The following is a 57,671-nucleotide window of genomic DNA, read 5'->3' on the forward strand; positions in this document are numbered from 1 at the left end:
ATGCTTGCATGGCAAGCTGTTGACGAATACACTACACGCAATTTGAAAAAATGCACTTTCAGTAAAGGAAATAAAATGAGTAATATCGAAGAACGCGTAAAAAAAATCACAGTTGAACAGTTAGGTGTTAGTGAAGCAGAAGTGAAAATTGATTCATCATTTGTTGATGACTTAGGTGCTGACTCATTAGACACTGTTGAATTAGTTATGGCGTTAGAAGAAGAATTTGATACTGAAATTCCTGACGAAGAAGCTGAAAAAATTACAACAGTTCAAGCAGCAATCGATTACGTTACTGCTAACCAGTAATTGTTAATAAGTTCGATGTTATCGGACTTAACGAAATAATAAAAGCGGTATACTTAATTGTAAGTGACCGCTTTTTTTTTATGCTTAAGATGACGATATAACTCAATAGAAGTTTACATTGGGTAATTCACATAATTTTTCGGAGGCCGCTCTATTATGAGACGTGTAGTAGTTACTGGCATTGGCATGCTTAGCCCATTAGCCAACACCGCAGAAGAAACATGGCAAAACCTGCTGCTTGGTAAAAGTGGTATTGGCAATATTGATCATTTTGATACCACTGATTATCCCACTAAATTTGCGGGTTTAATCAAAGATTTTGATGCTCAAAATTATATGGAACGAAAAGAAGCCAAAAAAATGGATCTTTTTATTCAATATGGTATTGCTGCAGGTGTGCAAGCTTTTAAAGATTCAGGCCTTGAAGTGACTGAGCAAAATGCTCCTCGCATTGGTGTAGCTGTTGGATCTGGTATCGGTGGTTTAGGCTTAATTGAGCAAAATCATCAAAAGCTGATAAAAGCTGGTGGTAATCCACGCAAGTTATCACCCTTCTTTGTGCCTTCAACCATTATTAATATGATAGCAGGCCATTTATCCATTATGTTCGGTCTACAAGGGCCCAATATTGCCATTACTACTGCATGTACTAGTGGTGTACATAATATTGGCCATGCTGCTCGTATGATTGCTTATGGTGACGCTGATGCCGTGGTTGCAGGTGGTGCTGAAAAAGCGTCAACAACATTAGGTATGGGTGGTTTTGGTGCGGCTCGTGCATTATCTCGTCGAAATGATGATCCTGAAGCCGCTTCTCGTCCGTGGGATAAAGACCGAGATGGTTTTGTGCTTGGTGATGGTGCAGGTGTTATTGTTGTTGAAGAATATGAACACGCAAAAGCCCGTGGTGCAAAAATTTATGCTGAGCTGGTAGGCTTTGGTATGAGTGGCGATGCGTATCATATGACTTCACCACCAGAAAATGGTGATGGTGCAGCACGCGCTATGCAAAATGCAATTAATGATGCAAAAGTAGATATTAGTAAAATTGGTTATATTAATGCTCATGGCACATCAACACCAGCAGGAGATATTGCAGAAACGAATGCAGTAAAAACTATATTTGGTGCTAGCGCGAAGGATGTCATGATGGGCTCTACTAAATCTATGACGGGTCATCTATTAGGTGCTGCAGGCTCTGTTGAAGCTATTTTTAGTATCCAAGCTTTAGTAAATAATCAAGTTCCACCCACAATCAATTTAGATAACCCCGATGAGGGATGTGATCTAGACTATATTGCTGGTGCAGCACGTGATGTTGATCTTGAATATGTACTTTGTAACTCATTTGGCTTTGGTGGAACTAACGGCTCATTAATCTTTAAGAAGGTTTAATGTGCGATTGTTAGTTTTAGTGTAGTTAACTATAAGTAAACTACTTGAAAATAAATGAGTAAGCCTGAATACTAACCTAGTAATAGGGAAGTCTTCAGGCTTTTTTGTGCCAATAAACTTTATATTCTTACTACTGTAGTAACACTCAATGAAATATTGTTCGATAAATGGTAAACAACAAACCACACTTGCGGTGACTGACAGAGGATTAGCGTATGGTGATGGGATATTTACCACAGCTAAAATTGTTAATGGCCAAGTGTTACTCTTAGAAAAGCATATCGAGCGGTTAACCCATGGCTGTCAGTATTTAAAGCTTAAATTACCGACAAATATAAATTTACAAAAGCAATTAGCTGATGTAGTCAAAGGTTTTTCCTTAGCCGTATTAAAAGTGATGATAACTGCCGGCAGTGGTGGCAGAGGGTACTCCAGATTTGGTTTAACTGAGAATTCTGCCAACCTAATCATTATGATATCTGATTTCCCACGTCAGTATGAATTGCTCGCTCAGCAAGGCATCACCTTAGGTGATAGTAAACAACAAATTTCAACAAGTCCTATGCTTGGTGGGATTAAACACCTCAACAGACTTGAGCAAGTCTTATTGAGGGATGAATTGGATAAACGCATAGAAGACGACCTTATTGTGACAAATTGCCAAGGCAATGTTATTGAAGCGACCAGTTCAAATATCTTTTATTGGCATAACGAACAGTTATGCACCCCTGAAATATCAACATCAGGCGTTAATGGCATTATTAGACAGGCGATTATCGCTAAAAAAAATGACATAAAAATATGTCAAACAAGACTCGAAGATCTTAAACACGCACAAGCGATGTTCATTTCTAATTCTTTGATGGGCATAATGCCAGTAAAAACGTATAATAATCGTAAGCTTACCCTTGATATGGTATTAAATATTCAAAAAGAAATGAAAAGCTTTATTTAGACAAACCTCTAATCGTTTAAAAAACCTACAAAGGATAGAGCGTGCTCAAAAAATTTATTATTACTACTCTGTTAGTCTTGTGTGGTGTCATTGCTACTTTAGCTTACCAATTCGATCAGGCGTTAAAAACGCCTTTATCAATGGAGAAAAATAGTTTTATAGAAGTAGTACCAGGTAGTTCTATTAGCGCCTTTGCCAAACAGTTAACGCACAAAAAGTGGATAGCGACTCGGTTCTGGTTGAGAAATTATGGTCGACTATTTCCGCAATATGCCAATATCAAAGCGGGTACTTACTTGATAGTTAAAGGTTCAACATTAGGGCAGTTATTGGCTCAGCTTGTTGAAGGGAAAGAGCACCAATTCTCTATCACTTTTATTGAAGGAACTCGCTTTAAAGATGCGTTGATGATACTCGCAGAACACCCTTATATCAGTCAAACGATGAAGGGGAAGTCGATCAATGAAATAGCGCTTAAACTTGAAATCGATGCTGAAAACCCCGAAGGGTGGTTATTTCCAGATACTTATGCTTTTACTGCTGGTACTTTGGATATAACACTTTTAAAACGTGCTCATGTAAATATGCAAACACAACTAAATGGTTTGTGGGAGCAAAGGGCAGAAAACTTACCGTATGACACGCCTTATCAAGCTTTAATAATGGCTTCGATTATCGAAAAGGAAACGAGCTTTGTCGCTGAGCAACCTATAATATCATCGGTATTTGTTAATCGATTACGCAAAAAAATGCGTTTGCAAACAGACCCTACGGTTATATATGGTTTAGGTGAACGTTATTCTGGAGATATAACAAGAGCGCATTTACGAGAGAAAACTGCTTACAATACATATAGAATTAATGGTTTACCGCCTACGCCAATTGCTATGGCTGGACTATCCGCTTTACAAGCTACCTTAAACCCAGTTACGAGTGATTACCTATACTTTGTAAGTGGTGGCAATGGTAAACATGTGTTTAGTAAAACGTTAGCAGAGCATAATATTGCCGTTAAACGCTATTTGAAAATGCAACGACAAAAAAGATCACAGTAACTTTAGTACTAATGAATAAATAGCCGTTACTATTCAAAATGCAGCTTTTCAGTGGGAGTCTAAGCGATTTTAGGCCAGAAGTTGCTTTAACCCTAGTCATTCTATGCTTTGATTATTCGACGCAGCTGTACGTCATTTATAGCCCATCGTAAAAGTGTTTTAGCAACATCTTGCTTGGCAACGGGTATAAATTATGTCATCAACCGTATAAAATGAAACTAATAACAACGAAAAAGGTAGAAGGGCAGTTATGTCTCTAGGAAAATTTATTGTCATTGAAGGCATGGAAGGCGCAGGAAAATCCTCAGCTATCACTGTCATTGAAAATACTCTAAAAAATCATGGTATTGAATTTATTAACACAAGAGAACCTGGAGGCACTCCTTTAGCTGAATCTTTACGTGATATGGTGAAGTCGGTGGACCATCATGAGAAGCTTACCGTAGAAACGGAATTACTGCTTATGTATGCTAGTCGCAGTCAATTGCTTGCTAATAAAATACTCCCGGCTTTAGCTGCCGGTAAGTGGGTAATAGGAGATCGCCACGACCTGAGTTCTCGAGCATACCAAGGAGGAGGACGAGGCTTTGATGAAACGATAATGAATACTATTAGGGATATTACGTTGAAAGGTTTTTGCCCTGATATCACCTTGTATTTAGATATCGAACCACATATTGGTCTATCTCGCGCTAAAGCTCGGGGTGACTTAGATCGAATTGAGTTAGAGAAAATGGAATTTTTTATTCGCGTTCATAATAAGTATCGAGAGCTGGCTGAAAATGACGACTCAATTGTCACTGTTGATGCAGCACAAACAATGTTAAAAGTGCATCAAGAGGTTGAAAAATCAGTTACTGAGTTTATTGCTAAAACAGATAAAGGCTAGAGAACAAATATGTTACAGATTTGCCGCGAAAAGCAAGTGCAGCTGAGTCGACAATACCAAGATAACACCTTAGCACATGCTGTTATAATTCAGGGGATAGAAGGCTCTGGTCAAAATGCACTGGCAAAGTGGTTAATAGAACTATTAATTTGTCAAAGTCCATTGTCATTAACTCATCCGCATGAATCTGAGGCTGTTAGCGAAGCTTGTGGCCAATGTAAAGCCTGTTTGCTCAATAAAGCAGATAACTATCCCGATCATTTATTACTACTTGCTGATAACAAAATGTTAGGGGTTGATGATATTCGTCGTGGTAATGCTTTTCTTGAGAAAACAGCTCAGTTAGGCACAGTGAAAACAATATTAATTCCACAAGCTCAAATTATGACGGTTGCTGCGGCTAATGCATTATTAAAAACTTTAGAGGAGCCAACTGAAAATAGTTATATTGTCTTGATCACAGACGATCTAGATAGTTTATTACCTACTATAGTTAGCCGTTGCGCTTTATATGTTATTAGGCCTGTAATTGGTGATGCTTTGCTGTCACAACTCGATGTGTCTAACAGTGATGATGCCCTAGACTCAACCGGTTCAATGGTCAGTAACACAATTACTAACTATGTTAATTTATCCCAATTACCTGAATTGACTGATAAAGCTGTTTATGAAGAATTTCAAGCGTTTAATAAAAGCTATCTAGATTATTTATTTAACGGGCAAAGTGAAGATAATTTACTAAGTCAAATTGTTGCTAGTAAACATAGCTTACGTTGGTTGGAAAAAATCACCTGTAATATTCTAAGAGAATATTACCTTGATAATGCGATAGAACAATCATCACTGATTGTACAACAACAAATGTCAGTTCATGTGTTTAATCAAATATATCAAGCTATCATCACTAGTAATAAACTGATAAAGTCTTACCAGCAAGCTAATCGGCAATTCGTCGGTGAACAGTTACTTATGACGATAAATAATATCGTTAGACCATCGATTTAGGAGACCAACTTGGTTCCATTAAACGTAGAGTTTTACTCAGACCGTGATTTATACCTTGCCTACATGCCTTTTCTTAATGAAGGCGGCGTTTTTGTGCGTACACCACGTCAATATGACTTAGGTGATGAAGTTGAGTTACATATATTATTGCCTGATGCTTTAGAGGAATCTATTGTTCAAGGTGAGGTTTGTTGGTTAACCCCTGTTGGTGCGCAGAATGGCACACCTCCTGGTGTTGGTGTTACTTTTGTTAAAGATCCTGAAAAAGTTCGCCATCAAATTGAACAAATCATTGCCCGACACTTAAATTCTTCAGAGCCAACGCTAACTATGTAACTTGGTTTCTTGTCCTTAGTAAGTGACAAGCATTCATTCTTAAATCAATATACAAACACAGGAGCCCCTCGTTGTTTATAGACTCTCATTGTCATTTAGATCGACTTAATTTATCACTGTATGATAACAAATTAGATAATGTTATCGAGGCAGCTGCAGCAGCCAAAGTAACTAAGCTACTGTGTGTCAGTGTCACGTTAGAGGACTTTCCTCAGATGGCAGAAAAAACAGCTCACTATGATAATGTTTTACTGACTTGTGGTGCACACCCTTTAAACCAAGAAGATAAAATCAAACCTGAGCAATTATTGGCATTAAGCCAGAATGAACGTGTTATTGCCATTGGTGAAACCGGGTTAGATTATCATTACGCGCCTGAAACCAAGGAGCTGCAACTGGATTCATTTAAAAAACATATCCAGGTAGCTAAGCAATTAAAAAAACCACTGATCATACATACTCGCGAGGCACAGCAAGATACTTTAGCATTACTTCGCAGTGAAGGAGCAGAGCAGGTAGGTGGTATTCTTCATTGTTTCACAGAAAGCTGGGCGATGGCTGAACAAGCGATAGCATTAGGTTTTTATATTTCTTTTTCGGGGATAGTAACGTTTAAAAATGCTACTGCACTGAGAGAAGTTGCTGCATTAGTTCCTGATGATAAACTATTAATCGAAACTGATGCGCCGTATCTTGCACCTGTTCCTCATCGTGGTAAAGAAAATCAACCGGCTTATGTGGTCGAAGTAGCAAAACATTTGGCAAGTATTCGAGGCCAATCTGTTGAAGAGATAGCGAAACTTTCAAGTGATAACTTCAACCGTCTTTTTAAGCTGTAAATCATTCCTAGGGAGTTAATAAACTAACCCCTTAATATAAGTTTATTTTGATCAAGTTGTAATAAAAAAAGCCCAGACATTTGTCTGGGCTCAAAAATTGGCTCAGGGGTTGAGCCGTGCGCTAATTAACCATCATAAGGCAGTTAAGATAAAAACAAAAATAAACTATGTACTCACACCTTAGCAACAAAATAGCTACTGTTAGCTAAGCTTGTGCAATTAAGTTTAGTGTAAGTTTTTTAAATTGCTAATCTTTTTTTGTTTATTTTTTTTACCTTATAATACAATTGGTTATTTCTACTTTTACTGTTGACTATAATTGTTAACTAGGCATGATTTATCGATGTAACAGTCTGTTTTTAGTTGATTTATATAGCCTTCTAGCCGTATCAGAGCAAGTTAAACTATTGAAAGTTAGTTTTAACTTATTTCATTGTTTATCGCATACCTTGAGGCAATAAAGCTAAACTTTCCTCAGCAAAACCGACACCAGCTTCAGTATAAAAGTTAAAGACTTTATCAATCCCGAACGCTTCTAATTGCCGACGCTCATCGTCGTATCGAGCGACAGCGGCAATTTTTCCGTTATAATTTGCAGCTTTCAACTGTTTAGTTATGTTGATAATATCTTGCACTGAAGGTAATGCGAGTAAAACTAGTTCAAGTTTTGATAGATCAATACTTTCCCAAAAATAAATATCTTCTGCATCGCCGTAGTATGCTTCCATACCCTTGTTGTGTAGCCAGGTTATTTTTTCTTTATCTGCATCTAAGCCCCAGGCTGGATTAGTGCCATGACTATTAATTGCTTGATAAGCCCCCATTCCAACTCGCCCCATGCCGATTATTACAATAGGGCGTTGACAAGGTTGGCAGAAGTTATCTTCCACGAGTTTAGTTTTACGCTCAAAACGTGATAAAAATCCTCTGTGCTTAGTAAAGGTCGTGTGAGCAAATTGATAAATAATGTTGGTTAGAATAAATGAAATTGCCATGCCTAATGCAAGGATCACCAGCCAGTCATTACTGAGCCAGCCAGTTGATACACTTAACGCACCAACAATTAAGCCAAATTCACTAAAGTTGCTCAATGACAAAGCACTTAAGAAAGCAGTACGGCTACGAATTTTTAATAACGTAAAAATACCGTAAAACATGACAAACTTAACAGGAATCAATAAAATTAATAAGGTGGCTAAACCTAGCATCTCTAATGTGGGGATCGCCGTAAAACCGATAGAAAGAAAGAAGCCGATTAAAAATATGTCTTTAAAGTTCATTAATGCTTTATTGATTTCAGTGGCTTTAAGGTGAGAAGATAAAAACATGCCAACAAGTAATGCACCTAGATCACCTTTAATATTAACTAATTCAAATAATTCATAACTTCCTAGGGCTAAGAAAAAGCCCATTAAGGTAATGAGTTCGCCGTGGCCAACATGATGAATAACTCTGTTAATAAGTGGCTTAATTACAAATAAACCAAGTAACGAGAATGCCCAAATCGACGGTATTTTACCTGTAGCGGCAACTAAAAAAGCAACCGCGATAATATCTTGAATGACTAAAATACCAACAGCTAACTTGCCGTGACGAGTTCGCATCTCGCCATTTTCTTCCAAAAGCTTTATCACACACACAGTACTACTGAAACTTAAGGCAAAAGCTATTAGCGCTGCAGTAGTTAAGTCTAAATCGCTGAAATAACTGATTGAAGCTAAGGAAAGTATTTTAATAAACGTTAAAGTAACGACTATCCAAAGTACGCTATGAAGAGAACATCCGAGCCAAACCTCGGTTTTAAAGAGGTTTTTTATTTTAAGTTTCAAACCTATTGTGAAGAGCATGATGGTTATACCTAAATCACTCAATATGCTCAAACTTTCATCAGCTTGGTAACCCGCGATGTTTAAGATAAATCCTGCGGTGAGAAAGCCAATAGAGGGGGGCAGTGAGACTGTTTTTGCTGCTAATCCGCAGATGAAAGCGAAAAGTATCCAGATAAAATCCATTATTTTGCTCTAATTTTCGTTGTTTTATAAAATAGAAAGGTTTCAGGTGTTTGTGAAAATGATGCAGGTCTATATCTTGACAATGATACATCTAATCAATATTTTCTCCGAGTGAATACGATAGAAAGTACTCAAATAACCTAGGTAAGTTTACCTTAAAAACAACCGGTTAGACTAGCTTAGATTTAATACTTTATGATGATTTTGTCTGCATTACTCATGTAGCCATTTCTCTATTTCATCATACATAAAATCACGGATAATGGGCTGTGCTTTGGCATTTGGGTGTAAATTGTCATTGAGCATTAATGAAGGATTTACGGCAATCTCTGTCATAAAGTAAGACATGAGATGAGCTCCCGTTTTATCAGCAACTTTGCCGTAACTGTCTGTGAACATTTTGCCGTATCTTGGCCCTAAATTTGGGGGGATTTGAATTTCCATTAAGGCAACTTTTGCCCCATTTTGCTGACTTTTAGTCACAAGTTCAGTTAAATGTTTTTGCAGTAACTTCACAGGGAAGCCCCTGATACCATCATTACCACCCAGTTCAATTAGCACATGGCTAGGTTGGTGTGCTGCTAACCACGCATCAATCTTCAATAAGGCATTATCTGTAGTTTGACCACTGATGGCTGTATTAATAATGGTGACCGCTTTATTATTTTCTTTATATTTATTTTGTAACAAATGAACCCATGCTTGTGCTTGCTCAAGGCCATAGCCAGCGCTTAAGCTATCACCAATAAGTAAAATTTTATTATTTGCTAAGCTGGCAAATGATAGAATCATCAAAATTAAAATAATACTAGATTTTAGGAAAAAACGAGTCATGTCAGTACTTTCTCAGTTAAATGTTATTCGAGTGTCAGGGCTTACAAAGCGTGTTAGCACACTTGAAGGAAGCCTCACTATCCTTAGCGATATAAACTTTTCTGTCAAGTCGGGTGAGTCCGTTGCTATTGTTGGTGCATCTGGCTCAGGTAAATCTACCTTGTTAAGCCTATTAGCGGGACTTGATGTTGCTAGCCAAGGCGATGTTCACCTTGATGGTGAAGCCTTAAGCAAACTTGATGAAGAAGCACGAGCTCGAGTAAGAGCTGAAAAAATTGGCTTTGTTTTTCAATCCTTTATGCTAGTACAAAGTTTAACGGCATTGGAAAATGTGATGTTACCTGCAGAATTGGCTGGTGATCATGACGCTAGGGCACAGGCAATTGAATTACTAGAAAAAGTTGGACTGTCCCATAGGCTTGAGCATTACCCGTCACAACTATCAGGGGGAGAACAACAACGCGTAGCAATTGCTAGAGCATTCATTGGCTCCCCTAAAATACTTTTTGCTGATGAGCCTTCAGCGAACTTAGATAGTAAAAATGGTCATTTAATCGAAAATTTATTATTCGATTTAAATAAACAAAATGGCACCACGCTCGTACTTGTTACTCACGATGAACAATTGGCCAAACAATGTCAGCGTATTTTGCATATTGAAGGTGGTCAACTTGAGAAAATAAGTGAAGGAGTCACTGCCAATGTGGGTTAAACTGGCTTTTAAGCTATTCTCTCGAGAGTTTAGACGTGGTGAATTAACGATCATCTTTGCTGCCATAGCGTTAGCTGTACTGACGGTGTTTAGTTTATCTGCGATGACCGAACGAATTGCTTTAAATATTGCCCAAAAGAGCAATGCTTTTATTGCTGCTGACCGTCGGTTGTCTAGTAACCATGCGATTGATGCGCAACTACTAACAAAAGCAAGTGAACAAGGTTTGCAAACAGCGAGAGTGCTCTATTTTGATTCCATGTTGTTTGCTAATGATGAGTTGGTATTAGGCTCAGTAAAAGCGGGAAGTGATACTTACCCTCTCAAAGGTAAACTAACCATCAAGGATTCTTTAGCTGGACAGCCCTATGAAGTTGATACTGGACCTACGCTTGGTTCAGTATGGCTTAGTGAAGGTTTGTTTTATACCCTTAATGTTAAAGTGGGGGATAGCGTTGAATTAGGAGCTGGGATTTTTAAGGTCAGTAAAGTGTTGGTAAAAGAGCCTGACGCGCCATTTTTCTCTTTATCGGGTAACAAACGTGTGCTTTTAAGCTATGATGATGTTCCTAGCACTAAGGCTGTTCAAGCAGGAAGTCGGGTTTTTCATCGATTTTTGTTTGCTGGTAATGAACAACAGCTTAGCAATTATTATGCTTGGCTTAAACCACAACTTAAAAGTAATCAGAGCTGGGAGGGCATTAAAGATAGGCAGTCTCCCTTAGGAAATAACTTAGATCGTGCGGAGCGATTTCTGTTACTCGCGGGTCTATTCGGGATTATGTTAGCGGCAGTTGCTATGGCGGTTTCAGCGAAACGTTATTGTGAACGGCAGTATGATCCCGTTGCTATGATGAAAACTCTGGGAGGAAGTCGTAAAGTTATACGTAATATTTTTCTTTTGCATTTAAGTCTAGTGACGGTTTTTTCTATTGTTGTCGGTTTATTGATGGGATTTGCACTACAAACGGTTGGTGCAGATTACTTAGCCAAATTTATGGGGGCTGAGTTACCTCATGCCGGAATTCGCCCTTGGTTATTATCTAGTTTTATTGGCCTTGTTTGTGCGTTGATGTTTTCCCTCAAACCGTTATTAGATTTATTTGATATACCACCACTTCGTGTCTTGCGTCGGAACTTAGGTGATGCTTTAGCACTGAGTCGGTTACATTTAACACTTTCTTTTATGACCATTTTTGTTTTGATGTGGTTATTTAGTGGTGAGATTGTCACAACCATCATTTTGTTTGTTTCAACTTTGTTAGTGATTACTGTTCTCTTTGTGATATCACGATTATTGTTTGCTGCAGGGCGAAAGCTAGGGCTTAGACCTGGTTCTAGTTGGTCTTTAGCAATTGCGACCTTGCAAAAGAGAGCCAATGCCAATGCCATACAACTTATTAGTTTTGCGTTAGCGATAAAGTTGATGCTATTTTTAGTCGTTTTAAAAAATGACATCATTTCAGATTGGCAAATGCAAGTTCCTCCAGATGCGCCAAACATGTTCATTATCAATATAAACGAGCATGAAGTAGAGCCCATTAATACCTTTTTTACCGATAATAATATTGCTCATGAAGCTTTTTATCCTGTGTTTAGCGGGCGTGTTGATGCGGTGAATGGTGAAGCGTTTTCTCGACAAGTATCAAAACAAGAAGATGAAGAAAAGAACGAAGAAAACAGGGAAGGAGTCGATAGAGAGCCTAACTTAACCTGGTTAGCATCATTACCTGAAGGGAACGAAATAACTGAAGGAACATGGTTTGCTGAAGGAGAAACTGCAGGCGATGAGATAGAAGTCTCTGTGTTTGATGGTTGGCGAGAAACACTGGGTTTAAAACTGGGAGATACCATCACACTATTAGTGAATGAAAAATCAATTGACGCTAAGGTGACTAGTTTTAGGAGTGTTGATTGGGGAACGCTAAAACCTAATTTTGTTATGATTTTAAGCCCTAATATGGCTGGTAAAGTACCAGTAACCTACTTTAGTGCGGCGAAACTTGAAGACAAGCACACTAAAGATATAAGCCAAATTTTACAGCGTTATCCAACGATAAGTATGATTGATATAAAGTCTCAAATTGAGCAAGCTCAATCGATTATATCGCAAGTGTCATTAGCTATTGGCTTTGTGTTGTCTATTGTTTTGATTAGTGGCGCACTTGTTCTTATTTCACAAGTTCAAGCAAGTTTGGCTGAGCGTATGCAAGAAGTGGTAATCTTGAGAACCCTAGGTGCAAAAGGTCGTCTGATCAAACTAGCAACACTTTATGAGTTTATGTTATTGGGTGCTATCGCAGGTCTAGTTGCAGCTATAGTAAGCGATATCGCTTTACTGGTCATTCAACAGCAACTCTTTAGTGTTGAGGGACAACTTCACCCTTATATTTGGCTGTTAGGTCCGTTAAGTGGTGCTATTTTTGTGTCAGCTATTGGTTATTTTATGGTAGCGAGAACAATGAAACAAAATACCCAAGGCTTATTAAGAAAAATTGCCTAAGCCAGACTATCAGTGTTCCCAGCTAATTACTGAGAGCACTTATAGCTACTTAATAATGTTCGACTTAAAGTAAATTCATAACTAATTGATTACTTGAGTTTAAGTATAAGTAAATTAGTGTAATTTTCATATATAAGGTATATTGAAACGATTAAAAGTTAAGGAATATTTTTCATGGTTTCAAGTTCAAATCATAGTTCTATCGTCAAAGCGTTTGTAACTGTCGCGGCTATTTTTATTATTCTCGCGGGTATTAAAACTGCCGCTAATATCTTAGTACCGTTTTTGTTATCAATATTTATCGCTATCATCTGTAACCCATTAATCAATAAGGCCAGCGAGTATAGAATACCAAAGGCTGTTTCGGTTATTTCTGTTATCGTGGTTTTTGTTACGGTCGCTGTATTTTTAACAGGTTTAGTGGGCAGCTCTTTAAATGAACTTTCAGGGTACATACCGCAGTACCGAATTCAACTCAAAGAACAATTTACTTGGTTAACGAATTTCTTGAATAGTCATGATATCCAACTTTCTTCATCAATACTGACTGAATATTTTGATCCCGCTGCAGCGATGGGGTTAGCGGCTGAAATGTTATCAAGTTTTGGTTCTGTAATGACGAACTTGTTTTTGATTATTTTAACGGTGGTTTTTATGTTGTTCGAATCATCGACGTTTCCACATAAATTACATTTAGCACTTGATGATCCTCAAATGCGTTTAAATCAAATTGAACGGTTTTTATCTTCGGTGAATCATTATATTGCGATTAAAACTTTAGTCAGTATTGCCACTGGTTGCATCGTATCACTGATGTTATGGGGCTTTGGTTTAGACTTCTTCTTACTTTGGGGAGTATTAGCATTCCTGCTTAATTATATTCCAAATATTGGCTCCATTATTGCCGCTGTGCCACCAATGACACTCGCTATTTTACAATTAGGTATAGGGGAAGCGGGCGCTATTGGCCTAGGATTTGTGTTAATAAATATGGTAATGGGTAATATTATTGAACCGAGATATTTAGGTAAAGGCTTAGGATTATCAACGTTAGTTGTTTTCTTATCATTGATTTTTTGGGGATGGTTGCTAGGCACCGTAGGAATGCTTTTAAGTGTTCCACTGACGATGATATTGAAAATAGGATTAGAAAGCTCACCAGAAGGTCGTTGGTTAGCAGTCATGTTAAGTGATGAAGTTGAATTGGTTGATAAAACCGAGCAAGCATTACTTGAAGAGTAACTATAGCCTTCCCAGTAGAATATCTATGACTCAGCTGGTATTGGAAACACCTTTAAGTAGGGGATTGTTTAAAGAGCATGGTTGTTCAGGATATATGCGCCTGCATTTTTAGCATGCTGTATCCAAACAACCTCCTTGTCGAAGTAAGTAACGCAGTATAAATCGTTTTTAAATCGACCTCATGGGGAAGGCTGAGTATTTCATACTTAAGGGAGGGGGTTTGTCGTTTTAAATTCGCTAAGCGCTTTGATCCTGTTTTGGCTTAACTGCACGTAACAAGTTTTGTAGGCCAAATCTGCACCTATTTCAGGCGATATAACCAAATATTGCCAACGACAATCATTTTCACGATAAGTGATAAAGTTATTTTGCGAACGTTTAAACATTTTCAAGGCAGAGTAGCGTCCATTGGTCAGGGCTTTCTCTTCTAAATTAAAAGTGTGTAAATTTACCCAAGTTTGTAACTCACGATCCACAAAAGAGATAACACCATCTAAACAGCGAGACATCGGAGCGGAAGATATTTTATCTGCATTTTTTTGTTGGCATTCTGCAACACTTTTTGCAGCTTGGGCAGGGGTAGTCATTAATAACGGAAATATGAATATTGATGCAATGAGCATTTTGTTACGGATCATTTTGCGGTTACAAGCTCTGGTTAATGTCAGTTCAGTGAGGCTAAAGTTCTAATTCACTTGTATGGAAATTAGCAAACAATAGCATTATATTGATGGTGTATGTTACTTAAGCAGGTAATACCTTCTTATACGGTTTTACCGTTACTTTTTTATAAACACCAGCGCTGATGTATGGATCTGCATCTGCCCATGCTTGTGCGGCGGTTAAACTAGCGAACTCGGCAACAATAAGCGAGCCAGTGAAACCAGCTTCACCGGGGTCTTCACTATCAATGGCAGGACAAGGACCAGCCAATAGTAACTTTCCTTGTGCTTGTAAGTCTTTTAATCGACCAATATGCTTATCGCGAACAGATAGGCGCAAGCTGAGAGAGTTTTCAACATCTTCACTGTATATAACATAAAACATAGCAGGTATTCCTTTAAATAATCGGTTGAGTTAGCTCAGTAGACACTGAGCTGTTAATTAGGTTTTTCATTAATACTATTATTTGTATCATTTTCAACTTCTTCTATTGGTAAGTACTTGTATAAAAATAAAACGGAAGTGATAGAGAAAAGAAACATTAAACCTGTTAAGCCAAACACTTTAAAGTTAACCCAAGTATCTAACGCGAAATTAAAAGCGATATAATAATTTAAAGCTGAGCAAAACAGGAAGAACAAAGCCCAGGCGAGGTTTAATCTCGACCAAATATTGTCAGGTAATGAAAGTGATTCACTTAAAAATTCTTTGATGATATTTTTTTTGAAAAAAATGTTACTAACCAATAAGGCACCAGCGAAAAAGGCATTAATGATGGTAACTTTCCATTTAAGAAAAGCATCATCTTGTAAATAAATGGTTAACCCGCCGAAAACTACAATGAGGCTAAATATAATCCATTGCTTGCCAGGTATTTTTTCTTTCTTGAACTTATAGTAAAAAATTTGTACGAATGCAGCAATGATTAAACTGCCAGTAGCCCAATAAATACCTGCAATTAAATTGATAATAAAGAAGACTAAAAGGGGAAAGTATTCAATAAAAAGCTGCATAAATGCCCGACATTAAGAATAAATATGACGCGATATATATAATCATCGCCTACTGATAATGTAATGTTAACGAAAGCAAGTTTAATAGCCAAGCTTATATTTACTTATTGCGGGGTTATAAAGACTTTATTTTGTCATTCTCATTGATCTTTATCAACGAAGAGCCTTTGTTTAATTGTACTTTGCTCAATAGCAGGGTATTTTAGCACCAAGTTTAATAACCACAGATATTCGTCTCCCATGGCAACTGACAAATTATTTTATCAAGAACAAAGCAATGAAGTGTCATTGTTTAACTATGCTTTTGAACATCAACTACCAGTATTAATTAAGGGGCCAACGGGCTGTGGTAAAACACGTTTTGTAGCTCATATGGCTGAACAGCTTAATAAGCCTTTATACACAGTGGCATGTCATGATGATCTCACGGCAGCAGACTTAGTCGGTCGCCATTTAATTGGTCCGAATGGAACCTATTGGCAAGATGGCCCTCTAACTCGAGCAGTTCGTGAAGGCGGCATTTGTTATTTAGATGAAGTGGTTGAAGCGCGTAAAGATACAACGGTTGTTTTACATCCCTTGGCTGATGATCGCAGAATATTGCCTTTAGAGCGTACAGGAGAATTACTTGAAGCTGCTCCAGGTTTTATGTTGGTGGTTTCATATAACCCAGGCTATCAAAATTTATTAAAGGGCATGAAGGCGAGTACAAGACAACGCTTTGTTGCTTTACGCTTTGAATATCCAAGTGCTGAACTTGAACAACAAATATTAATTAAAGAAGCGGGTGCAGAGCCTCACTTGGCTTTTAAATTAGTTGAGTTAGCAGGCGCACTTCGTCGACTAGAGCAAAATGATTTAGATGAAGTTGCTTCTACTCGTTTGTTAATTTATGCAGCCAGAATGATTAGTTCAGGTATGGATCCATTAGAAGTTTGTCGCTGCTGTTTAGCTGAACCATTGTCAGACGATCCATTAACGGTTCAAGCCTTGATGGATGTTGCTAGAATTTACTTCGATTAGTGCTTAGTAAATGTTATGAGTAATCCATCTATAACAGCGCAAGTGTCAGATAAAAAATTGCCTGGTGATTTAGCCATGTGGTTTTTTATTCTGGCTGAGCTAACCGTATTTGCCATTTTCTTTATTGGCTTTTCCGTCAGTGAACAGCTGAATGCTGAAATGTTTAGCTTAGGTAAAGCACAGCTACATCAAACGGCAGGTTTAATTAATACAATCGCACTAATCACCAGTAGCTTTTTTGTTGCTATAGCGTTAACCCAAATACATAAAGCGAAGGCTAAACAAGCTGTATTCTTGTTATTAACAGCCAAAGCATTTGCAATCATTTATATTTCGGTGAAAATTTGGGAATATATTTCATTATTTGAGCAAGGTATAACAATTGAAACGAATACTTTTTTTACTCTGTATTTTTTAATTACTGCTTTTCATTTAATGCATGTTTTACTCGGCATGGTTATTTTATCTTTTATTGCGTACAGCGCTTGGCAAGGTAAGTATCAAAATGATGATATATCTGGCTTTGAGTCAGGTACTAGTTATTGGCACATGGTGGATCTGTTGTGGATTATTTTATTTCCGTTGATATATGTTATTTAGTCTCATTGGAACATTTACATAACTTAAATTATGCATAAGGGTGAGAAAGTGCAAAACAATAAAGCCATCAATATGACGGCAGCGACCAAGGGGTGGTTTCTACTTATTACCTTGAGTATTATTGCTGTTTACTTACCTGAGTTTGTGGATAGTAGAAGTGTAACCATCATGGGAGCATTAGTCATTGTTGCACTTAAAGGTCAACAAATTGTTGATATATTTATGGAACTCAACAATGCTCCCAAGCTTTGGCGCACGTTATTCTTAAGTTATATTGTACTGGTGCCTTTAATTATTACGGTTATATATTTAGCTTAATAAATAATCGTAAGTGTAGTTAATCAATTTGATTATAGAAAAAATTAGGGAACTATGATGAATTGCCCCCCTAAATCAAGCGATAAGTTTGCAGTAACTTGTCAATCTTTATACTTAGCAAATTTACTATTATTACCTGGTATCTTCTTTTTAGTATTGTTTTATTTCTACCGTCAATATACGCAACTAAACCGTGCCAATGCTGGCTTAGAAACCTCGGCTGAATATAATGAAATAAGAATTCGAAATCTAGGCATCGGAAAAATTCATCTCATTAGGAGTTTACAACTTTCAGTATTAGCGGGTCTCCTACTTGTTGTTATACCGTTAGTGATGATTTATTTTTCTTCACAGCTAGAAGCATCAATCATGGTTGGTCTCGTCTACTTCATTACTTTGCATGTTGGCTTTGTTCTGGTTGGCATGTTAAATTTATCACGTGCAATGACGAAGAAACTGCCAATTTTTTGAATTGTTTAAGTGCTACCCTTCAGTAAATTTTTATAATGGCTCGTTATCAAAACCTTACTTAAAATAATGATATGAGCAGATAATCCCTTTTTGCCATCACTCACTGTGAACTTTACTCAGCCAAAATAACTTTCTGTTGACCCATATCACGGCAAAAGCCCATTTTGTTGATACAATGTAATTACTATTTATTTAAATGAACGTATTACGGTTATGGAAGAGTGGGTTGGTGGACTTTGGCATAAATATATTACTCGTAAAGCAAACCCAGAGTTTGACGATGCGCGAGTAAATTTTGATCAAGTAAGTAAATCAGTCGCGATGGTGTTTCGAGCGCTAGGTGGTGATGTTGTTAAACGGGTAGAAGCGGCAACAGGTCGCGAGTATTTAACGCGTAAAAGCTTCTTACAAAAAATATCCGGAGATACTCAACTCGTTAGTCTTGCTTGGCAAGATGAAGAAAGCCTACGACTACCTGAGTCGTTAGCAGTGTTTGATGATAAAACACTTAATTATGATCTTTATATTTGGCTCGCCGTGCTTGCCGCTCATCATAGCGGAAGTTTTCGCCATTGGGCTAAGGACAACCAAGCTTTAGTCGTAGACGTATTAGAAAAATTCCCTGCATTGCATAACCGTTATCGCCGTTTAGCTAAAGCATTCGTGGCTATGCGTCCACAGTTAGAAAAAATGCCACCACTAGAAAGAACGATGGAGCAGTCAATCAGGAATGCTATCTTAACGCCGGGCTCTGTTGAGCAATTTCCTGTGGTGAACTTTGCGCCACAAGCCGTTTATTTATGGCTTTATCCCTCTGCGAGCAGTGATGATATTTCCGCCGCTGATATTGATGAAGATGAATTATTAGATGACAATAAAGAGCAAGATGCAGAAAAAAAATCTGCAAAAAAAGCAAAGAGTTCTAGAAAAAAGGCTGAGCGTGTAGACGACCCTGATAGCCGTGGCGGCATGATGATTTTTCGCCTAGAAAGTTTGTTTTCTTGGAGTGAATTCTCAAAAATGGACCGAGGTACAGATGACAGTGATGAAGATGAAGAGGATTATCAAAGCACTATTGATGATCTCGATAAAATTACTTTAACAAAGAAACAAGAACAACAAAAAAGTGGTCAAATAAAAATAGACTTAGACTTACCTTCAACTTCTGAGGATGATATTCCACTTGGTGAAGGGATAAAATTACCTGAATGGAATTATAAAACACAACTATTAGAGGATGACCGTTGTTTATTACAACCTATGTTACCTCGTGATGCTACGCCAACAAGATTACCGGTCAAATTACAAAAAACGGCAAGAATGATCCAAGCACAATTTGAGCAGCTAAGAAGTGTTAAATATTGGTTGAAAGCTCAACCTCAAGGAGAAGAACTCGATTTAAATGCTTGGCTTGATTTTCACGTGGAGAGTAAAACAGCTGCAACAGCTGAAAAAGGTTTATTCCAATCTTACCGAGGGAATAATCGTGATTTGTCTTGTTTATTACTCGCAGATTTATCAATGTCTACAGACTCGCATTTGGACAATGACAATCGTGTAATCGACGTCGTACAAGATAGCCTATTGTTATTTGGTGAAGCTTTACAGTCAGTAGGAGATAATTTTGCTATGTACGGTTTTTCTTCGGTAAAACGCAGTAATATTCGCTTTACTATGTTGAAAAACTTCAATGAAAAATATAATGACCATGTTCGAGGCAGAATACAGGCCATTACCCCTGGATTTTATACCAGAATGGGAGCGGCAATTCGTCAAGCGACTAAGGTTATTAGTGAGCAGAAAACGGCTGACAAACTGTTACTGATCTTAACTGATGGCAAGCCCAATGATATTGATCACTATGAAGGACGCTTTGGTATTGAAGATACGCATCAAGCAATTAATGAAGCTAAGCGCCTTGGTATTAAACCTTTTTGTATAACAATTGATGTTGATGCACAAGAATACTTACCTTATCTATTTGGCAATGACGGTTTTACTCAAATTTTAAGACCAGCTCAGCTACCATTACGTTTGCCACAACTGTATCACCAGTTGACTTCACAGTAGGTAGTTTTAAATGAAAAGTAAAAGGGAAATAGCATGAGTCAAAAGACTAAAACGTGTTTGTTTTGTCAAACTGAAAATACCTGTGAAGGCGATAATAATCAATGTCAGCAGTGTGGTATGGAGTTACCAGAGAAGCACCCAAACGATCGAAATATTAAGGTGAGGTTCTTTTTTAAAGCCTTCTGGGTTATTGCGGTATTTTGTATTGTAATGGTCTTTTATTTACCACGATAACCACGTTATATCCTAGCTTAGAGTCGTGCTAAGCAATTTAATGACTGCCTAAAGCTGTAAGAAAAGTTATTTTCTTACAGCTTTTTACTTTTAGTTGAAATAGTCATCGGTTTATTACGCTGTAGTATAATGATAATTCACATAATCCTTTTATAAACAGGATCCAACTCCCCACTGATTTAACTTTCACGCAAGTGAATGCAATTAATTATTACTGTTGTTCGCTATATTATGGCACAAGGTAAGGAGGTTAAATGGTAATCGAAGTCGAATGTTCTAAAGGAAAACATGCAGCAACTTAGTTTGAGTGATGCTGTTCTATTGCACGACATTATGGATTGAAACTGCTATTGGCATTCGTGCTTTCATTAGAAGTAGTGCACTTGATAATCGTTGTTGATAATTAATTGTAGAGACTATACCCACGGGTTTCGAAAATAAATTTTGTTTTTTACTGATATTCAGCTGTGGGATAAACCAGTTGTTGATTACATTGATGTTGAATAGTGAACTTTATTCGCCAATTAACAAGGTAATGTCAGTAACAGGGGTGCAGCAGCAAGGCAGAATTTCTTTATCTCCGACAAAGGCTAAAGGCTCCCCCTGAGGATAGTTAATTTCGCCTTCTACTAGGGTAACTCGGCATGCACCACAAAAGCCATCACGACAATGATAGTGCACTTCAACATCGGCTGATTCTAAACATTCTAGTAACGTTTGTTCATTATTCTCATAATGAACAACTTTACTCTGAACATTAATTTTTAGTGGCAATTTGATGGCTTCCTTCACATTTTGATTGGTATTTTTACATTCATACACTTTCAAAGCGCTTAAATTAAGGCGAATACCATCAGTATGTCTTGCTTACAAATCAAAATCGTCAAAATCATCAGCATCAACAGAAGAATCAACTTGCCCAACTAAATAGCTTGATATTTCAGTCTCTTGAGGTGCAACTTGTACGTTATCACTGACAAGGTATGCATTCATCCATGGTAACGGGTTACTTTTTATATTGAATGGTGCATCAAAACCGATGGCAGTTAAACGCTGATTTGAAATATATTCAATATATTGATTTAAGATATCGGCATTGAGTCCAATCATTGAGCCATCTTTAAATAAATATTGGGCCCATTCCTTTTCTTGTTCAACAACATCCAAGAAAATCTGCAATCCTTCATCACTCAGTTCTTCACTAATAATTTTCATTTCAGGATCATCTTTGCCTGATTTCCAGTTATTGAGAATATGTTGGGTACCGGTTAAATGAAGCGCTTCATCTCGTGCAATTAATTTAATAATCTTTGCATTACCTTCAAGTAATTCACGCTCAGCAAAAGCAAATGAGCAAGCAAAGCTGACGTAAAATCTGATTGCTTCTAATGCATTAACAGAACAAACAGCAAGGTATAAACGTTCTTTAAGTTTTCGCGTTGAAACTTCGACTTTCTTGCCTTCGATTTCATAAGTGCCTTCGCCTTGAGATTGAAGTAATTGAGTCGTAAGAATGACGTCATCAAAATACTTAGCAATACTTGAAGCACGTTTTAAGATGGCAGGGTTAACGATTATATCGTCAAAAATTTCACCCGGTTCAGTAAATAAATTACGAAGAATATGAGTGTAAGAGCGTGAGTGAATGGTTTCACTAAATGCCCATGTTTCAACCCATGTCTCTACTTCAGGTAATGATACTAAAGGCAGCAATACCGCATTAACAGAACGTGCAGCCATTGAATCTAAAAGTGTTTGATATTTTAAGTTAGAAATAAAAATATGTTTTTCAGAATCGGTTAGACTTTGCCAATCAGCTCTATCTTTAGAAACATCAACTTCTTCCGGACGCCAAAAAAAGCTTAATTGTTTTTCAATTAATTTTTCAAAAGCAATATAACGTTGTTGATCATAGCGAGAAACGTTAACGCTATTACCTAAAAACATTGGCTCTAAAAGTGCGTTATTAGGTATTTGATTAAACGTGGTATACGTCATGTTTTTATTCCTTTGGGACTACAGTGCTGTAGTAGCAAAAGCCTAGTGTATTACTAGGCTTTAAATTGATAGATTAAATTGAGTAATTTACAAACGGTAAATAAATAAAATGATTATATTTTACAAGCACCGCCAGCACACCCATCATCTTCTGGCTCAATATCATCGCTAGCGCCATCACGGGTGTTGTGGTAATAAAGTGTTTTAACCCCTATTTTATAGGCCGTTAGTATATCTTTTAAGATTTGTTTAACCGGAACTTTACCACCTTCAAACTTATTTGGATCATAATTGGTATTTGCCGAGATAGCTTGGTCGACAAACTTTTGCATGATGCCAACGAGCTCTAGATACCCTTGGTTATCTGGAATGTTCCACAGCAACTCATAGTTATCTTTAAGTTTTTCGTATTCAGGTACAACTTGCTTTAAGATGCCATCTTTACTGGCTTTAACACTTATCAAACCTCGTGGCGGTTCAATACCGTTGGTTGCGTTAGATATTTGTGATGAGGTTTCTGACGGCATTAGTGCAGAGACTGTTGAGTTTCTTACCCCATGCTCTTTTATACTTTCACGTAAACTTTCCCAATCTAAATGAAGTGGTTCAGCGGTGAGATCATCGATTGACTTCTTATAAGTATCAATAGGTAAAATGCCTTTTGATAAAATAGTCTCATCAAATTTAGGGCAGGCACCTTGTTCTTTTGCTAACTCATTTGACGCTTTGAGTAAATAAAACTGAATTGCTTCAAATGTACGGTGAGTTAAATTATTTGCACTACCGTTTGAGTAATAAAGTCCGTTTTTAGCAAGATAGTATGCGTAATTAATAACACCAATACCGAGTGTTCTACGTGCCATACTTGCACTTTGTGCTGCCGCAATAGGGTAATCTTGATAATCTAATAAACTATCTAATGCACGAACAGCTAAGTCAGCTAAACTCTCTAATTCATCTAATGAATCGATAGCACCTAAGTTGAATGCAGAAAGTGTACAAAGCGCAATTTCGCCATTCTCATCATTTATATCATTCATTGGCTTAGTCGGTAAGGCAATTTCTAAACACAAATTACTCTGGCGAATAGCCGCTTTATTTGGATCAAATGGACTGTGTGTATTACAGTGATCTACGTTTTGTAAGTATATACGGCCTGTACTTGCACGCTCTTGCGCAAACAGAGTAAATAATTCAATCGCTTTAATACGCTTTTTGCGTATTGAGTCATCGTTTTCATATTGTACGTATAACTGTTCAAATTTATCTTGGTCTTCAAAGAAAGCATCATATAGTCCTGGAACATCACTAGGACTAAATAGCGTTATAGAGCCACCTTTAATTAAGCGCTGATACATTAACTTATTAAATTGCACACCATAATCTAAATGACGAACACGGTTCTCTTCGACACCACGGTTATTTTTAAGTACTAATAAGCTTTCTACTTCAAGGTGCCACAAAGGATAAAACAATGTAGCAGCACCGCCGCGAACACCACCCTGCGAACAACTTTTAACGGCTGTTTGGAAATGCTTAAAAAATGGAATACAACCGGTATGGAATGCTTCACCATTTCTGATTGTACTACCCAATGCACGTATACGACCAGCATTGACACCGATCCCTGCACGCTGAGATACATACTTAACAATCGCACTTGATGTGGCGTTAATTGAATCTAAGCTATCGCCACATTCGATCAATACACAAGAGGAGAATTGACGCGTTGGCGTACGAACACCAGCCATGATCGGGGTAGGTAATGATATTTTAAAACGAGAAATTGCGTGATAAAAATCTTCAACATATCGTAAGCGCGTCTCAACAGGATATTTAGCAAATAAACAGGCAGACACTAAAATATATAAAAATTGAGCACTTTCGTAAATTTCACCACTGACTCGGTTTTGTACTAAGTACTTACCTTCAAGCTGTTTCATTGCAGCATAACTGAAGTTTAAATCACGGCTATGGTCCAAAAAGCTGGCCATATGCTCAAAATCTTCTTTAGTATAATCTGATAATAAATGTTGATCATATTTGCCAGCTTCAACGAGCTTAACTACATGATCATAAAGAGCTGGTGGCTCAAATTGTCCGTAGGCTTTTTTACGTAGGTGAAAAACAGCTAAACGCGCTGCTAGGTATTGATAGTCTGGTGTATCCTCAGATATCAAATCAGCCGCTGCTTTAATAATTGTTTCATGAATATCTTCAGTTTTTATACCGTCATAAAACTGAATGTGAGACTTTAATTCAACTTGAGAAACAGAGACTTGTTCTAAGCCGTCAGCAGCCCAAGCAATGACACGGTGAATTTTTTCTAAATCAATGGATTCTTTCTCACCATTTCGTTTAGTTACAAAGAGGTTGTTATTCATGAAGTACCTGTAAAGCGATTATTGTTATTGTTTATTATTCCTAATTAAAGGATCTAAAACGTCCCTAATAAAAAATCCCACATACGTATTAGAAAGAAATCATTAAATACGTAGTATTAAAAATAACAACTGAGCATCAAATGCACAATATCTAGGGCTTTTTTATAATTCTAGACACAAGATAGTGAGGTTTGACCTGTATTGCAAGTGATAAAACAAGTTGATCTTTGTGAATATTTTTGCCTTGAAATTGGGGTTAGTGATGACTAACCTAGTAAGACAATTTGATTTTGGAATTAACTAAAAGCAACGTTTTTTTTACTTTTTTTAGCGCTAAAAATTTTTATAAATTATTTTTGTTCAATATTTATGTTCACTATAAAGAATTAATATAACCGAAAAATAAGTTCGATTTTACAATGGGTTATGTTTTGCCTGTAAGTGCAGATTAATGTTTAAACAACTTGATTGTTTATACAACAATTATTCTGCACCGATTGGAACCGCTAATATTTTCAATTATTGAACTGAATAAATAAATTAATTGTTAATGCTTAAAGCTTGCGACAACACAATATATAATTTACATCCAGTGAATCGTTGAGTTTATGATTACCGGTAATGGGATTATAATGAATGCCACTGGCATCAATACATTTCAATCCAGACTCTTCTGCCCAGCTAATAAGCTGCGAGGGTCGGATAAATTTATCATGGTCGTGCGTACCATCAGGCACAATTTTTAAAAGCTTTTCTGCAGCAAGAATTGCAAGCAAATAAGATTTAATACTTTTATTGAGTGTTGAAAAGAAAATTAAACCACCGGGTTTAACTAAAGTTGAACATGCTTGAATGACTGAGGCAGGGTCAGGAACATGTTCAAGCATTTCCATACAAGTAACTACGTCAAAAGTATTAGGGCTTTGCTGCGCCTTTTCTTCTGCGGTAATTTTTTGGTAATTGACAGATACGCCCGACTCTAACGCATGTAATTTTGCTACATTTAAGGGTTCGGTGCCCATATCAATACCTGTTACGTTTGCACCGAGCTTTGCTAATGATTCTGATAAAATACCGCCACCGCAGCCTATATCAATCATTTGCATATCATAAAAGCTACTTTTTGAACTTACCCCTGTCACCTGCATGGCGACATGCTGACTTATAAATTGTACTCTTAATGGGTTAATTTGATGCAAAGGTTTAAAGTCACCTGTTAAATCCCACCATTGGCTAGCGACCTGTTCAAACTTCGCGATTTCATCTTCATTTACATTAAGGGGTTGGCTTGTCATACATTCACTACTTTAAATTAACTTTTAATTATTCGATTCTAAACGAAAGTCATTTTTAAACAAAGGGTATAGATCAAAACTAAGCTTTTTAGATGCTTTTTTAAGCTGATTATATCCCCCAAAAAAACCTTTAAATAAAGCTGTATGGCATCAACAATTTTTGTGCTAGTATGCTGCGTTGATTACTATTATTAGTGTCTATTAGATAACAATAAAATCTTTAAAATACCGTTTAATTATTACTAACAATTAGCCTCGCTATATAACTAGTATTGTTAAGCAAAAGAATTAGTTAAGGGATACCATCGATTTATGTCCGATCTGGCCAAACAAATAGTTCCAGTAAATATTGAAGATGAACTAAAAACCTCCTATTTAGATTATGCCATGAGTGTAATAGTTGGGCGTGCTTTGCCTGATGTTCGTGATGGCTTAAAACCTGTACATCGCCGGGTGTTATTCGCCATGGATGTATTAGGTAACGATTGGAATAAAGCCTATAAAAAATCAGCCCGTGTGGTTGGTGATGTAATAGGTAAATATCACCCGCATGGTGATACAGCTGTATATGATACGATTGTTCGTATGGCTCAGCCATTTTCACTACGTTATATGCTTGTAGACGGGCAGGGTAACTTTGGTTCTGTCGACGGTGATAGTGCAGCGGCAATGCGTTATACCGAAATTAGAATGTCAAAAATAGCACATTCTATTCTTGCCGATTTAGATAAAGAAACCGTGGATTTTGTGCCTAACTATGATGGCACTGAACATATACCAGCGGTTATGCCAACCCGAGTACCTAACTTATTAGTTAACGGTACATCAGGGATTGCTGTTGGTATGGCGACTAACATTCCGCCACACAATTTAACTGAAGTGATAAATGGCTGTTTAGCACTGATTGAAAACAGTGACATTTCTTTCGAAGAATTATTAGAACATATCCCAGGTCCAGATTTTCCAACAGCGGGTATCATCAGTGGTCGAGCAGGTATTGAAGAAGCTTACCGTACAGGTCGCGGTAAAATAAAGATTCGTGCCCGTGCCGAAATTGAAGTAAATGAAACGTCTGGCAAAGAAACAATCATTGTTCACGAGTTACCTTACCAAGTAAACAAAGCGCGCTTAATTGAAAAAATGGCTGAGCTTGTTAAAGATAAACGTCTTGAAGGTATTTCTGCTTTACGTGATGAATCTGATAAAGACGGCATGCGTATGGTTATTGAAATCAAACGTGGTGAAGTGGGTGAGGTTGTTTTAAACAACTTATACAAACTAACACAAATGCAGGTTTCTTTTGGTTTAAATATGGTGGCATTAACAAACGGCCAACCTAAAATATTTAATTTAAAAGAGATGTTAGAAGCGTTTGTCTTACATCGCCGTGAAGTGGTAACACGCCGTACCATTTTCGAATTAAGAAAAGCACGCGATCGCGCTCATATCTTAGAAGGTTTATCAATTGCGTTGGCAAATATAGACCCTATTATTGAATTGATTAAGGCATCAACCAATAGAAAAGAATCTGAAGAAAAACTTGTTTCGCAAGGTTGGGCACTAGGCGATGTCGCGGCTATGCTCAGCGAAGCGGGTAATGATGCTGCGCGTCCTGAGTGGCTAGAACCACAATACGGTATTCGTGATGGTTTATATTACCTAACGGCAGAGCAAGCTAAAGCAATAGTTGATCTGCAGTTATACAAATTATCTGGCATGGAACACGATAAGATTCTAAGCGAGTACAAAGCGTTATTAGACCTTATCGCAGAATTAATGCATATTTTAGCTACGCCAGCTCGTTTAATGGAAGTTATCTGTGAAGAACTTATTGCTATTCGTGATGAATTTGGTGACGAGCGAAGAACAGAAATAACGAATGCTTCGCATGATTTATCTTTAGAGGACTTGATCACGGAAGAAGATGTTGTCGTGACACTTTCTCATGAAGGTTATGTTAAGTACCAAGTGTTAAGCGATTACGAAGCCCAGCGTCGTGGTGGTAAAGGTAAAGCAGCGACTAAGATGAAAGAAGAAGACTTCATTGAACGTTTACTAGTCGCTAATACACATGACACGATTTTATGTTTCTCTGATCGCGGTAAACTATATTGGTTGAAAGTTTTCCAATTACCATTAGCAAGCCGCACAGCAAGAGGCAGACCTATTGTAAATATCTTACCTCTAGAAGGCGATGAACGTATCACCGCTATTCTACCGGTACGTGATTATGCTGATGATAAATATATTGTAATGGCAACGGCTTCTGGTACGGTGAAGAAAACCCGTTTAGATGCATACTCTAATCAACGTGCTAACGGCATTATTGCGTTAAACCTTCGTGATGATGATACGTTAATTGGTGTTGATATCACTGACGGTAATAACGATATCATGTTATTTTCTGATGCAGGTAAAGTTGTTCGTTTTAATGAAAAAGTAAAAGATAGCGAAACAGGTGAAATCAAGTTAGACCCAGAAACGGGTGAACAACGATGGGCACTTAAGCCAATAGGCCGTACCGGTACTGGTGTTCGTGGAATGAAACTTGAAGGCGACCAAAAAGTTGTTTCGTTGATTGTTCCTAAGAATGAAGGACCTATTTTAACCATCACAGAAAATGGTTTTGGTAAACGTACTGACTTGGCTGAATATCCAGCTAAGAGTAGAGCAACGAAAGGTGTTGTTTCTATTAAAGTGAGTGAACGTAATGGTAAAGTTGTTGGTGCCGTTCAGGTTGAAGAACTTGATGAAATCATGCTTATTACAGATAGTGGTACTTTAGTTCGTACTCGTGTCAATGAAGTGAGCGTTATTGGTCGTAACACCCAAGGGGTACGTTTGATACGTACGGCGGATGATGAGCACGTGGTAGCGTTGCAGCGCATTGATGAAATTGAAGAGCCAGCTCAACTTGAAGAAGTTGTTGAAGGTGATGAAGTCATTAAAGCCGATGCAGAGCATAATCCAGAGCATAGCGCTCAGCAGGATGTTGCAGATACCTCACAAGACGACAATCAAGAGTAATTGTCGCATCATCACTAAAAAGGCGGCTAATAACCGCCTTTTTTAATGTGTTTTTATTAGTAAACTAAATTTTCAAATTGAAGTTAATAAAGTAGGAAAGATAATGTCAGAAGTTTTTAATTTTTGTGCTGGCCCAGCAATGTTGCCGACACCTGTTATGGCAAAAGCACAACAAGAGTTTTTAAATTGGCAAGGCACAGGCAGTTCTGTTATGGAATTAAGCCATCGTAGTGGTATTTACATTGCCATGGCGGAAAAAGCTGAAGCAGATTTACGTGAGCTCATGTCCATTCCTGATAATTATAAAGTCCTATTTTGCCATGGTGGTGGACGAGGACAGTTTTCTGCGGTACCACTTAACCTTCTGCCTGAAGGTAAGTCTGCTGATTATATTATCTCTGGCTCTTGGTCTAAAGCTGCTGCAGCTGAAGCCAAAAACTTTGGTAACATTAATGTTATTGATATTAATCAAGACGAGCAGGGTAGTGCTAGCCTTATGTCGAGTAATGACTGGCCTCTCAATAAAGACGCCGCTTATGTTCATTATTGCCCTAACGAAACAGTAAATGGCATTGAAATAAACACTATTCCAGAGACTAATGGTGTACCTTTGGTTGCTGACATGTCTTCAACTATTTTATCTCATGAAGTTGATGTCAGTAAATTTGGTTTAATTTACGCAGGTGCACAAAAAAATATCGGACCGTCTGGTTTAACTATTGTTATTGTTCGAGAAGACTTACTTGGTCATGCCCATAAAGCAACCCCGTGCATTATGAATTATAAAACGGCAGCAGACAGTGATTCTATGTATAACACACCGCCAACTTATGCTTGGTATCTTGCTGGTTTAGTCTTTCAGTGGCTTAAAGAGCTAGGTGGTGTTAAAGAAATTGCAAAAGTAAACCAAGCTAAAGCTGAGTTACTGTATCAAGCGATTGATCAAAGTGAATTATACCTTAATCACATTGAAGCGCAGTATCGCAGTAAGATGAATATTCCGTTCTGGTTAAAAGACGATAGCTTAAATGAGCAATTTTTGAAAGAATCTGAAGCGGCTGGATTAACGGCCCTTCAAGGTCACAGAATTGTTGGTGGCATGCGTGCCAGTATTTATAATGCTATGCCTATCGAAGGTGTTCGGGCGCTAGTAGACTTCATGCAAGAATTTGAAAAGAGGAATAGCTAAAGTGGAGCAGTTAACATTAAAGCCAATAGGTAAGATTAATGGAGAAATATTTTTACCTGGTTCAAAAAGTTTATCTAACCGCGCATTATTAATTGCGGCGTTAGCGAATGGGGTAACTAAAATCACAAACTTACTGGTAAGTGACGATATAAACCATATGCTAAATGCGTTAAAAAGTCTTGGTATTGAATACAAATTAAGCGAGTGTGGCACAGAGTGTACTGTTACGGGAAATAATGGTTTTTTCAACACAAAAGAGCCTGTGGAACTTTACCTAGGTAATGCAGGGACAGCGATGAGACCACTTTGCGCTGCGCTTGCGGCAAGTGACGGTGAATTTATATTAACCGGTGAGCCAAGAATGAAAGAACGCCCGATTGGTCATTTAGTCGATGCGTTAGCGCAACTTGATGCCGACGTAGACTATTTGGAAAATAAAGATTACCCCCCGGTAAGAATCAAAGGCAAAGCGTTAACAGGCAATACAGTCACGATCGATGGTTCTATCTCAAGTCAGTTTTTAACGGCAATCTTGATGATTACGCCATTATTGCAAAGCAATACTACGATAGAAATTGATGGTGAATTAGTTTCCAAGCCCTATATAGATATCACGCTTGATATTATGCGCAGATTTAATGTCAATGTTCAAAATAATGACTATAAGTCGTTCAGTGTGACAGGTAAACAGTCATATCAAGCGTTAGATAAATATATGGTAGAAGGTGATGCCTCTTCAGCATCGTACTTTTTGGCAGCTGGCGCGATAAAAGGTGGCGAAGTCACTGTACATGGTGTTGGTAAACTCAGTGTTCAAGGAGATAAGCACTTTGCCGATGTTCTTGAAAAAATGGGCGCAGAAGTGCAATGGAATGATGAGTCTATCACAGTAATCGGAAAGCCGTTGACTGCAGTCGATATGGATATGAATCATATTCCTGATGCGGCAATGACAATTGCTACCACAGCACTGTTTGCCACAGGCACAACAACTATTAGAAATATATATAATTGGCGCGTAAAAGAAACAGACCGATTAAATGCCATGGCGACAGAATTAAGAAAGGTTGGCGCTGAGGTTGTTGAAGGCAATGATTATATTTCAATTACGCCACCAAAATCACTGAAACATGCAGAAATTGATACCTATAATGATCATCGAGTTGCTATGTGTTTTTCTCTCGTAGCTTTGAGTGATACAGCCGTTACTATTAATGATCCTAAGTGTACCGCTAAAACATTTCCTGACTATTTTGACAAGCTAGCGCAAGTTTCTTGTTAATAATGTGACAGAAAAGCATTTATACGCGATATTATACCAAACGGATTAATTTATTGATCAGCTTAGAGCTACATTGGCGAGCTTAAAACAAGCAAGATGAGTTAAACATAGTAAGTCTATATTTCATTCATTTTGTGATGTTATCAGTTTGCTAATGAGCTCCCGAAGGGCGATTACCTAATTAAAGGCAAAGGCAAAGGCAAAGGCAAAGGCAAAGGCTACATGCGGCGTTATTGATATTGACAAGGACGGTGCATGGATGCAGCTTATTAGAGAATGCCGGAGCATATTCTCCTGAGTAACCATTCTCTTCAGTTAATGCCTTGCCTCTAAGGCTTTTAATGCTCGCTAAGTAATCAATAAATTAGTCTGATTGGTATTACGCTATAAATCCCGTATAATTGCGCCGATTTTCGATGTTAGGAGAAAAAAATATGCAGGAAAGCACTCCCGTAATAACCATTGATGGCCCAAGTGGAGCTGGTAAAGGAACCGTTGCTAGAATAGTGGCGGATCAATTAGGTTGGCACCTTCTTGATAGTGGTGCTATTTATCGTGTCTTAGCCGTTGCCATTCAACATCATCAACTTGCATTAGATGATGAAGAGCCGCTTATTCCTATGGCTGCCCATTTAGATGTTCAATTTGAAATTAATAGTCAAGGCGAAGCGAAAGTAATATTAGAAGGTGAAAATGTTACTGAAATAATTCGTACTGAAGAAGTTGGTGGATTAGCATCGAAAGTGGCGGCATTTCCACGTGTTAGAGAAGCACTATTGAGAAGACAGCGTGCATTCAGTGTTAACCCCGGCTTAATTGCTGATGGCCGAGACATGGGAACTGTCGTATTTCCTCAGGCCCCAGTAAAGATATTTTTAACTGCTAGTGCCGAAGAAAGGGCTGAGCGAAGATTTAATCAGTTGAAAGAAAAAGGGATTGATGTTAACATCGGGCGCCTTTTGGATGACATACGTCAGCGAGATGAGCGAGATCAAAACCGAAAGGTAGCTCCACTCATCCCAGCAGAAGGTGCGTTAACTATTGATTCTACTGATATTTCTATCACAGAAGTCGTCAATGAAATCCTTATGTTTGCCAATGGCAAGTTAACGTAAATAACCAGTTTTAAGCTAGCTAAATTAGTATTACCTGCTAGCATTAAAGAACTTTTAATAGAAAGCCTACTGTATGGATGCACTGGGCATACTTAACAACCCCATGAAACAATGACGTTGAATGGATTAATAGCTGAGTTTATAACAAGTTATGACTGAAAATTTTGCGCAACTTTTTGAAGAAAGTTTAAAAGAAATCGAAACACGTCCTGGTTCAATTATCCGTGGAACAATCGTAGCCGTTAACAAAGACAATGTAATTGTTGATGCGGGCCTAAAATCTGAGAGTGTTATCTCAATTGATCAATTTAAAAACGCTGCTGGTGAAGTTGAAGTAGTTGTTGGTGATGAGATCGACGTAGCATTAGATGCAACAGATGATGGTTTCGGTGAAACTATCCTTTCTCGTGAAAAAGCAAAACGTCACGAAGCATGGCAAGTGCTTGAAAAAGCATATGAAGAAAAAGAAACTGTTATCGGTGTTATCAACGGTAAAGTTAAAGGTGGTTTCACTGTTGAAGTTAGCGATATTCGCGCTTTCTTACCAGGTTCATTAGTAGATGTTCGTCCAGTACGTGACACTGCTCACCTTGAAGGTAAGCCTCTAGAATTTAAAGTTATTAAGCTTGATCAAAAGCGTAATAACGTAGTTGTTTCACGTCGTGCTGTTATCGAAGCAGAAGGCAGTGCAGAACGTGATGAATTACTTGAATCATTAGCAGAAGGTCAAGAAGTTAAAGGTATCGTTAAGAACCTTACAGACTACGGTGCATTTGTTGATTTAGGTGGCATTGACGGTTTATTACATATCACAGATATGGCTTGGAAGCGTGTTAAACACCCAAGTGAAATCGTAAATGTTGGCGATGAGATTCAAGTTAAAGTATTGAAATTCGACCGTGAGCGTACTCGTGTATCTCTAGGTATGAAGCAGTTAGGCGAAGATCCATGGGTAGCAATTGCTAACCGTTACCCAGAAGGTTCTAAACTTTCTGGTCGCGTAACTAACTTAACTGATTACGGTTGTTTTGTTGAAATCCAAGAAGGCGTTGAAGGTTTAGTTCACGTTTCTGAAATGGATTGGACTAACAAAAACATCCACCCATCTAAAGTTGTTAACTTAGGTGACACAGTAGAAGTACTAGTATTAGAAATTGACGAAGAACGTCGTCGTATTTCTTTAGGTCTTAAACAGTGTATTGCTAACCCTTGGGAAGAGTTTGCTAAGAACTTCAACAAAGGCGATAAAGTATCAGGTAAGATCAAGTCAATCACTGACTTTGGTATCTTCATCGGTCTTGACGGCGGCATTGATGGTTTAGTTCACTTATCTGATATTTCATGGGCTGGCGGTGAAGAAGCTGTTCGTGATTATAAGAAAGGCGACGAAATCGATGCAATCGTACTTCAAGTTGACCCAGAACGTGAGCGTATCTCGTTAGGTGTTAAGCAAGCTGAAGATGACCCGTTCAATATGTATCTGACAGATAAGAAAAAAGGTGCTATTGTTACTGGTAAGGTAACTGAAGTTGATGCGAAAGGCGCAACTGTTGAGTTAGCTGAAAGTGTTGAAGGTTACCTTCGTGTTAGCGACATTTCTGTAGAACGTGTTGAAGATGCATCTACAGTATTAAAAGTTGGTGACGACGTTGAAGCTAGGTTTATGGGTGTGGATCGTAAGAACCGTACTATTAGCTTATCTATCAAAGCAAAAGATCAAGCTGACGAACGTGAAGCAATGGATAACCTAAACCAAGTAGAAGAAACTGGTTTAAGTGCTATGGCTGCAGCGTTTAAAAACGCTAAAAACTAATTTTCCTTAACAGGAAGTAGTTTTACTTTGCAATGGTGCTGTAATTATTACAGCAGGTGAAAAGAGTATTTATCACTGTCGTGGTGATACTCTTTTCTTATTTTTAACGCCATTGGCGGAGCCAATTTTTATAGTCATATGTAAAAATTGCGCGGTGCTAGGTAAATACTGAGAGGTCAGAATGACTAAGTCAGAACTTATTGAGAAATTAGCCGATAAATTAAGTCATTTATCCGCTAAAGAAGTGGAAAAATCTATAAAAGAAATTTTGGAATTGATGGCGCAATCCTTGTCAAAAGGAGAGCGAATTGAAATTCGAGGTTTTGGTAGTTTTTCATTGCATTACCGTGCTCCACGAATTGGTAGAAACCCAAAGACTGGTGAATCGGTTGAGTTAAACGGTAAATACGTTCCTCACTTTAAACCAGGCAAAGAGTTACGTGAAAGAGTTAATCTTTCTGTAGCATAAATTGCAAAGCTAACTAAAAAATTAGATAATAAACGGCATGTTAACCATGCCGTTTTTTTTGGGCAGAATTTAATAAGGCTGATAAAAGTGCGATTATATCTAACACTCTTTTTTATTTTAGTTTTACTTGCCGTAGCATTTATTTTCGGTAGCCAAAACGATCAATTACTCACATTAAACTATTTAGTGGCCCGTACAGAAATTACCGTAGCTGCTGCGGTAAGCTTATTTACAGGTTTAGGTTTTGCATTAGGTCTATTGGTTACTATTCTTTGGCGTATAGTACGAAAAAGCAAAAAGGCACTCGCGAAAAACAAATCTCAGGAAAAATAGCGAAAACTATTTGTTCTAATCTTCCATATAACTTTTCTCAAGAGCGCTAATGATTGAATTACTCTTTTTATTATTACCTGTTGCCATGGCCTATGGCTGGTTTATGGGTCGTAATAGCATTAAACAAAACCAACAAACTGCAAAACAAGATCTATCGATAAAATATTCAACAGGTTTAAATTATTTATTATCAAACCAACAAGATAAAGCAATCGATTCCTTACTTGATGCATTAAAAGTTGAAGATGATAGTGTGGAAGCGCATTTCGCAATGGCTAATTTATTTCGTAAACGAGGTGAGTTAGACCGAGCTTTAAAAGTACATGAGCATCTTGTTAGGTTGAATCACTTGCCCACTAAGGACAAACAGCAAGCGGTTTTCGAATTAGGAAAAGATTTCCTTAGTGCTGGTTTATATGACCGCGCTGAAACTATGTTTATTAAGTTATTAAAATCAAAAGACTATGGTTTAAAATCTTTAACTTATTTATTAAAGATATTTCAATCTACTAAAGATTGGCAGCAGGGCATAGATAGACAAAAATTAATTGTAAAATATAACGATAAACGTTCATTGCATACACTTGCTAATTTTTATTGTGAACTCGCAACAACGGCCTTTGAAAAAGATCAATTTATTGAAGTCATTGAATTGCTTGATCAAGCACTTTTACTCGATCCTAATTCATGTCGAGCTAATTGGCTTATGGCAAAAATATATGAAAACCACCAGCAATGTGAGTTAGCCGCTAAATGCTATCAAGCCATCTACCATCAAGATAATGAATTTTTTCCTGATGTTATAGAGCCGATGCTGGCTTGTTATACAAGACTAGATGCCTTAGATGAGTTCTACGCTTTTATTAAAAAAGTGTACGATGAAACCGCTAGCTCAAGTGCCTTGATTTGTTATCTCGCTCATGTAGAGCAAAAGCACGGTAAGAAAAAAGCACTAGATTTTATCTTATCAGCATTAAAACGTAGACCGACCATCCGTGGTTTTGAACATTTTGTAAATATGCAAATGTCACCGTCTGATGTTGACGTGAGTAATACCAGTTTAGATTTGATTAAAGAATTAATAAGTGAATATTTGAAAGTTAAGCATAGATATAGCTGCCGAACTTGCGGTTTTGATAGTTCAACTCATTATTGGTCATGCCCATCATGTCACGAATGGGAACAGCTTAAGCCAGTACGTGGTCTCGAAGGCGAATAATTTCACTTTTCTTTGTCCTAAATTTCAATAGGCAGCGTCAAAAGTACTCACTGACATTCGTCAGCTCCGTGCTTTATCCTTGCTCTTGAGCTGTAGGACTTTGAAAAGCATTATTATTTATAAAAGAACACTTTCAGAATAAATTAAAAACAATATACATCTCCGTTAAATATTCGAAGGTGATTAGTTAAGAATAGAATAGGAAAATCCATGAACGATCCAAAAGTTGTAGTCGCCTTAGACTTTGATAAAAAACAAGATGCCTTATCCTTTGTTGATAAGATTCAACCGACAGATGCTCGCCTAAAAGTCGGCAAAGAAATGTTTACTTATTTTGGCCCTGAGTTTGTGAAGCAACTTACCGGTAAAGGTTTTGACGTTTTTCTTGATTTAAAATTTCACGATATTCCGAATACCGTTGCGAAAGCCGTAACTGCTGCGGCTGATTTGGGAGTTTGGATGGTGAACGTACATGCCAGTGGTGGTAGCCAAATGATGACAAAAGCGAAACAGGCTTTAGGTCACTATGGCGATGATGCGCCATTATTAATTGCTGTCACTGTACTCACCAGTATGGGACAAGAAGATCTTCATGGTTTGGGAATTAATAAAACACCAGCAGAGCAAGTTAACTTTTTAGCTAACTTAACGAAACAAAGCGGCTTAGATGGCGTTGTTTGCTCTGCTTGGGAAGCAGAGCAATTAAAATCTGATTTAGGTAAAGAATTTAAACTGATCACGCCAGGCATTAGGCCTGCTGGCTCTGCACAAGACGATCAACAACGAATTATGACGCCTAAACAAGCGATTGATGTCGGTGTTGATTATTTGGTGATCGGACGTCCAATTACCAAAGCAGCTGATCCTCATCTGGTATTACAACAGATTAATAGCACAATTCGCTAAGTAATCCATTTTAGAGTACAGCACAAAAAAAGCTAGGTCAGTGACCTAGCTTTTTTGTTGGTATAATACGTTAAGTTCTTTCGCTATATAAAGCGCTTATTATTTCTCATATTGGCTGATGAAAGCGACAAGATCTAATACCTTGTTTGAGTAACCAATTTCATTATCATACCAAGAAACAACTTTTACGAATGTATCTGTTAATGCGATGCCCGCTTTTGCATCAAAGACTGAAGTACAAGTTTCACCAATAAAATCATTCGAAACAACAGCATCTTCGGTGTAATCTAAAATACCCTTTAACTCACCTTCAGCGGCTGCACTCATCGCTTGGCAAATCTCATCGTAAGTTGCAGGTTTTTTAAGGTTTACAGTTAAATCAACAACAGAAACGTCTGGCGTTGGTACACGAAATGCCATGCCTGTTAATTTTCCATTTAACGCCGGAATCACTTTACCAACTGCTTTAGCGGCGCCTGTTGATGAAGGTATGATGTTTTGTCCAGCGCCTCGACCACCGCGCCAATCTTTGGTAGACGGGCTATCAACCGTCTTTTGAGTTGCGGTAGTGGCATGAACAGTTGTCATTAAACCATCTTGAATGCCCCAATTATCATTTAACACTTTAGCAATAGGCGCTAAGCAATTGGTCGTACAGGAAGCATTTGAAACTATCGCTTGGCCTTTATATTCATTTAGGTTCACACCACAAACAAACATAGGCGTATCATCTTTTGAAGGTGCACTTAACACAACTTGTTTTGCACCAGCTGTAATGTGTTTACGCGCAGTTTCGTCGGTTAGGAATAAGCCTGTTGATTCAACAACAACATCTACGTCAATTTCATTCCATTTTAAATTTTCAGGATTGCGCTCAGCAGTGACACGTATAGTATTGCCATTGACCACTAATTCTCCATCAATAACATCAACAGTGCCTTTAAAACGACCGTGTGTTGAATCGTATTTCAACATATAGGCCATATATTCAATGTCCATTAAATCGTTGATACCAACAACCTCGATATCATTACGCTCAGCAGCAGCTCTGAATACAAAACGACCAATACGGCCAAAACCATTTATACCAACTTTAATTTTCATGGATAACCTCTCAAAATTCATTATGTAGTAAAATTACACCAATTTGAGAAAATTACAAGAAAAAGATGGCTTTTATGATAGGTAATTTCATATTTATAGTAATATTTTGACTAAATTACAAAAAAACTTAAATATGCCATAATTATTTAGCCATTTTGTATAATACTTTCGAAATAGCATGGTAGAATGCGGAAAATTTTGAAGAATAGCGGAACAAGTTAAGCTATTGCCTTATTTGATATAGGATAAACATTTATGACACAAGATAAATTTTTGTGTGACATTGGCTTCATTGGCCTTGGCGTAATGGGTAAGAACCTAGTACTTAATTTAGCCGATAATGGTTTTAATATTGCTGCATTCGATTTAAGTGATGAAAAAGTACATGCGGTCATAGCTCAAGATGAAGCAGAAAATGCAACTGGCACCCAACGTGTCTATGGATGTTCGTCTTATACTGAATTATTGTCACAACTTAAAGCACCACACCTTATTGTCTTAAGTGTTCCTGCAGGTGCTCCTGTAGATCAAGTCTGTGAAAATCTTATTGGAGCAGGCATTCAGCCTGATGATATTATTATCGATACAGGTAATAGTCTATGGACTGATACCGTTGCCAGAGAAAACAAGTACAAGAGTAACTTCTTATTATTTTCTTCAGCAGTTTCAGGCGGAGAAGTTGGTGCTCGTTTTGGACCATCATTAATGCCAAGTGGTTCACCATATGCGTGGGCTCGCGTTAAACCTATTTGGGAAGCGATTGCTGCCAAAGTTGATGCAAAAACAGGTAAACCAATAAACCGTACTGAAGCTGGGCAAATTATCACTGAAGGTGAGCCTTGTGCCGCTTACATTGGACCAGCGGGGGCAGGGCATTACGTTAAAATGGTACACAACGGTATTGAATATGCCGATATGCAAATTATCTGTGAAGCTTATCATGTTCTAAAATCTGGCCTTAATTTATCTTGCGATGAAATTGCCGATATTTTTGCCCAATGGAACGACGGTCCTTTAGACAGTTATTTGATGGAAATATCAGTAGAAGTGTTACGTCATAAATCGAGTGATACCAATACGCCATTGGTTGAGTTGATTTTAGATAAAGCAGGACAAAAAGGTACCGGACTTTGGACAGCCATGAGCAGTTTAGAGGTCGGCTGTCCTGCACCCACTATCGCTCAAGCAGTATACGCTCGTTCTATCTCCTCTTTCAAAGAGCTGAGAACTCAAGGCTCATCATTACTGGGGGGGCCACAAGAGCAGTCGTTATCGAAAGAAGAACAGCAACTTGTTATTGAGCAATTACATGATGCAATGTACTGCGCTAAAATTTGCGCCTATGCACAAGGCTTCCAGTTAATGAAACTTGCGGCAAAAGAGCATGGCTGGGTATTAGATTTTGCGAGTATAGCAAAAATTTGGCGAGCAGGTTGCATCATCAGAGCGGCATTTTTACAGTCGATTACAAATGCTTATCAGCGTGATGAAAATTTAGATAACTTATTACTCGATGATTTCTTTGTAAAAGAGCTTAATAATCGCCAACTAAATTGGCGTAAGGCTGTCTGTCATGCAACCATGCATGGTGTACCAATAGGTGCATTATCGTCATCATTGGCCTACTATGATTCAATGCGCAGTGAGACATTACCTGCTAACCTATTACAAGGGCAACGAGATTTTTTTGGTGCGCATACATTTGAACGCACTGATAAAGCGGCAGGCAAAAAGTATCACGTTCAATGGTCAACAAAAAACAAAGAAACCATCCTAATTGATGGTTAAGAGTTAAAAGCATGAAAAATGATGAAGATTATAAAGATAAGTTAACCGATGAAGCTTTCAAAGTATGTCGGTTAGCAGCTACTGAACAACCTTTCAGCGGTATTTATAATGATCACTGGCTGCAAGGCACATATCTTTGTGCTTGTTGTGAGCAGCCTTTATTTAGTAGTGACAGTAAATTTAATTCAGGGTGTGGTTGGCCTAGTTTTTTTGCTTCGATTGCAACTAAGGTAGCCTACAAACCAGACAACTCACACAACATGCAACGTGTCGAGATTCAGTGTGAAAACTGTCAATCTCACCTGGGTCACGTTTTTGATGATGGACCAAAACCTACTGGAAAACGCTACTGTGTTAATTCATTGAGCTTACAATTCCTACCAACCTAAACAACAGTCATAACTCCTTGTGCTCTAGCCTCTATTTGTAAAGTTAATAATTGGGGCTAGTAAAATTTCCCGCTTCAATTTTTGCTAATGTAGTGCTCGCTACTTCATCTAGAAATTCTGCATCTAGTTTTTTAGCTTGTTGATAGCCTAATAAGCTTGTTTCTATCATTTCATCGGGCTTATCTAATAACAACTGGTAAGTTCGTAACCAAATGTATGCTTGTTTATATTGTTTCTGTTGCGTAAAAATTGTTGCTAGAGTTTGCAACACTTCAGGAGAAAGTTCAGTACCAGGTTGGTGAAGCTCTAACGCATGGTATAATAACCCCAGTGTTTTTTTAGTATTTCGCTTTATATAATAAGTTGCTAAATGAAACTGTGCCGTGGAGTTTTCAAGAATTTCAGATCCTTCTAATTGCAGAAACTCTTCTAAGGCTAAGTCATTAGATTCTCTAGACCAATAATAATAAAGTAGGTGAGGGTGCTTTGAGTCTGTGCTTTGTTCAGACAACCGTGACATATTAGCTTTTGCTTTAAATAAATTATCTTTCCTCAAGGTTGTTTTTTCTTTTAACTTTATATGTTGGATCTGTGAAGCCAATGACATACATTTAATGTAACCTTCATAAGCAATAAGTAAGTTATATTTATCAGTATCAAGATCCTCATTTTTCACCTTGATACGATTCAAAACGACATCTCTGCGTTCACTTTTACACCAGCTATCTTGGCCAAATTCGTTACATATCTCTACATTATCCTCGCAAAGTTGCGCTAAGTTGACATTATCTCCACAACCAGTTAGAAATAAGGTTAACAAGACAGCGCAATATTTCACGCTATAACGTGATTTTAGTTGCATTATTTTTCGAAAATTAATCATAAAAATACCAAAAAGTTTTTTGTAGACTATAGAGAAATATTTCATACTGAATTACAATACGCCTGTAAATTTACTCTCCACTAGCTATTATCGTCTTTAGTACTCAGTGATAATAGCCTATTGTTCAATCGACTGAAATAAAAGGTTTAAGTAATGACTTCTCATCTTGAGGAAAAGTATCAAGCAAGCTGGCAAGAACGTCAAACGTTCGCTGAAAATATGCAACCAATTATTGGACAGCTTTTTCGCAACAAAGGCATTGAAATTTTAGTGTATGGTCGCCCATTATTAAATGCATCTTCTATTGATATTATCAAAGCACATAAATCTGTTGCGCTACATGAAGAAAATAAATTGCGTTTACGTGAAAGCTACCCTTTTGTAGAAGCAATAAACAAAATGGATTTAGCGCCTGCACGTATTGATATAGGTAAATTAGCTTATAACTATTTATACCTTGGTCAAGCGAATGACCTGTCTATTGAACAATATTTAGATAAAGAATTAACAGCAGAGAGTCGTGAAAACTCAGATCAAAAAAGCCAAGACGTAGTACTTTATGGTTTTGGTAGAATCGGTCGTCTTTTAGCGCGTTTATTAATAGAACGTGCAGGACCAAATGCTAAATTAAATCTTCGTGCAATCGTTTTACGTCCAAGTAAAGGCGGCGATGATTTAGAGAAACGTGCAAGTTTATTACGTCGTGATTCAGTTCACGGTGCATTTAACGGCAGCATTTCAATTGATAAAGAAAATAATGTAATCAAAGCAAACGGTGCTTTCATTAAAGTTATCTATGCTAAATCACCTGCAGAAGTTGATTACACAGAGCATGGTATTAACGATGCATTAGTTGTTGATAACACTGGTATCTGGACTGACGAAGATGGTTTAGGTCAGCATTTACAATCAAAAGGTGTAGCAAAAGTATTATTAACTGCTCCTGCTAAAGGCGACATCAAAAACATCGTTTATGGTGTTAACCAAGGCATGATTTCAGCCACTGATAAAATCGTTTCTGCAGCGAGCTGTACTACTAATGCTATCACACCAGTTTTAAAAGCACTAAATGATGAATACGGTATACGCAACGGTCATGTTGAAACTATCCATTCATATACTAACGATCAAAACTTAATTGATAACTACCATCCAGCACCTCGTCGTGGACGTAGTGCACCATTAAATATGGTTATCAGTACTACTGGTGCTGCAAAAGCAGTTGCTAAAGCATTACCAGAGCTTAAAGGCTTATTAACAGGTAACGCAATTCGAGTGCCTACGCCAAATGTTTCAATGGCAATTATGAACTTGAACTTGAACACAGCGACCGATAAAGATGCGTTGAATGATTACTTACGTAATATTTCATTAAACTCTCCTTTACAAAATCAAATTGACTACACAGCTTCTAGTGAAATTGTTTCGACTGATTTAGTTGGTTCACGTTACGCAGGTGTTGTTGATTCACAAGCAACAATTGTTGACGCTGATCGTGCTGTATTATACGTATGGTATGACAATGAGTTTGGTTATAGCTGTCAAGTTATTCAAGTTATGCTTGAAATGGCGGGCATCACGGTTCCTAGCTTACCGTTAAAGTAAAACACGCTTAAGTTAACTAAGCGAACTGAAAAAGCGCATATTACTCTGTAATATGCGCTTTTTTGTTTATGAAAGAATGGCAATAAATATGTTAAATACAAAATATTCTAGCTAGTTGTATTTACCGGTTTAAGTTATTAACAATATTGTCGATAAAAGGATATTGAAATTGATATCACACAAAGAGTAGGTTTATGTCGATTAGCTTAGATCAAAGCAATTCCGTATCAGCGAAAGCAACATCTGGTGAAGAACTTCTCACTGCAGCTGTAGCTAAAAGTCAGCAAGAATTAGAAGGGAAAATGGCATTACAGCTTATTCAGTCCGCAAGTCCAACTAACTTATCTGCGCCAACAGGCAATAGCGGCTTTCAGGTAAATATTAAAGTATAAAAGTCGGTAACCTTGCCTGTGAGCATATTTAACGTTTAAATGCAGCGTGCAGGCTTTGGCAAACCAGCATATTTGGTCGCTTGTTTAGCTGGGCCTTCAGGAAATAATTTATACAAATAACGACTACTCGCTTTTGCTTCACCAAATTCGGCTTTCATTGCTTTTGTTAACGCGCGAATTGCTGGTGAGGTATTATAAGTTAAATAAAACTGCCTAACAAAATGTATCACTTCCCAATGCGCATCAGTCAGTTCAAATTCGTCATTTTTAGCCATAACAAGCGCTAATTCTTCCTGCCACAGTAAATGATCAAGTAAATAACCCTGCTTGTCTGTGGGAATTATCTCGTTTTCAAAAGTTAATGTTATTGCCATGTGATCACTTTGTTATGGGTAAAGGTAAGTTCAACTACGTCATTCATCTCAATATGCTGTATTGCGGCGAGCGTTTCAATAGCTCTAGCCTTTGCATGATTTGAAATAACATTAATGGAAATCGTACTTTCGGATCGCTTGATCAAACTGTCCATTAATGGGTGTTTTAAGTTATAACAACCGTCATCCATCAATACAACCGAATCTTGTTGGTCTAGCACACTTAAGCATTGTGCAAAGTCATTGGTGGTAAAAGCTGATTTCCTGACTAAATGTAAAGTACTCATGTTTACTGTCCTTAGAATCTTAATACATGTTGATGGCGATTAATTGCTAAGCCAAACTCAAGACTTGCTAGCACGTTTACATTATCAATATGAAAGCTCTCATCAAGCTGTCTATTAACTAATGATTGCTGACAGACATAGATGTCCTCAATATCGTAGAACTCAAAAGCTGAAAATGTTTTTAAATAATCTTTTATAGACACTAACGTACCATCTTGATGACCGATTAACTGATAAACGCCATCACCTTGGAAAAATAGTGATACTTTTTGCTCAAACGAGCCAAATATTAAGGCCACATCAAGGGCATCTTTTCCAAAGTCACTACTAAAAGGGGCTTTGCTGTTTATAATTGCTAAGCCACTTTCCTGAGACAAATTATTTTCTACTTGTGTATCTGATGAAACCATTAAAACTGCACCAAGCGTGTTGCTTTTGTTGTTAATTCTACTAATTCACCTAAACCTGACACGGTAAATGCCCCGTTTATTTCTTCGTTATCTACTGAATCACAGGCTATACCGCGTTTTTCAGCAGCAGTGATACAAATATGCAAGGGTAATTGATACTGTTGATTTAATCGTTGCCAGTGCGCTATAGCCTGATATTCATCACTGGCAATACTAATATTTTCATTCGCGTGCATTGCGCCATCTTGATAAAAAAAGACACCTATAACATTGATGCCGGCGATCAGCGCTGTCTCAACATACGTCAATGCTGTCACAGTTAAGGGGCTATAAGGGGGAGTAGTTATTACTACAGCAAGAGTTTTCACAACATATCCAAACTATAAAAGATAATAAAAGGCGATAAGGAGTATCACAGATAAAAAAAACCCCGCAATTGCGAGGTTTTTATTATAAAACATTATCAATGATTGTAATGTTTTTTAACGAAAATTTTTAGCGTTAACTAATCGTCGCCGTTAAATACACCTAATAAGTGTAGTAAGTGTACAAAAATATTGTAAATATTTAAGTATAAAGAGATTGTTGCACGAATGTAGTTACGCTCACCACCATTAATGATACGACTAGTATCAAACAAGATTAAGCCAGACATAATCATGATAACAGCAGCACTAACTGCTAATGAAAGGGCAGGAATTTGAAAGAAGATATTCGCAAGACTTGCTACGATAACAACAATCAAACCAACCATTAAAAAGCCACCCATAAATGAGAAGTCTTTTTTACTTGTTAGTGCATAACCAGACAATGCGAAAAATATTAATGCGGTTCCACCAAGCGCTTGCATAATTAATGCACCGCCATTTGGCATCGCAGCGTAGGCATTAAGCATAGGCCCTAATGATGCGCCCATTAAACCAGTAAAGGCGAAAATCCAATATATGCCACTAGCAGAGTCAGCTTTTTTGTTTACAACAAACATCAAACCGAACGCGACTAACGTCATGATAAGGGCTGCACCGTGTGGTAGGTTCATTGCCATTGAAATACCAGCTGTTACTGCACTAAACGCAAGTGTCATTGATAACAACATATAAGTATTTTTCAATACTTTATTAATTTCTAGCGCCGAGCTTTTACTCGCCGTTTGAAAACCCATATTAGATTGCATAAAACTTCCTTAAGAATTTAATTCTAGTTATATAGATAAGGTCATTTTAGATAAGTTCAAGTTTTCATACATAACTGACTTACGCTAACTTAGTTCCTTATGACATATTATGGCATGGTGATTTTTAAAATACTACGTTTAGCTTTGTTTAAAGGGGGCTGTTTTTGTTATATTTTGTAACAAGCCACTCAAATAACTTTGCTATGACATTGCGCAGCACATTGAATTATAAAACTAATCAACTTTGAAACTTCTTTCTCCTGACTAGTTAGTGAGATTTTAGGGCAAGCACAGTATTACTATGCCCGACAACCTGAGATAGTGTTAATCATGTTTATTACCAACAACTGCTTTGACTTCATGCTTTCTATAACAATCATTTAAATGATCGTTTATCAATCCTGTGGCCTGTAGGTGTGAGTACAAGGTCGTTGAACCAAGAAATTTAAAGCCACGCTTCTTCATGTCTTTTGCTAGCTGATCACTAATAGGTGATGTAGCAACGTAGTCATCGATTGTATCAATACTATTTACAATAGTTTTATTATCAACGTAAGACCAGATGAACTTGCAGAAGCTACCGTATTCATTCTGTATTTCAATAAACCGTTTAGCGTTATTTATTGCTGCTTCTATTTTGAGTCTGTTACGAATTATTGAAGCATCTTGCATTAAGCGTTCAACATCTTCACTGGTATATTTCGCTACCTTGTTTACATCAAAGTTAGCAAACAACTTTCGATAACCATCACGCTTCTTAAGAATTGTGTACCAGCTTAAACCTGCTTGGGCAGACTCGAGTACAAGGAATTCAAACATCACTTTATCATCATGACTAGGCACACCCCATTCTTCATCATGATATTTAACATAATCGGGCTTTGTGGTGTCTAACCAAGGGCATCGGCAGGTATTTTCTACTGACATCATGTTATTCCTTCTTCGAACAGATATAAATTGCTGAAAAACAAAGCAAGCTGGCTGTTTTTTTCGCAAACAAACGGAAAACCATCATAAAAGCTAAAATAGTGCTTTACAACGTATTAGAGAGACTTTAATATTCGCCTCGTTCTCAAGCAAGCATTGTTTTACAAGCTTATTTGTTAACTTCAGGTGAGATGGCTGAGTGGTCGAAAGCACCGGTCTTGAAAACCGGCAAGGGTTTGTAGCCCTTCTAGAGTTCAAATCTCTATCTCACCGCCACATTGATACGTAAGTGGGCACCTCAGTAGAGGTGCCCATTTTCGTTTCTGAAACCGCATTAAGTAATTTCAAGTTTGCCCCACTAACTTCAATCTTCTTTGGCTTAACTATTATTTGATCTACAATAGCTAGCAAATAAGTTTTAGAAGCGATAACGTTATCACTAGAAAATACTTCTCTAATTATTTTGATAAATAACTCTTTTTTATTATCACCAAATTTCCAAAGCGATAAACTAGTTCTTTTTTTAATAAGTTCTATCTCTTTTTCTAATGTTTTCTGTTGCTGCTTTTGAGTTTCAAGAAATTCGGTTAACGTTTCATCGAGCTTAAGCTGATTCTGACTAACTTGATGATAAAGGTTGTTTATACCGCTAGTAACATTAGATAGTTGGTGTTCTTTTACAATTCTTGAGTTTTTTGTTTCTCCAGCAGTCTCTCTGATTTTTGTTCTGACTAATTCACAGATGCTATCTATTTTTTGTTTACTTAAAATCTCTTTTCTGATTGTTTTCAAAATGGCAGCTTCCAGTTGAAGCTTTGGAATAGCAGGGCTATCACAGCAATTTATGTCTTTTTTAATCCTATTACTACATTTGTAATAATGATAGCGCCCACCTTTTCCTGTATTGATTATCATATTCGCACCGAATTTGTAACACTTTAAAATCCCAGTTAATAACGAAGGGGAGCGTATGGCTTTATTCTCGCTATTTGTTAACATCCTGGCTTGTAATCCACTGCTGACTTCACTAAAAACTTCTTTAGTAACAATAGCGGGGACTTTAATGATGATTTTGGGGTATGCTGAGTCAGTAATCTTATTTTTTCGGAATACTCTCTCACCATAATAACAAGTATTATTTAAAATGAGACTTAAGGTAGAAATTGTCCATTTATTATTACGATGACTGATGCCGTGTTGGTTTAGGTGTGTTGCTATTGCTTTTAAACCAAAGGCTTTACCATCAGTCCCAAAGCGAGCTAAATTAAAAATCGTTTTGATAACTTCTGCTTCTTCTTCGTTAACAGCTAGAATCTTACGTTTCTTTTTACCTAGTATTTTCTTTACCGGGACAGCTGTGTAACCAAATGGAGCTCTGCCGCCAGTAAAGTAACCTTGCTCAGCGGTTTCTGTGAGCCGGTCTTTAACAAAGAGTGAGTTATTATCGCTCTGGTTTTGAGCAACAGCCCCTTGTATTGCTAGCATTAACTTAAAAGATCCCATATCAGTGGGTAAATTTTCAGTTGCCGAAAAGAAACTAAAATTGTTGCGTATTATTTTATCTACGGCTGTTAAGAGAATTATTAGGTCTCTGCTAATTCTTGATACCGCATAAACAACCACACCATCATATTCGCAACATGGATCCTCCACATCCTCTTGTAATTGATTGAAAGCAGGTCTATTACCTTTATAGCCACTCAAGCCTTTATCGACGTAATCTCTGACGATAGTATGGTCATTCGTTTTACACCAGGCTTGGACTTTAATCATTTGCCCCTCAAGTGATTCACCCTCCGTAACCTGCCTTTTTGAACTAACTCTTCTGTATATTGCAAGTTTCATAATTTAATCTCCTAGAATCTATTTGAATCTTCGGCTTTATTTATGACCTTTATGTAGTGAAGCCAATTTTTTATTCGCTAGTATGAAAGTATTCTTCGTAACTATCGTATTATTTTATCTACGGCTGTTAAGAGAATTATTAGGTCTCTGCTAATTCTTGATACCGCATAAACAACCACACCATCATATTCGCAACATGGATCCTCCACATCCTCTTGTAATTGATTGAAAGCAGGTCTATTACCTTTATAGCCACTCAAGCCTTTATCGACGTAATCTCTGACGATAGTATGGTCATTCGTTTTACACCAGGCTTGGACTTTAATCATTTGCCCCTCAAGTGATTCACCCTCCGTAACCTGCCTTTTTGAACTAACTCTTCTGTATATTGCAAGTTTCATAATTTAATCTCCTAGAATCTATTTGAATCTTCGGCTTTATTTATGACCTTTATGTAGTGAAGCCAATTTTTTATTCGCTAGTATGAAAGTATTCTTCGTAACTATCGAAGGCACAGTAATAATAATTTGCTTATCGTTGCTTCTCTGTTTTTTGTTACGGGGAAAGACCCTTTCGCCGTAATAGGTTGAATCCTTTATAAGATCAATAAGCTGGGGAGAAGTCCAAAGTTTACCCCTACGTTTAATCTCGTTGATCTTTAGGTGATTTAATACCTTTGCTAGAATGGAATCGTTACTATTTTTCTGTGAGGTGAATAAATCAAAAATCAACTTGATAACCTCTGCCTCATGCTCCAGCACCTTAAGTACTTTTCGTGGATAATGACCTTTACCGCCATCATAAGGGACTGCCTGAAACCCAAATGGTGCTATACCACCATTGTGAAAACCATTTTTAGCATTTCGTTCTAGTCTAGCTTTCACAGACTTTGAAAGTTGTGCCTTGTGAAAAGACTCAAGTTCTTCAAATAAACTCTTCCTTAAAGTTGACACATCATGAGTAGCACAATTATCACTTTTGACGTTTTTCATCAGAAATTTCCTCTTTTTTAATTAACCTTTCAATAACCTCATCAAGTGAAGCTTCTAAAGCATTACGCTCTTGCTTAGTAAGTAATTTACTTCTTAAGTTTTTCTTAAAATAAAAAACAATATTTCGATTTGGGATGTTATTTGAGCTCATAGCATTTAGATACGATGACGAGAACTTACTATTATTAAGGAAGTTTTCTTAATAAAAGTACAGGAATGTTAAATGCATGGTGATGTTTATGACATTGAAATTATTACTGTTATAGTATGTTGCAATGTCAATAGAGGCATTTGGTTTTTGAGGGGAGTACTTGTTTAATAACGAGATGATAAAATTTCTTTATTTTTACTTATATATACTATGCCACTAATTACTTGGATTGTTATTCAGTTTAAGCATAAGAGGTAAGGGCTTATAAATACATTTATTCTAAATGTTTTATCAATAGAGTCCAGTACTTTCCTGATAAAAGAGTCAAAGTTAAATCTATTAAACTATATTCTGCTAATGACGTAGAGTCTTAGTTAATGCGGATATATAGAAGGCTGATTATTTTGGGGAACAAACCGAAATAGCATTAACGTTCCTTCTATGAAGTTTTGTTAATGCTCATATCTTATCAATGGCAGTAAACCTGACAGACAACTAAACCAAAGCCTCTATTCAATAATTTTAAACACGCTAATAATTAAAATCAGCAAGTACAATAAAGCCATTAATACAAAAGCTAGCTAAATAATTGAGTAATCTAATACCTTGAACCTATTCAGATACAAAAATTTTAAGTTCTATTTCATTGATTGCACATGTACTTAACCAGCTGTCAATTAATTGATATGCCTGTAGTGATGTACTCGGGGCTGCCGTTCCTTTTTTAAGACTATCTATGAAATGTGTTTTTGAAAAGGCATTCCCTACGACAAGCCAAATTTCCTTTTCTACAGATGGAGATACTCGAAGTGAGTTGATTTTATCCCATGCTTCTTTCAGTAATTCATTTTTAGGAATACCATTTTTTTTGATATATTGGTCTGCTGTTTGCTTATCGATCATTCTAACTCGATTATCAAGTGTTATATCATCGTTTGGTACAGGCCAAGGGTTATGTAATTCGGCCCAATTTCCTGGAGTATAGTCCCTTAACTTTGATGCTAGTGGTAAAATATTCTTAATAGCTTGACCTCCAACTTCCGCTAATGCTCCTGCTGAGGACTGTGGAGATTTAAAGCTTTTCCCACATTTAACGTGAATAAAACAAAGTTTTTTATCTGAAGCTACTATAAAGTCAGCTGGCTCTGTACCCATATCAGTACATACAACTAAGTTTGCTCCAGGTACTGAATCATATAAAGAACCCAGTTTATCGGCTGGAAAGCCTGGAATTGAATTGTTTGATATTTGATCTATCAAATAAAAAACAGACTTTATATCGAAACTTTTTTGAGAGGTTAATGTACCTTTTTCAGTTAGGTCTTTATGTTTAAGTTCAGGCAAACTAATTAATGATCTACTTTTCTTAGATAAACTAAAGTCAAATCCTTTACTTGTAGGTAGTGCATGTTGATAAAAGTTATGGTCGTAGTATGAAATCCCTTGTTCATAAATTACCTTGAAATCTTGATTTTCATTAAGTTCGGTAAGTAAATCCAGTGCATTTGAATCAATAATAAATGCACTTTTAGATGTTAGTTCCAATAGAAAGGTTTCAGGATTGAAGTGTATTTCTACTTTCGAGTTCTTATCTTTTTCAAGTAAAGTAAACCCGTCATCATAGTTAAAGAAGTAAAACCTATTTTCTAAAGTATATTTGCCGTTTATAATTTGGTGAGAATCTAGCCAACTAAGATCAATTAAGATTGATAATGGTTTTGTAGTAGGAGTTATGTTTACTGGTTGCGCATATGAATTAATTAATTCGCTGTTTACAATAATATCGCTATTGAGACTGATTCCAATGTCGTCAATCCAGTTTGAAATATCAGTCAAACTAAAGTTTCTATTTTTCTGATCTGATACCCTGCCTGATTTAGTACCTAAATAAAAACTACTATCGGTTTTACCATCTTCATCAAGGTTATCGACTTTAACTCTTGTTAAGGCTTGACTCGAATTGATTTGAGATTGGTTCGAGCTCTCTAGATCTCTACCAAATTGTGATATTCCCTCAGGAGATTTAGTTGAAGATGTAATAGCCCTTGCATGTACTTCTTTGGTTCTAACTTTCTTGGTAAGAGCGGTTAGCTTTACTATGTCTTGTTGGGAAATGGCTGGTCCGGTTCCAAGGTCTATGTTCCTAGAGAAATCTGAAGCTCTACTATCAAAGATTGCAACATAAGATCCTATATCCTTGATAAGTGTAATTTCTAAACTTGGTTCAAAGAATAAGTGTGAACTTAAATACTTAGAGTTTTTGAACTGCACTGATATAAGTGCATCAAACCCTAGTACATTTGAGACGTGCCTAATCAGCTCACCTTGAAATGTTCTTTGAAGAATTAATTCACTGCTGAAGCTAGGTATAGAAAAATACTCATTCTTGTTAATGAAACAGATTGAAGCCAATGGCAGCTTTAGATCCTTAGAGAGATCAAAACTATTTAGGTCAAATTTTCTTTTAAACCCAGCATCAAAATAACTATGTTCAGGAAAGCTATCTAAGTAAGAGTCGATTAGTGCAGAGGTATCTAATGATTTTAAGAATTTCTTCCAATTAGCTTTATGTGAAAGGTATTTGTCAAATTCACGATAATTTCCCCAAACTTTTTCATTAGACATTGATGACATGTCGAGAACATAAGATTTACAATTATTAAAAAGCCTTACAACTCTACCTATAGTCTGAACCAACTCTCTACCGTTGCTCACAGGGTATGTTAAAACAATAATTTTAGCTTGCGGGATATCGACACCTTCATCTAGTTTTTTCTGATGAATTATAACTTGGTGGTTCATTGCTTTTAAGTTTTTTGGCACATTGTCAGAACAGTTCTCTTTCCTATTATTGCCCTTATACCTGTCATGATAAGCAGCAGTTATAAAGTGTTCACTAAAAAGATTTCTATATCTCTCTACATCATCACCTGTATTACATTTTACAATACACTTAGTATTCTTTTGCTTATCTAATAGGGCCCTGACTCTATTGACTAGCAAGTCTTGTTCAATGCTTTCAAATATCGGGGGAGAAAGAATTTCTTCTTCTAATGCTTCTTTGAAAGTGTAGATAAAGCCATTATTTGCGGAAATATCGAATTGAAATAGATCATTTCGATAAGGGGTAGCAGTAATTATTATTTTAGGGCAAGAGAATGCCCTTGAAATTTTACTCCACTCTTTTGCTGGTTCAGCATGACCTTCATCTACAAAAAGTAAATCTATGTTTTTTATTAAATCCTCTAATTTTTCATCACTTAACTTTCCTAGTTTCTGAAAAGTAGAAATATATACTCCAGATCTATTCCAATTATCCTCTAATTTGAATGCAGGTAGAAATTCAAAGTCGACTTTGTTTTCGAAAATACTGTTAAAGAAACCACCACCAATTTCTTTCTTTAATTGATCTCTTACTGGTCCTCTATGAGATAGTACTAGTATCTTTTTTTTATTACTTATCAGGCAGGCGGAAGCAATTACTCCGGTTTTCCCCCCTCCTGTAGGGAGAGATATAAGACATGATTTTTCTTTTCGTTTAGAATTCAGGTATTTGAATATTGCTTGAATAGAGTTTATTTGGCAGTTTCTCAGTTTAGGCTTTAGCAATTCATATAGTTTTCCGTTCATTATGTTTATTCCATTCAAAATTTTTTACGAAGATAAAGTTTTATATCATAAAACAAATTACTATGAAGTTGTTTTAGAACAATAAAGTGCAGTGATATGGCAAATCTGAACAGCTAGTTAGAGGTATTAATGTGTGTATCATCAACCTTCTGAGCTTTTAATTTGAATTTTATGATTAATTATTAGGCGATAACTTCCTTTGAAATCTATGAACGTCGGTTATTCATAGCAAAAAGTGTAGAGTTCGGGGGTTTTTTTATAGGGGGTAGTGTTTAAAGTCATAGGAAATCAAAGGATTGCAATTCAACCTGCGAGGGTTTTGTGTCTCTAGCTGCCAGAACTCTGCTCGCAACAGGGGGGCTTTGAGCTATAAGGCGGTTTTTATGGCTCAAAATCAGCTCTATTATGAGCCATAGATTAAAGTCTAGGTTTGGTTGATGTCAAAAATCACCAACCAAAGAACACTTATAATGGCACAAAAAGGCCATCTTTGTAGTGGCCAATAGCAACCAAGTCTCATTGGCAATTGTACTTTGAAATGCTCTACAATCGGAAGCGATTTCATAGCCACCTTGGTCATGTATCCCCTGATACATACGAACAACAATATTTAAATGGAAGCTAGGTGTCTACAGAATCGAGGGAAGGTTAGTCAGATGTTTTAGGCTCAAGCCCTATGATTTTATTTAATTTTCCGCTGGCTCGATCTTTCTCTATTTCATTGAATAACTCTTCAGGGTTTATCTCCTCGTAAAGATGATAATTGTCATCAATAAGTTTTAACTGTTGCTTTACGTAAACCTTTTCAGTGTTAGATAGCATGTTTATATTCTCTCTCGAATGAATGCTTGTTATTTAATTAAAGCTATTTAATTGTATTTGTAAAGGCTTTTAGATCACATAAACCATATAACTCATTGAATTAATTAGTGGTATATTATGTTGTGATGTCGTTAAAATAAGACTTTGATATATAACAGCAATTGAAAAGACAGGCTTATTTTAGATAATAAACCTTGCGTTTATATGTTATGTCAATAGACGACAAATTTTTTAATTTACTTATGGAATAAGTAGAGCCGTTTTAAAGTTAATTTATTCTAAACTTTGAGTACTATAGCTATAAATTGCTTTGCTGATTGGCGTTTTTGAATCTGCTAGCACAACGCGGAAGCGCAGATACTGCACAAGCGTACTTGATGAAAAATGATATTTATATATGTTTGAGTAACCAACAACTTTACTATTGTTAGCTTGAGTAAATTTACTTTAAACTGAGTCCAGTAGCTGGTAATAGGGCTTTTTAGTGTTTATTACTAAATAGTTGAGTGTATGCGTTGGTCTAAATCATTTGATACTAAACAATAAATACAGCGAAATGAGTTGATATTTCAGTCAGTTATTGTCATTAATAAACATAAGGTTTTTGGGTTAAAAAGAAAAGGATATTTCAATTGAAGGATAAGGAAAAAATAGCGTTATTTATCGATGCTGATAATGCGCCTGCCGCCAAAATAGACATCATACTTTCAGAGCTTGCTCGCTATGGTGTCGTTAATATTCGCAAAGCCTACGGGAACTGGAAGAGTCCATGTATCAAGCCCTGGGAAGATGTTCTTCACGAATACGCCATTCAACCAATCCAGCAATTTGATTTAACCAAAGGCAAAAATGCCACTGACATTGCGCTTGTTATTGATGCAATGGATATTCTCTACACCAAAGATGTAGATACCATCTGCTTAGTGTCCTCTGATTGTGATTTCACACCGCTCGTTACTCGTGCTCTTGCTGATGGAAAATCAGTTCTCGGGTTTGGCGAGCGGAAAGCACCTATGGCATTCGTTAATAGTTGTTCAAAATTTCTGTATTTAGATGAGATGCAAAACCAAGGTCAGACCAAGCAAAAATCCGAAGCTCACATTAAATGTGATACCAAGCTAATGAACCTTCTCAGGCAAGCAGTAGAAGCGTCTGAAGATGATGATGGCTGGGCGCAATTAGGCACCATCGGTTCACATATATCAAATCATGCTTCATTCGACCAACGAAACTATGGCTTTGAAAAGTTAAGTGACTTATTTAAAGCAATTGACTCATTTGAAATAAAAAAATCGGGTTCAGTCTTTTGGATTCAAGACAGGAAACGAGCGAAGTTGGCAGTTGTATAAGGTAATATCTGATAAAACAGCAAGGATGTAGAGTGAACTTAAGCCATGTGAAAATGACTCGTGCGTTAGATGAAACGGACGAAATTACAAGTATAGATGATGTTAATAATGGTAAGGCGTGCAATTGTCTTTGCTTAGTTTGTCAGACCCCTTTGATTGCAAGGCAGGGAAAAAAGCGTAGCTGGCATTTCGCGCATGATACTTCATCAGGTGAAGTTGAATGTGCTTGGTCAGGGGAAACTGAGCTTCACTTAAGAGTTAAAGAGTACCTTTCAAAAGCACTGCATATTAAAGTTCCTGTTGGCAACCATAACCCCGTCATAGAGTCAATTGAAATTGAAGATGCTCTAGTTGAAATGCGTTTTGATCCTACAAGGCGCATCCCTGATGTTACAGTTTTTTCTAATGGGGAAAGGGTCTTTATTGAAATTGCAGTAACGCACTTTTGTGAACCTCAAAAAATCAAAGAACTCAAAGCTAATAATGCTAATGCGTTGGAATTTGATTTTAGTGACTTTTCACCTGAAGGAGATGTAATTACTGATGAAGAAATTGAGCACCATATCAACCGCTGTGAAGTAAATTGGCTAAGCGTATCTCCTGCTGGATACATTGGGTCTAAAGTTCATGATCATGAAAGGCTCGCAATTCGTAAGCTTCACGAAGAATATTTAAGTAAAGATCTTGAGTATTCCAAAAAACTACAAAAACTAACTAAAAAAATAACCCTTCGTACAAAAGAGCTAAGTAGGGTTGAAAACCTTCTGTCGACTAAATCTCCTGATGCAGAAGAAAAACAAGCAATCTTGAATTGGTTTTCAACGGAAGAACAAAAACTTCATCAAGAGCTTCAAGAAATGAAAGATGATGCTCTGCGTGACGCAAACATAAGTGCTGAAACACAGTTTAATGCATCATATCAGTTATTGAAGAATGATATGGAGAATCAATACCGACTAGATAATAAGCTTTTGATTCAGGAAATAGAGTCCAAAAGTGTTGAGCTGAAAGCGCTAAATGATCTTGTGAACATGGCCAAAAGGGATATTGACTATAAAGAAGCAAGGTTAGAAAAACTTGAGATCGATACTAAGGAATACTTGGAAATTGAAGAGACAATTAAAGATGCTTCAAAGGCACTTGAATCTAAAATTGTTATCATTGCCCAAGCAAGAAAGCACTTGGAGAGAATTCTTCCAGAGTTCAAAGCATTTTGCAGGAAGACAGGGGCCCCTTGGCCTTTTGCGCATGATATAGATGAAAAACTTAACACTGAGACTGTTCTAGGGCTTTATAGTAACTTAAAAAACATAGGAGAATCTGCCTGATTCCCAGAGAAAAATTTTGATGTAAACAGTTAGCCTAATATACATAAAACAAATCGACCTAGGTCACTGCATTATATAAATTATGGGGTTAAAGATACATTTTGTTTGAGTAATCAATTAGTAAAACAGATATTATTGAATAGTGAGCTCAATGGGTGGCATTCATTCATAGTTAGTCTCATATTTAAGAAGGAATTAAGAATGGTCCACCAACAAATTAATTTTGAACAACCTGAAGAAGAACTAGATTCCACCTCATCTAACTTTAAGATTCCAGGCTTATTAAAGTTTGTTATTACATTGTTTTCGTCTGTACTTATTATTGCTTGTATTTGTCTGACCTATAAATATATAGAGGCACCAAAACAACATGTGTCACCAAAGGAACTAGGCTTAAATTCAATATTTCTATTTTCAATTGTAGCTTTATTTGTTGTTTGGATTCCTTGGGACAAAATGGGAATTCGTATTTCAAAAATTGGAGGTATAGAGTTCAAGGAAATTGTACAAGAACAAGCTTCAGAGCATGCTGAAGAATTAAGCTATTTGGAAGACCGAATTGAGTCATTGGAGGCTTATATTAGAAAAGATGATGGAATAACTGAACTTACAGAAAGGTTTCAAGAGCCCCTGCTTAGGGAGCAATTAATTAAATTCCTAACCAAGTATAACAAATGGGCATTTTCCCCTTCCAGAATTAAGGCGTGGGGTTC

56 protein-coding genes and 1 tRNA gene (1 of these 57 cut by a window edge) are annotated in these 57,671 nt (G+C 37.0%); 34 read left to right on the forward strand and 23 right to left on the reverse strand.

Annotated features, from left to right (window positions below):
- Positions 1-75: 75 nt before the first annotated feature.
- The 8 genes from acpP (at position 76) to ND2E_RS07925 (ending at position 6,783) form a co-directional block, all read left to right on the forward strand.
- Positions 76-309, forward strand: coding sequence for an acyl carrier protein (acpP, locus tag ND2E_RS07960; RefSeq protein WP_011043112.1), 234 nt, complete (start codon positions 76-78; stop codon positions 307-309).
- Positions 310-465: 156 nt separating this feature from the next.
- Positions 466-1,704 (forward strand): beta-ketoacyl-ACP synthase II, encoded by a 1,239-nt coding sequence (gene fabF, locus ND2E_RS07955; protein ID WP_033094458.1) that lies wholly within the window; start codon positions 466-468, stop codon positions 1,702-1,704.
- 148 nt (positions 1,705-1,852) lie between these two features.
- Positions 1,853-2,659: an aminodeoxychorismate lyase gene (gene pabC, locus ND2E_RS07950; RefSeq protein WP_033094459.1), complete on the forward strand. Its 807-nt coding sequence runs from the start codon at positions 1,853-1,855 to the stop codon at positions 2,657-2,659.
- Positions 2,660-2,700: 41 nt separating this feature from the next.
- The gene (mltG, locus tag ND2E_RS07945; RefSeq protein ID WP_033094460.1) at positions 2,701-3,714 is read left to right on the forward strand and encodes an endolytic transglycosylase MltG; all 1,014 of its coding nucleotides are present in this window, start codon (positions 2,701-2,703) and stop codon (positions 3,712-3,714) included.
- 250 nt (positions 3,715-3,964) lie between these two features.
- Positions 3,965-4,603: a dTMP kinase gene (tmk, locus tag ND2E_RS07940; protein ID WP_033094461.1), complete on the forward strand. Its 639-nt coding sequence runs from the start codon at positions 3,965-3,967 to the stop codon at positions 4,601-4,603.
- A 9-nt stretch (positions 4,604-4,612) separates the two neighbouring features.
- Positions 4,613-5,608, forward strand: coding sequence for a DNA polymerase III subunit delta' (locus tag ND2E_RS07935; RefSeq protein WP_033094462.1), 996 nt, complete (start codon positions 4,613-4,615; stop codon positions 5,606-5,608).
- 9 nt (positions 5,609-5,617) lie between these two features.
- Positions 5,618-5,944, forward strand: coding sequence for a PilZ domain-containing protein (locus ND2E_RS07930; RefSeq protein WP_033094463.1), 327 nt, complete (start codon positions 5,618-5,620; stop codon positions 5,942-5,944).
- 71 nt (positions 5,945-6,015) lie between these two features.
- Positions 6,016-6,783 (forward strand): TatD family hydrolase, encoded by a 768-nt coding sequence (locus ND2E_RS07925; protein WP_033094464.1) that lies wholly within the window; start codon positions 6,016-6,018, stop codon positions 6,781-6,783.
- Between the two features lie 437 nt (positions 6,784-7,220).
- On the opposite strand, the gene ND2E_RS07920 is transcribed toward ND2E_RS07925, so the two are convergent.
- Complete coding sequence (locus ND2E_RS07920) at positions 7,221-8,795, reverse strand: cation:proton antiporter family protein (protein WP_033094465.1); 1,575 nt, start codon at positions 8,793-8,795, stop codon at positions 7,221-7,223.
- Positions 8,796-9,008: 213 nt separating this feature from the next.
- Complete coding sequence (locus ND2E_RS07915) at positions 9,009-9,629, reverse strand: arylesterase (RefSeq protein ID WP_033094466.1); 621 nt, start codon at positions 9,627-9,629, stop codon at positions 9,009-9,011.
- On the opposite strand from ND2E_RS07915, the gene ND2E_RS07910 reads away from it, so the two are divergent.
- The 3 genes from ND2E_RS07910 to ND2E_RS07900 all read left to right on the forward strand — a co-directional run bounded on the left by ND2E_RS07910 (position 9,628) and on the right by ND2E_RS07900 (position 14,086).
- A complete protein-coding gene (locus tag ND2E_RS07910; protein WP_033094467.1) occupies positions 9,628-10,341 on the forward strand; it encodes an ABC transporter ATP-binding protein in 714 nt (237 codons plus the stop codon). The genes ND2E_RS07915 and ND2E_RS07910 overlap by 2 nt on opposite strands.
- Positions 10,331-12,844 (forward strand): ABC transporter permease, encoded by a 2,514-nt coding sequence (locus ND2E_RS07905; protein WP_033094468.1) that lies wholly within the window; start codon positions 10,331-10,333, stop codon positions 12,842-12,844. The genes ND2E_RS07910 and ND2E_RS07905 overlap by 11 nt, the downstream gene beginning before the upstream one ends.
- Before the next feature lie 174 nt (positions 12,845-13,018).
- Complete coding sequence (locus tag ND2E_RS07900; protein ID WP_033094469.1) at positions 13,019-14,086, forward strand: AI-2E family transporter; 1,068 nt, start codon at positions 13,019-13,021, stop codon at positions 14,084-14,086.
- Positions 14,087-14,292: 206 nt separating this feature from the next.
- On the opposite strand, the gene ND2E_RS07895 is transcribed toward ND2E_RS07900, so the two are convergent.
- From ND2E_RS07895 to ND2E_RS07885, 3 genes are all read right to left on the reverse strand, one after another.
- A complete protein-coding gene (locus tag ND2E_RS07895; RefSeq protein ID WP_033094470.1) occupies positions 14,293-14,724 on the reverse strand; it encodes a lysozyme inhibitor LprI family protein in 432 nt (143 codons plus the stop codon).
- 106 nt (positions 14,725-14,830) lie between these two features.
- Complete coding sequence (locus ND2E_RS07890) at positions 14,831-15,133, reverse strand: YciI family protein (protein ID WP_033094471.1); 303 nt, start codon at positions 15,131-15,133, stop codon at positions 14,831-14,833.
- 53 nt (positions 15,134-15,186) lie between these two features.
- Positions 15,187-15,762: a septation protein A gene (locus tag ND2E_RS07885; RefSeq protein ID WP_033094472.1), complete on the reverse strand. Its 576-nt coding sequence runs from the start codon at positions 15,760-15,762 to the stop codon at positions 15,187-15,189.
- Positions 15,763-16,002: 240 nt separating this feature from the next.
- On the opposite strand from ND2E_RS07885, the gene ND2E_RS07880 reads away from it, so the two are divergent.
- The 6 genes from ND2E_RS07880 to ND2E_RS07855 all read left to right on the forward strand — a co-directional run bounded on the left by ND2E_RS07880 (position 16,003) and on the right by ND2E_RS07855 (position 20,478).
- Entirely contained in the window at positions 16,003-16,785 is a 783-nt protein-coding gene (locus ND2E_RS07880; protein WP_033094473.1) for a CbbQ/NirQ/NorQ/GpvN family protein, read from the forward strand.
- A 15-nt stretch (positions 16,786-16,800) separates the two neighbouring features.
- Positions 16,801-17,385: a cytochrome c oxidase subunit 3 family protein gene (locus ND2E_RS07875; RefSeq protein ID WP_223303631.1), complete on the forward strand. Its 585-nt coding sequence runs from the start codon at positions 16,801-16,803 to the stop codon at positions 17,383-17,385.
- Between the two features lie 48 nt (positions 17,386-17,433).
- Positions 17,434-17,703 carry a cytochrome C oxidase subunit IV family protein gene (locus tag ND2E_RS07870; protein WP_190277838.1) on the forward strand — a complete coding sequence of 90 codons (270 nt, stop codon included), beginning with the start codon at positions 17,434-17,436 and terminating at the stop codon, positions 17,701-17,703.
- A gap of 54 nt (positions 17,704-17,757) precedes the next feature.
- Entirely contained in the window at positions 17,758-18,174 is a 417-nt protein-coding gene (locus ND2E_RS07865) for a hypothetical protein (RefSeq protein ID WP_150113764.1), read from the forward strand.
- A 213-nt stretch (positions 18,175-18,387) separates the two neighbouring features.
- The gene (locus ND2E_RS07860; protein WP_033094476.1) at positions 18,388-20,244 is read left to right on the forward strand and encodes a nitric oxide reductase activation protein NorD; all 1,857 of its coding nucleotides are present in this window, start codon (positions 18,388-18,390) and stop codon (positions 20,242-20,244) included.
- Between the two features lie 33 nt (positions 20,245-20,277).
- Positions 20,278-20,478, forward strand: a complete 201-nt coding sequence (locus ND2E_RS07855) for a hypothetical protein (RefSeq protein WP_033094477.1) — start codon at positions 20,278-20,280, stop codon at positions 20,476-20,478.
- Between the two features lie 513 nt (positions 20,479-20,991).
- On the opposite strand, the gene yfaE is transcribed toward ND2E_RS07855, so the two are convergent.
- The 4 genes from yfaE to ubiG form a co-directional block, all read right to left on the reverse strand.
- Complete coding sequence (gene yfaE, locus ND2E_RS07850) at positions 20,992-21,252, reverse strand: class I ribonucleotide reductase maintenance protein YfaE (protein ID WP_150113765.1); 261 nt, start codon at positions 21,250-21,252, stop codon at positions 20,992-20,994.
- Positions 21,253-21,345: 93 nt separating this feature from the next.
- The gene (gene nrdB / locus ND2E_RS07845; RefSeq protein WP_033094478.1) at positions 21,346-22,476 is read right to left on the reverse strand and encodes a class Ia ribonucleoside-diphosphate reductase subunit beta; all 1,131 of its coding nucleotides are present in this window, start codon (positions 22,474-22,476) and stop codon (positions 21,346-21,348) included.
- A 113-nt stretch (positions 22,477-22,589) separates the two neighbouring features.
- Positions 22,590-24,860 carry a class 1a ribonucleoside-diphosphate reductase subunit alpha gene (gene nrdA / locus ND2E_RS07840; RefSeq protein WP_033094479.1) on the reverse strand — a complete coding sequence of 757 codons (2,271 nt, stop codon included), beginning with the start codon at positions 24,858-24,860 and terminating at the stop codon, positions 22,590-22,592.
- A gap of 554 nt (positions 24,861-25,414) precedes the next feature.
- Positions 25,415-26,155, reverse strand: coding sequence for a bifunctional 2-polyprenyl-6-hydroxyphenol methylase/3-demethylubiquinol 3-O-methyltransferase UbiG (gene ubiG / locus ND2E_RS07835; protein WP_033094480.1), 741 nt, complete (start codon positions 26,153-26,155; stop codon positions 25,415-25,417).
- A gap of 312 nt (positions 26,156-26,467) precedes the next feature.
- Here ubiG and gyrA point away from each other — a divergent pair, with 312 nt between their 5' ends.
- The 9 genes from gyrA to pyrF all read left to right on the forward strand — a co-directional run bounded on the left by gyrA (position 26,468) and on the right by pyrF (position 37,508).
- Entirely contained in the window at positions 26,468-29,182 is a 2,715-nt protein-coding gene (gyrA, locus tag ND2E_RS07830) for a DNA topoisomerase (ATP-hydrolyzing) subunit A (RefSeq protein ID WP_033094481.1), read from the forward strand.
- Positions 29,183-29,285: 103 nt separating this feature from the next.
- Complete coding sequence (gene serC, locus ND2E_RS07825; RefSeq protein WP_033094482.1) at positions 29,286-30,371, forward strand: 3-phosphoserine/phosphohydroxythreonine transaminase; 1,086 nt, start codon at positions 29,286-29,288, stop codon at positions 30,369-30,371.
- Between the two features lies 1 nt (position 30,372).
- Complete coding sequence (gene aroA, locus ND2E_RS07820; protein ID WP_033094483.1) at positions 30,373-31,653, forward strand: 3-phosphoshikimate 1-carboxyvinyltransferase; 1,281 nt, start codon at positions 30,373-30,375, stop codon at positions 31,651-31,653.
- Between the two features lie 434 nt (positions 31,654-32,087).
- Positions 32,088-32,768 carry a (d)CMP kinase gene (gene cmk, locus ND2E_RS07815; RefSeq protein ID WP_033094484.1) on the forward strand — a complete coding sequence of 227 codons (681 nt, stop codon included), beginning with the start codon at positions 32,088-32,090 and terminating at the stop codon, positions 32,766-32,768.
- Between the two features lie 151 nt (positions 32,769-32,919).
- Complete coding sequence (gene rpsA / locus ND2E_RS07810; protein ID WP_033094485.1) at positions 32,920-34,581, forward strand: 30S ribosomal protein S1; 1,662 nt, start codon at positions 32,920-32,922, stop codon at positions 34,579-34,581.
- A 181-nt stretch (positions 34,582-34,762) separates the two neighbouring features.
- The gene (gene ihfB / locus ND2E_RS07805; protein ID WP_033094486.1) at positions 34,763-35,050 is read left to right on the forward strand and encodes an integration host factor subunit beta; all 288 of its coding nucleotides are present in this window, start codon (positions 34,763-34,765) and stop codon (positions 35,048-35,050) included.
- An 87-nt stretch (positions 35,051-35,137) separates the two neighbouring features.
- The gene (locus ND2E_RS07800; protein ID WP_223303632.1) at positions 35,138-35,383 is read left to right on the forward strand and encodes a lipopolysaccharide assembly protein LapA domain-containing protein; all 246 of its coding nucleotides are present in this window, start codon (positions 35,138-35,140) and stop codon (positions 35,381-35,383) included.
- 49 nt (positions 35,384-35,432) lie between these two features.
- Positions 35,433-36,602, forward strand: a complete 1,170-nt coding sequence (gene lapB, locus ND2E_RS07795) for a lipopolysaccharide assembly protein LapB (protein WP_033094488.1) — start codon at positions 35,433-35,435, stop codon at positions 36,600-36,602.
- A gap of 210 nt (positions 36,603-36,812) precedes the next feature.
- Positions 36,813-37,508: an orotidine-5'-phosphate decarboxylase gene (gene pyrF, locus ND2E_RS07790; protein WP_033094489.1), complete on the forward strand. Its 696-nt coding sequence runs from the start codon at positions 36,813-36,815 to the stop codon at positions 37,506-37,508.
- A gap of 99 nt (positions 37,509-37,607) precedes the next feature.
- Here the strand turns inward: pyrF and gap are convergent, their stop codons facing one another.
- Positions 37,608-38,612, reverse strand: coding sequence for a type I glyceraldehyde-3-phosphate dehydrogenase (gene gap / locus ND2E_RS07785; RefSeq protein WP_033094490.1), 1,005 nt, complete (start codon positions 38,610-38,612; stop codon positions 37,608-37,610).
- A 255-nt stretch (positions 38,613-38,867) separates the two neighbouring features.
- On the opposite strand from gap, the gene gndA reads away from it, so the two are divergent.
- Both gndA and msrB read left to right on the forward strand, forming a co-directional pair.
- Complete coding sequence (gene gndA / locus ND2E_RS07780) at positions 38,868-40,400, forward strand: NADP-dependent phosphogluconate dehydrogenase (protein WP_033094491.1); 1,533 nt, start codon at positions 38,868-38,870, stop codon at positions 40,398-40,400.
- Between the two features lie 11 nt (positions 40,401-40,411).
- Entirely contained in the window at positions 40,412-40,789 is a 378-nt protein-coding gene (gene msrB, locus ND2E_RS07775) for a peptide-methionine (R)-S-oxide reductase MsrB (RefSeq protein WP_033094492.1), read from the forward strand.
- Between the two features lie 43 nt (positions 40,790-40,832).
- Here the strand turns inward: msrB and ND2E_RS07770 are convergent, their stop codons facing one another.
- Positions 40,833-41,672: a DUF2989 domain-containing protein gene (locus ND2E_RS07770; RefSeq protein ID WP_223303633.1), complete on the reverse strand. Its 840-nt coding sequence runs from the start codon at positions 41,670-41,672 to the stop codon at positions 40,833-40,835.
- A 153-nt stretch (positions 41,673-41,825) separates the two neighbouring features.
- Here ND2E_RS07770 and ND2E_RS07765 point away from each other — a divergent pair, with 153 nt between their 5' ends.
- Together ND2E_RS07765 and ND2E_RS07760 are read left to right on the forward strand one after the other, a co-directional pair.
- Positions 41,826-43,277, forward strand: coding sequence for a glyceraldehyde-3-phosphate dehydrogenase (locus ND2E_RS07765; RefSeq protein ID WP_033094493.1), 1,452 nt, complete (start codon positions 41,826-41,828; stop codon positions 43,275-43,277).
- Positions 43,278-43,471: 194 nt separating this feature from the next.
- Positions 43,472-43,669, forward strand: coding sequence for a hypothetical protein (locus tag ND2E_RS07760; protein ID WP_033094494.1), 198 nt, complete (start codon positions 43,472-43,474; stop codon positions 43,667-43,669).
- Between the two features lie 35 nt (positions 43,670-43,704).
- On the opposite strand, the gene ND2E_RS07755 is transcribed toward ND2E_RS07760, so the two are convergent.
- The 6 genes from ND2E_RS07755 to ND2E_RS07730 form a co-directional block, all read right to left on the reverse strand.
- Positions 43,705-44,043: a TusE/DsrC/DsvC family sulfur relay protein gene (locus tag ND2E_RS07755; RefSeq protein WP_033094495.1), complete on the reverse strand. Its 339-nt coding sequence runs from the start codon at positions 44,041-44,043 to the stop codon at positions 43,705-43,707.
- Positions 44,034-44,330 carry a sulfurtransferase complex subunit TusB gene (gene tusB, locus ND2E_RS07750; RefSeq protein WP_033094496.1) on the reverse strand — a complete coding sequence of 99 codons (297 nt, stop codon included), beginning with the start codon at positions 44,328-44,330 and terminating at the stop codon, positions 44,034-44,036. Before tusB ends, ND2E_RS07755 begins: the two co-directional genes overlap by 10 nt.
- Positions 44,331-44,341: 11 nt before the next feature.
- A complete protein-coding gene (tusC, locus tag ND2E_RS07745; protein WP_052056659.1) occupies positions 44,342-44,740 on the reverse strand; it encodes a sulfurtransferase complex subunit TusC in 399 nt (132 codons plus the stop codon).
- Positions 44,740-45,108 carry a sulfurtransferase complex subunit TusD gene (gene tusD / locus ND2E_RS07740; RefSeq protein ID WP_033094497.1) on the reverse strand — a complete coding sequence of 123 codons (369 nt, stop codon included), beginning with the start codon at positions 45,106-45,108 and terminating at the stop codon, positions 44,740-44,742. Before tusD ends, tusC begins: the two co-directional genes overlap by 1 nt.
- A 137-nt stretch (positions 45,109-45,245) precedes the next feature.
- Positions 45,246-45,914: a Bax inhibitor-1/YccA family protein gene (locus tag ND2E_RS07735; RefSeq protein ID WP_150113766.1), complete on the reverse strand. Its 669-nt coding sequence runs from the start codon at positions 45,912-45,914 to the stop codon at positions 45,246-45,248.
- Positions 45,915-46,238: 324 nt separating this feature from the next.
- Positions 46,239-46,841, reverse strand: coding sequence for a DNA-3-methyladenine glycosylase I (locus ND2E_RS07730; protein ID WP_033094498.1), 603 nt, complete (start codon positions 46,839-46,841; stop codon positions 46,239-46,241).
- A gap of 185 nt (positions 46,842-47,026) precedes the next feature.
- Here ND2E_RS07730 and ND2E_RS0121625 point away from each other — a divergent pair.
- A tRNA-Ser gene (locus tag ND2E_RS0121625) sits at positions 47,027-47,117 on the forward strand.
- Here the strand turns inward: ND2E_RS0121625 and ND2E_RS22710 are convergent.
- The 6 genes from ND2E_RS22710 to ND2E_RS23125 all read right to left on the reverse strand — a co-directional run bounded on the left by ND2E_RS22710 (position 47,109) and on the right by ND2E_RS23125 (position 54,281).
- Positions 47,109-48,686: a recombinase family protein gene (locus ND2E_RS22710; protein WP_081962060.1), complete on the reverse strand. Its 1,578-nt coding sequence runs from the start codon at positions 48,684-48,686 to the stop codon at positions 47,109-47,111. The two genes, ND2E_RS0121625 and ND2E_RS22710, sit on opposite strands and share 9 nt — an antisense overlap.
- A 101-nt stretch (positions 48,687-48,787) precedes the next feature.
- On the reverse strand, positions 48,788-49,087 hold the full coding sequence (locus ND2E_RS07725; RefSeq protein WP_033094499.1) for a recombinase family protein: 300 nt from the start codon (positions 49,085-49,087) through the stop codon (positions 48,788-48,790).
- Between the two features lie 36 nt (positions 49,088-49,123).
- Positions 49,124-49,678 carry a recombinase family protein gene (locus ND2E_RS07720; RefSeq protein WP_033094500.1) on the reverse strand — a complete coding sequence of 185 codons (555 nt, stop codon included), beginning with the start codon at positions 49,676-49,678 and terminating at the stop codon, positions 49,124-49,126.
- Positions 49,659-49,829, reverse strand: a complete 171-nt coding sequence (locus tag ND2E_RS23120; RefSeq protein ID WP_190277839.1) for a hypothetical protein — start codon at positions 49,827-49,829, stop codon at positions 49,659-49,661. Before ND2E_RS23120 ends, ND2E_RS07720 begins: the two co-directional genes overlap by 20 nt.
- 612 nt (positions 49,830-50,441) lie before the next feature.
- Positions 50,442-53,459, reverse strand: coding sequence for a DEAD/DEAH box helicase (locus ND2E_RS07715; protein WP_033094501.1), 3,018 nt, complete (start codon positions 53,457-53,459; stop codon positions 50,442-50,444).
- Between the two features lie 648 nt (positions 53,460-54,107).
- Complete coding sequence (locus ND2E_RS23125; RefSeq protein WP_190277840.1) at positions 54,108-54,281, reverse strand: hypothetical protein; 174 nt, start codon at positions 54,279-54,281, stop codon at positions 54,108-54,110.
- A 632-nt stretch (positions 54,282-54,913) separates the two neighbouring features.
- On the opposite strand from ND2E_RS23125, the gene ND2E_RS07710 reads away from it, so the two are divergent.
- The 3 genes from ND2E_RS07710 to ND2E_RS07700 all read left to right on the forward strand — a co-directional run.
- Entirely contained in the window at positions 54,914-55,630 is a 717-nt protein-coding gene (locus ND2E_RS07710) for an NYN domain-containing protein (protein ID WP_033094502.1), read from the forward strand.
- A 32-nt stretch (positions 55,631-55,662) separates the two neighbouring features.
- The gene (locus ND2E_RS07705; protein WP_033094503.1) at positions 55,663-56,958 is read left to right on the forward strand and encodes a competence protein CoiA family protein; all 1,296 of its coding nucleotides are present in this window, start codon (positions 55,663-55,665) and stop codon (positions 56,956-56,958) included.
- A 201-nt stretch (positions 56,959-57,159) separates the two neighbouring features.
- Positions 57,160-57,671, forward strand: partial view of a hypothetical protein gene (locus tag ND2E_RS07700; RefSeq protein WP_033094504.1) — the 5' portion only. It continues 142 nt past the right edge of the window; 512 of the gene's 654 nt are visible here — the first part of the coding sequence; it begins with the start codon at positions 57,160-57,162; the stop codon falls past the right edge of the window.

The sequence above is a fragment of the Colwellia psychrerythraea genome (genome assembly GCF_000764225.1).
GTDB lineage: Bacteria > Pseudomonadota > Gammaproteobacteria > Enterobacterales > Alteromonadaceae > Colwellia > Colwellia psychrerythraea_D.

What these genes read in the sequence shown, in the direction of transcription:
- acpP (WP_011043112.1), top strand. Translation starts at nt 76, where the DNA reads ATGAGTAATATCGAAGAACGCGTAAAAAAAATCACAGTTGAACAGTTA.
- fabF (WP_033094458.1), top strand. Translation starts at nt 466, where the DNA reads ATGAGACGTGTAGTAGTTACTGGCATTGGCATGCTTAGCCCATTAGCC.
- pabC (WP_033094459.1), top strand. Translation starts at nt 1,853, where the DNA reads ATGAAATATTGTTCGATAAATGGTAAACAACAAACCACACTTGCGGTG.
- tmk (WP_033094461.1), top strand. Translation starts at nt 3,965, where the DNA reads ATGTCTCTAGGAAAATTTATTGTCATTGAAGGCATGGAAGGCGCAGGA.
- ND2E_RS07935 (WP_033094462.1), top strand. Translation starts at nt 4,613, where the DNA reads ATGTTACAGATTTGCCGCGAAAAGCAAGTGCAGCTGAGTCGACAATAC.
- ND2E_RS07920 (WP_033094465.1), bottom strand. Translation starts at nt 8,795, where the DNA reads ATGGATTTTATCTGGATACTTTTCGCTTTCATCTGCGGATTAGCAGCA.
- ND2E_RS07910 (WP_033094467.1), top strand. Translation starts at nt 9,628, where the DNA reads ATGTCAGTACTTTCTCAGTTAAATGTTATTCGAGTGTCAGGGCTTACA.
- ND2E_RS07915 (WP_033094466.1), bottom strand. Translation starts at nt 9,629, where the DNA reads ATGACTCGTTTTTTCCTAAAATCTAGTATTATTTTAATTTTGATGATT.
- ND2E_RS07905 (WP_033094468.1), top strand. Translation starts at nt 10,331, where the DNA reads ATGTGGGTTAAACTGGCTTTTAAGCTATTCTCTCGAGAGTTTAGACGT.
- ND2E_RS07900 (WP_033094469.1), top strand. Translation starts at nt 13,019, where the DNA reads ATGGTTTCAAGTTCAAATCATAGTTCTATCGTCAAAGCGTTTGTAACT.
- ND2E_RS07895 (WP_033094470.1), bottom strand. Translation starts at nt 14,724, where the DNA reads ATGATCCGTAACAAAATGCTCATTGCATCAATATTCATATTTCCGTTA.
- ND2E_RS07890 (WP_033094471.1), bottom strand. Translation starts at nt 15,133, where the DNA reads ATGTTTTATGTTATATACAGTGAAGATGTTGAAAACTCTCTCAGCTTG.
- ND2E_RS07885 (WP_033094472.1), bottom strand. Translation starts at nt 15,762, where the DNA reads ATGCAGCTTTTTATTGAATACTTTCCCCTTTTAGTCTTCTTTATTATC.
- ND2E_RS07880 (WP_033094473.1), top strand. Translation starts at nt 16,003, where the DNA reads ATGGCAACTGACAAATTATTTTATCAAGAACAAAGCAATGAAGTGTCA.
- ND2E_RS07875 (WP_223303631.1), top strand. Translation starts at nt 16,801, where the DNA reads ATGAGTAATCCATCTATAACAGCGCAAGTGTCAGATAAAAAATTGCCT.
- ND2E_RS07865 (WP_150113764.1), top strand. Translation starts at nt 17,758, where the DNA reads ATGATGAATTGCCCCCCTAAATCAAGCGATAAGTTTGCAGTAACTTGT.
- ND2E_RS07860 (WP_033094476.1), top strand. Translation starts at nt 18,388, where the DNA reads ATGGAAGAGTGGGTTGGTGGACTTTGGCATAAATATATTACTCGTAAA.
- ND2E_RS07855 (WP_033094477.1), top strand. Translation starts at nt 20,278, where the DNA reads ATGAGTCAAAAGACTAAAACGTGTTTGTTTTGTCAAACTGAAAATACC.
- nrdB (WP_033094478.1), bottom strand. Translation starts at nt 22,476, where the DNA reads ATGACGTATACCACGTTTAATCAAATACCTAATAACGCACTTTTAGAG.
- nrdA (WP_033094479.1), bottom strand. Translation starts at nt 24,860, where the DNA reads ATGAATAACAACCTCTTTGTAACTAAACGAAATGGTGAGAAAGAATCC.
- ubiG (WP_033094480.1), bottom strand. Translation starts at nt 26,155, where the DNA reads ATGACAAGCCAACCCCTTAATGTAAATGAAGATGAAATCGCGAAGTTT.
- gyrA (WP_033094481.1), top strand. Translation starts at nt 26,468, where the DNA reads ATGTCCGATCTGGCCAAACAAATAGTTCCAGTAAATATTGAAGATGAA.
- serC (WP_033094482.1), top strand. Translation starts at nt 29,286, where the DNA reads ATGTCAGAAGTTTTTAATTTTTGTGCTGGCCCAGCAATGTTGCCGACA.
- cmk (WP_033094484.1), top strand. Translation starts at nt 32,088, where the DNA reads ATGCAGGAAAGCACTCCCGTAATAACCATTGATGGCCCAAGTGGAGCT.
- rpsA (WP_033094485.1), top strand. Translation starts at nt 32,920, where the DNA reads ATGACTGAAAATTTTGCGCAACTTTTTGAAGAAAGTTTAAAAGAAATC.
- ihfB (WP_033094486.1), top strand. Translation starts at nt 34,763, where the DNA reads ATGACTAAGTCAGAACTTATTGAGAAATTAGCCGATAAATTAAGTCAT.
- lapB (WP_033094488.1), top strand. Translation starts at nt 35,433, where the DNA reads ATGATTGAATTACTCTTTTTATTATTACCTGTTGCCATGGCCTATGGC.
- pyrF (WP_033094489.1), top strand. Translation starts at nt 36,813, where the DNA reads ATGAACGATCCAAAAGTTGTAGTCGCCTTAGACTTTGATAAAAAACAA.
- gap (WP_033094490.1), bottom strand. Translation starts at nt 38,612, where the DNA reads ATGAAAATTAAAGTTGGTATAAATGGTTTTGGCCGTATTGGTCGTTTT.
- gndA (WP_033094491.1), top strand. Translation starts at nt 38,868, where the DNA reads ATGACACAAGATAAATTTTTGTGTGACATTGGCTTCATTGGCCTTGGC.
- msrB (WP_033094492.1), top strand. Translation starts at nt 40,412, where the DNA reads ATGAAAAATGATGAAGATTATAAAGATAAGTTAACCGATGAAGCTTTC.
- ND2E_RS07770 (WP_223303633.1), bottom strand. Translation starts at nt 41,672, where the DNA reads ATGATTAATTTTCGAAAAATAATGCAACTAAAATCACGTTATAGCGTG.
- ND2E_RS07765 (WP_033094493.1), top strand. Translation starts at nt 41,826, where the DNA reads ATGACTTCTCATCTTGAGGAAAAGTATCAAGCAAGCTGGCAAGAACGT.
- ND2E_RS07760 (WP_033094494.1), top strand. Translation starts at nt 43,472, where the DNA reads ATGTCGATTAGCTTAGATCAAAGCAATTCCGTATCAGCGAAAGCAACA.
- ND2E_RS07755 (WP_033094495.1), bottom strand. Translation starts at nt 44,043, where the DNA reads ATGGCAATAACATTAACTTTTGAAAACGAGATAATTCCCACAGACAAG.
- tusB (WP_033094496.1), bottom strand. Translation starts at nt 44,330, where the DNA reads ATGAGTACTTTACATTTAGTCAGGAAATCAGCTTTTACCACCAATGAC.
- tusC (WP_052056659.1), bottom strand. Translation starts at nt 44,740, where the DNA reads ATGGTTTCATCAGATACACAAGTAGAAAATAATTTGTCTCAGGAAAGT.
- ND2E_RS07735 (WP_150113766.1), bottom strand. Translation starts at nt 45,914, where the DNA reads ATGCAATCTAATATGGGTTTTCAAACGGCGAGTAAAAGCTCGGCGCTA.
- ND2E_RS07730 (WP_033094498.1), bottom strand. Translation starts at nt 46,841, where the DNA reads ATGTCAGTAGAAAATACCTGCCGATGCCCTTGGTTAGACACCACAAAG.
- ND2E_RS22710 (WP_081962060.1), bottom strand. Translation starts at nt 48,686, where the DNA reads ATGAAACTTGCAATATACAGAAGAGTTAGTTCAAAAAGGCAGGTTACG.
- ND2E_RS07725 (WP_033094499.1), bottom strand. Translation starts at nt 49,087, where the DNA reads ATGAAACTTGCAATATACAGAAGAGTTAGTTCAAAAAGGCAGGTTACG.
- ND2E_RS07720 (WP_033094500.1), bottom strand. Translation starts at nt 49,678, where the DNA reads ATGAAAAACGTCAAAAGTGATAATTGTGCTACTCATGATGTGTCAACT.
- ND2E_RS23120 (WP_190277839.1), bottom strand. Translation starts at nt 49,829, where the DNA reads ATGAGCTCAAATAACATCCCAAATCGAAATATTGTTTTTTATTTTAAG.
- ND2E_RS07715 (WP_033094501.1), bottom strand. Translation starts at nt 53,459, where the DNA reads ATGAACGGAAAACTATATGAATTGCTAAAGCCTAAACTGAGAAACTGC.
- ND2E_RS23125 (WP_190277840.1), bottom strand. Translation starts at nt 54,281, where the DNA reads ATGCTATCTAACACTGAAAAGGTTTACGTAAAGCAACAGTTAAAACTT.